General features: G+C 60.0%; 55 protein-coding genes. 35 read left to right on the forward strand and 20 right to left on the reverse strand.

Features of this window, described 5'->3' with window-relative positions:
* A partial coding sequence (locus A3C3_RS0132075) for an AMP-binding enzyme (protein ID WP_022718645.1) occupies positions 1–816 on the forward strand: 816 nt, incomplete at its 5' end.
* 43 nt (positions 817–859) lie between these two features.
* On the opposite strand, the gene A3C3_RS0132080 is transcribed toward A3C3_RS0132075, so the two are convergent.
* Entirely contained in the window at positions 860–2,107 is a 1,248-nt protein-coding gene (locus A3C3_RS0132080; RefSeq protein WP_022718646.1) for a TIGR03862 family flavoprotein, read from the reverse strand.
* Between the two features lie 110 nt (positions 2,108–2,217).
* Between A3C3_RS0132080 and A3C3_RS0132085 the strand changes: the two genes are divergently transcribed.
* On the forward strand, positions 2,218–2,643 hold the full coding sequence (locus tag A3C3_RS0132085) for an OsmC family protein (protein WP_022718647.1): 426 nt from the start codon (positions 2,218–2,220) through the stop codon (positions 2,641–2,643).
* Between the two features lie 127 nt (positions 2,644–2,770).
* Positions 2,771–3,667 carry a DMT family transporter gene (locus A3C3_RS0132090; protein ID WP_028740182.1) on the forward strand — a complete coding sequence of 299 codons (897 nt, stop codon included), beginning with the start codon at positions 2,771–2,773 and terminating at the stop codon, positions 3,665–3,667.
* Positions 3,668–3,672: 5 nt separating this feature from the next.
* Here A3C3_RS0132090 and A3C3_RS0132095 read toward each other — a convergent pair whose 3' ends face one another.
* From A3C3_RS0132095 to A3C3_RS0132125, 7 genes are all read right to left on the reverse strand, one after another.
* Positions 3,673–4,695, reverse strand: coding sequence for a polysaccharide pyruvyl transferase family protein (locus A3C3_RS0132095; protein ID WP_022718649.1), 1,023 nt, complete (start codon positions 4,693–4,695; stop codon positions 3,673–3,675).
* Between the two features lie 32 nt (positions 4,696–4,727).
* Complete coding sequence (locus tag A3C3_RS0132100; RefSeq protein ID WP_022718650.1) at positions 4,728–6,218, reverse strand: lipopolysaccharide biosynthesis protein; 1,491 nt, start codon at positions 6,216–6,218, stop codon at positions 4,728–4,730.
* Positions 6,219–6,257: 39 nt separating this feature from the next.
* Complete coding sequence (locus A3C3_RS0132105; RefSeq protein WP_022718651.1) at positions 6,258–7,190, reverse strand: glycosyltransferase family 2 protein; 933 nt, start codon at positions 7,188–7,190, stop codon at positions 6,258–6,260.
* Between the two features lie 498 nt (positions 7,191–7,688).
* Positions 7,689–9,332: a VOC family protein gene (locus tag A3C3_RS0132110; protein WP_022718652.1), complete on the reverse strand. Its 1,644-nt coding sequence runs from the start codon at positions 9,330–9,332 to the stop codon at positions 7,689–7,691.
* A complete protein-coding gene (locus tag A3C3_RS0132115) occupies positions 9,329–10,945 on the reverse strand; it encodes a response regulator (RefSeq protein ID WP_022718653.1) in 1,617 nt (538 codons plus the stop codon). Before A3C3_RS0132115 ends, A3C3_RS0132110 begins: the two co-directional genes overlap by 4 nt.
* Positions 10,946–10,948: 3 nt before the next feature.
* Positions 10,949–11,374: a response regulator gene (locus tag A3C3_RS0132120; RefSeq protein WP_022718654.1), complete on the reverse strand. Its 426-nt coding sequence runs from the start codon at positions 11,372–11,374 to the stop codon at positions 10,949–10,951.
* Positions 11,361–13,511, reverse strand: coding sequence for a PAS domain-containing sensor histidine kinase (locus A3C3_RS0132125; RefSeq protein WP_022718655.1), 2,151 nt, complete (start codon positions 13,509–13,511; stop codon positions 11,361–11,363). The genes A3C3_RS0132120 and A3C3_RS0132125 overlap by 14 nt, the downstream gene beginning before the upstream one ends.
* A gap of 190 nt (positions 13,512–13,701) precedes the next feature.
* Here A3C3_RS0132125 and A3C3_RS0132130 point away from each other — a divergent pair, with 190 nt between their 5' ends.
* From A3C3_RS0132130 to A3C3_RS0132140, 3 genes are all read left to right on the forward strand, one after another.
* The gene (locus A3C3_RS0132130; protein ID WP_022718656.1) at positions 13,702–14,070 is read left to right on the forward strand and encodes a response regulator; all 369 of its coding nucleotides are present in this window, start codon (positions 13,702–13,704) and stop codon (positions 14,068–14,070) included.
* 472 nt (positions 14,071–14,542) lie between these two features.
* Positions 14,543–15,238 (forward strand): response regulator transcription factor, encoded by a 696-nt coding sequence (locus tag A3C3_RS0132135; protein WP_022718657.1) that lies wholly within the window; start codon positions 14,543–14,545, stop codon positions 15,236–15,238.
* Between the two features lie 14 nt (positions 15,239–15,252).
* Positions 15,253–15,690 carry a response regulator gene (locus A3C3_RS0132140; protein WP_022718658.1) on the forward strand — a complete coding sequence of 146 codons (438 nt, stop codon included), beginning with the start codon at positions 15,253–15,255 and terminating at the stop codon, positions 15,688–15,690.
* A 6-nt stretch (positions 15,691–15,696) separates the two neighbouring features.
* Here A3C3_RS0132140 and A3C3_RS0132145 read toward each other — a convergent pair whose 3' ends face one another.
* From A3C3_RS0132145 to ybaL, 4 genes are all read right to left on the reverse strand, one after another.
* Positions 15,697–16,401 carry a sensor histidine kinase gene (locus tag A3C3_RS0132145; RefSeq protein ID WP_022718659.1) on the reverse strand — a complete coding sequence of 235 codons (705 nt, stop codon included), beginning with the start codon at positions 16,399–16,401 and terminating at the stop codon, positions 15,697–15,699.
* A 95-nt stretch (positions 16,402–16,496) separates the two neighbouring features.
* Complete coding sequence (gene secD / locus A3C3_RS0132150; protein ID WP_022718660.1) at positions 16,497–19,058, reverse strand: protein translocase subunit SecD; 2,562 nt, start codon at positions 19,056–19,058, stop codon at positions 16,497–16,499.
* Between the two features lie 87 nt (positions 19,059–19,145).
* Positions 19,146–19,565 (reverse strand): hypothetical protein, encoded by a 420-nt coding sequence (locus A3C3_RS0132155; protein ID WP_022718661.1) that lies wholly within the window; start codon positions 19,563–19,565, stop codon positions 19,146–19,148.
* A gap of 15 nt (positions 19,566–19,580) precedes the next feature.
* Positions 19,581–21,392: a YbaL family putative K(+) efflux transporter gene (ybaL, locus tag A3C3_RS0132160; RefSeq protein WP_022718662.1), complete on the reverse strand. Its 1,812-nt coding sequence runs from the start codon at positions 21,390–21,392 to the stop codon at positions 19,581–19,583.
* A 34-nt stretch (positions 21,393–21,426) separates the two neighbouring features.
* Here ybaL and A3C3_RS0132165 point away from each other — a divergent pair, with 34 nt between their 5' ends.
* Positions 21,427–21,735: a helix-turn-helix domain-containing protein gene (locus A3C3_RS0132165; protein ID WP_028740185.1), complete on the forward strand. Its 309-nt coding sequence runs from the start codon at positions 21,427–21,429 to the stop codon at positions 21,733–21,735.
* Here A3C3_RS0132165 and A3C3_RS0132170 read toward each other — a convergent pair.
* Positions 21,732–23,159, reverse strand: a complete 1,428-nt coding sequence (locus A3C3_RS0132170) for an ArnT family glycosyltransferase (protein WP_022718664.1) — start codon at positions 23,157–23,159, stop codon at positions 21,732–21,734. The genes A3C3_RS0132165 and A3C3_RS0132170 overlap by 4 nt on opposite strands.
* A 652-nt stretch (positions 23,160–23,811) precedes the next feature.
* On the opposite strand from A3C3_RS0132170, the gene A3C3_RS0132180 reads away from it, so the two are divergent.
* The 13 genes from A3C3_RS0132180 (at position 23,812) to visR (ending at position 36,113) form a co-directional block, all read left to right on the forward strand.
* A complete protein-coding gene (locus tag A3C3_RS0132180) occupies positions 23,812–25,443 on the forward strand; it encodes a globin-coupled sensor protein (RefSeq protein ID WP_022718666.1) in 1,632 nt (543 codons plus the stop codon).
* A gap of 63 nt (positions 25,444–25,506) precedes the next feature.
* Entirely contained in the window at positions 25,507–25,803 is a 297-nt protein-coding gene (locus A3C3_RS0132185) for an STAS domain-containing protein (protein ID WP_022718667.1), read from the forward strand.
* A complete protein-coding gene (cheY1, locus tag A3C3_RS0132190; RefSeq protein ID WP_003570362.1) occupies positions 25,800–26,165 on the forward strand; it encodes a chemotaxis response regulator CheY1 in 366 nt (121 codons plus the stop codon). The genes A3C3_RS0132185 and cheY1 overlap by 4 nt, the downstream gene beginning before the upstream one ends.
* Positions 26,166–26,182: 17 nt before the next feature.
* A complete protein-coding gene (locus A3C3_RS0132195) occupies positions 26,183–28,465 on the forward strand; it encodes a chemotaxis protein CheA (RefSeq protein WP_022718668.1) in 2,283 nt (760 codons plus the stop codon).
* A gap of 4 nt (positions 28,466–28,469) precedes the next feature.
* Positions 28,470–28,937, forward strand: coding sequence for a chemotaxis protein CheW (locus A3C3_RS0132200; RefSeq protein WP_022718669.1), 468 nt, complete (start codon positions 28,470–28,472; stop codon positions 28,935–28,937).
* Positions 28,934–29,845, forward strand: a complete 912-nt coding sequence (cheR, locus tag A3C3_RS0132205; RefSeq protein WP_022718670.1) for a protein-glutamate O-methyltransferase CheR — start codon at positions 28,934–28,936, stop codon at positions 29,843–29,845. Before A3C3_RS0132200 ends, cheR begins: the two co-directional genes overlap by 4 nt.
* Complete coding sequence (gene cheB, locus A3C3_RS0132210; RefSeq protein WP_022718671.1) at positions 29,842–30,885, forward strand: protein-glutamate O-methylesterase CheB; 1,044 nt, start codon at positions 29,842–29,844, stop codon at positions 30,883–30,885. Before cheR ends, cheB begins: the two co-directional genes overlap by 4 nt.
* Positions 30,885–31,274, forward strand: a complete 390-nt coding sequence (locus A3C3_RS0132215; protein ID WP_022718672.1) for a response regulator — start codon at positions 30,885–30,887, stop codon at positions 31,272–31,274. The genes cheB and A3C3_RS0132215 overlap by 1 nt, the downstream gene beginning before the upstream one ends.
* Positions 31,271–31,825 (forward strand): chemoreceptor glutamine deamidase CheD, encoded by a 555-nt coding sequence (gene cheD / locus A3C3_RS0132220; RefSeq protein WP_022718673.1) that lies wholly within the window; start codon positions 31,271–31,273, stop codon positions 31,823–31,825. The genes A3C3_RS0132215 and cheD overlap by 4 nt, the downstream gene beginning before the upstream one ends.
* Positions 31,826–31,841: 16 nt before the next feature.
* Positions 31,842–32,228: a chemotaxis protein CheT gene (gene cheT / locus A3C3_RS0132225; RefSeq protein ID WP_022718674.1), complete on the forward strand. Its 387-nt coding sequence runs from the start codon at positions 31,842–31,844 to the stop codon at positions 32,226–32,228.
* A gap of 110 nt (positions 32,229–32,338) precedes the next feature.
* Positions 32,339–34,030, forward strand: coding sequence for a flagellar basal-body MS-ring/collar protein FliF (gene fliF, locus A3C3_RS0132230; protein WP_022718675.1), 1,692 nt, complete (start codon positions 32,339–32,341; stop codon positions 34,028–34,030).
* Between the two features lie 583 nt (positions 34,031–34,613).
* Positions 34,614–35,354 carry a transcriptional regulator VisN gene (visN, locus tag A3C3_RS0132235; protein WP_022718676.1) on the forward strand — a complete coding sequence of 247 codons (741 nt, stop codon included), beginning with the start codon at positions 34,614–34,616 and terminating at the stop codon, positions 35,352–35,354.
* Between the two features lie 9 nt (positions 35,355–35,363).
* Complete coding sequence (gene visR, locus A3C3_RS0132240) at positions 35,364–36,113, forward strand: transcriptional regulator VisR (protein WP_022718677.1); 750 nt, start codon at positions 35,364–35,366, stop codon at positions 36,111–36,113.
* 57 nt (positions 36,114–36,170) lie between these two features.
* Here visR and A3C3_RS0132245 read toward each other — a convergent pair whose 3' ends face one another.
* The 6 genes from A3C3_RS0132245 to motA form a co-directional block, all read right to left on the reverse strand.
* Positions 36,171–36,611, reverse strand: a complete 441-nt coding sequence (locus A3C3_RS0132245; RefSeq protein WP_022718678.1) for a hypothetical protein — start codon at positions 36,609–36,611, stop codon at positions 36,171–36,173.
* 5 nt (positions 36,612–36,616) lie between these two features.
* Entirely contained in the window at positions 36,617–37,696 is a 1,080-nt protein-coding gene (gene flhB, locus A3C3_RS0132250; protein WP_022718679.1) for a flagellar biosynthesis protein FlhB, read from the reverse strand.
* 129 nt (positions 37,697–37,825) lie between these two features.
* On the reverse strand, positions 37,826–38,866 hold the full coding sequence (gene fliG / locus A3C3_RS0132255) for a flagellar motor switch protein FliG (protein ID WP_022718680.1): 1,041 nt from the start codon (positions 38,864–38,866) through the stop codon (positions 37,826–37,828).
* 28 nt (positions 38,867–38,894) lie between these two features.
* Complete coding sequence (fliN, locus tag A3C3_RS0132260) at positions 38,895–39,482, reverse strand: flagellar motor switch protein FliN (RefSeq protein ID WP_022718681.1); 588 nt, start codon at positions 39,480–39,482, stop codon at positions 38,895–38,897.
* 64 nt (positions 39,483–39,546) lie between these two features.
* Positions 39,547–40,488, reverse strand: a complete 942-nt coding sequence (locus tag A3C3_RS0132265; RefSeq protein ID WP_028740187.1) for a FliM/FliN family flagellar motor switch protein — start codon at positions 40,486–40,488, stop codon at positions 39,547–39,549.
* A gap of 6 nt (positions 40,489–40,494) precedes the next feature.
* Entirely contained in the window at positions 40,495–41,367 is an 873-nt protein-coding gene (gene motA / locus A3C3_RS0132270; protein ID WP_022718683.1) for a flagellar motor stator protein MotA, read from the reverse strand.
* A 248-nt stretch (positions 41,368–41,615) separates the two neighbouring features.
* Between motA and flgF the strand changes: the two genes are divergently transcribed.
* The 13 genes from flgF to fliP all read left to right on the forward strand — a co-directional run bounded on the left by flgF (position 41,616) and on the right by fliP (position 50,580).
* Positions 41,616–42,350, forward strand: a complete 735-nt coding sequence (gene flgF / locus A3C3_RS0132275) for a flagellar basal-body rod protein FlgF (RefSeq protein WP_022718684.1) — start codon at positions 41,616–41,618, stop codon at positions 42,348–42,350.
* A gap of 25 nt (positions 42,351–42,375) precedes the next feature.
* Complete coding sequence (gene fliI, locus A3C3_RS0132280; protein ID WP_022718685.1) at positions 42,376–43,773, forward strand: flagellar protein export ATPase FliI; 1,398 nt, start codon at positions 42,376–42,378, stop codon at positions 43,771–43,773.
* A 50-nt stretch (positions 43,774–43,823) separates the two neighbouring features.
* Positions 43,824–44,333 (forward strand): flagellar protein, encoded by a 510-nt coding sequence (locus A3C3_RS0132285; protein ID WP_183906840.1) that lies wholly within the window; start codon positions 43,824–43,826, stop codon positions 44,331–44,333.
* 160 nt (positions 44,334–44,493) lie between these two features.
* Positions 44,494–44,886, forward strand: coding sequence for a flagellar basal body rod protein FlgB (gene flgB / locus A3C3_RS0132290; protein WP_022718687.1), 393 nt, complete (start codon positions 44,494–44,496; stop codon positions 44,884–44,886).
* Positions 44,887–44,890: 4 nt separating this feature from the next.
* Positions 44,891–45,307 carry a flagellar basal body rod protein FlgC gene (gene flgC, locus A3C3_RS0132295; protein ID WP_022718688.1) on the forward strand — a complete coding sequence of 139 codons (417 nt, stop codon included), beginning with the start codon at positions 44,891–44,893 and terminating at the stop codon, positions 45,305–45,307.
* Complete coding sequence (fliE, locus tag A3C3_RS0132300) at positions 45,307–45,636, forward strand: flagellar hook-basal body complex protein FliE (RefSeq protein WP_022718689.1); 330 nt, start codon at positions 45,307–45,309, stop codon at positions 45,634–45,636. Before flgC ends, fliE begins: the two co-directional genes overlap by 1 nt.
* Before the next feature lie 20 nt (positions 45,637–45,656).
* On the forward strand, positions 45,657–46,445 hold the full coding sequence (gene flgG / locus A3C3_RS0132305) for a flagellar basal-body rod protein FlgG (protein ID WP_022718690.1): 789 nt from the start codon (positions 45,657–45,659) through the stop codon (positions 46,443–46,445).
* Between the two features lie 17 nt (positions 46,446–46,462).
* Positions 46,463–46,945 (forward strand): flagellar basal body P-ring formation chaperone FlgA, encoded by a 483-nt coding sequence (flgA, locus tag A3C3_RS0132310; RefSeq protein WP_022718691.1) that lies wholly within the window; start codon positions 46,463–46,465, stop codon positions 46,943–46,945.
* Positions 46,942–48,063 carry a flagellar basal body P-ring protein FlgI gene (locus A3C3_RS0132315; RefSeq protein WP_022718692.1) on the forward strand — a complete coding sequence of 374 codons (1,122 nt, stop codon included), beginning with the start codon at positions 46,942–46,944 and terminating at the stop codon, positions 48,061–48,063. Before flgA ends, A3C3_RS0132315 begins: the two co-directional genes overlap by 4 nt.
* Positions 48,060–48,602, forward strand: a complete 543-nt coding sequence (locus A3C3_RS0132320; protein WP_022718693.1) for a MotE family protein — start codon at positions 48,060–48,062, stop codon at positions 48,600–48,602. The genes A3C3_RS0132315 and A3C3_RS0132320 overlap by 4 nt, the downstream gene beginning before the upstream one ends.
* Complete coding sequence (flgH, locus tag A3C3_RS0132325) at positions 48,599–49,315, forward strand: flagellar basal body L-ring protein FlgH (RefSeq protein WP_022718694.1); 717 nt, start codon at positions 48,599–48,601, stop codon at positions 49,313–49,315. The genes A3C3_RS0132320 and flgH overlap by 4 nt, the downstream gene beginning before the upstream one ends.
* 60 nt (positions 49,316–49,375) lie before the next feature.
* The gene (locus A3C3_RS0132330) at positions 49,376–49,846 is read left to right on the forward strand and encodes a flagellar basal body-associated FliL family protein (protein ID WP_376774883.1); all 471 of its coding nucleotides are present in this window, start codon (positions 49,376–49,378) and stop codon (positions 49,844–49,846) included.
* The gene (fliP, locus tag A3C3_RS0132335) at positions 49,843–50,580 is read left to right on the forward strand and encodes a flagellar type III secretion system pore protein FliP (RefSeq protein ID WP_022718696.1); all 738 of its coding nucleotides are present in this window, start codon (positions 49,843–49,845) and stop codon (positions 50,578–50,580) included. The genes A3C3_RS0132330 and fliP overlap by 4 nt, the downstream gene beginning before the upstream one ends.
* Before the next feature lie 90 nt (positions 50,581–50,670).
* Here fliP and A3C3_RS0132345 read toward each other — a convergent pair whose 3' ends face one another.
* Entirely contained in the window at positions 50,671–52,545 is a 1,875-nt protein-coding gene (locus A3C3_RS0132345; protein ID WP_084797089.1) for an O-linked N-acetylglucosamine transferase, SPINDLY family protein, read from the reverse strand.
* 430 nt (positions 52,546–52,975) lie between these two features.
* On the opposite strand from A3C3_RS0132345, the gene A3C3_RS0132350 reads away from it, so the two are divergent.
* Together A3C3_RS0132350 and A3C3_RS0132355 are read left to right on the forward strand one after the other, a co-directional pair.
* Complete coding sequence (locus A3C3_RS0132350) at positions 52,976–53,884, forward strand: flagellin N-terminal helical domain-containing protein (protein WP_022718698.1); 909 nt, start codon at positions 52,976–52,978, stop codon at positions 53,882–53,884.
* Between the two features lie 285 nt (positions 53,885–54,169).
* A partial coding sequence (locus A3C3_RS0132355; protein WP_028740189.1) for a flagellin N-terminal helical domain-containing protein occupies positions 54,170–54,426 on the forward strand: 257 nt, incomplete at its 3' end.

Consider the following 54,426-nt stretch of genomic DNA (forward strand, 5'->3'; position numbering starts at 1 on the left):
TCCCGCTCGTCCTTGCGCCTGCTCGGGACGGTCGGCGAGCCGATCAACCCGGAAGCTTGGGAGTGGTATTACAATGTCGTCGGCGATGGCCGTTGCCCGATCGTCGATACCTGGTGGCAAACAGAGACCGGCGGCATCCTGATCACGCCGCTGCCTGGTGCGATCGACCTGAAGCCCGGTTCAGCGACCGTCCCGTTCTTCGGTGTGAAGCCGCAGCTGGTCGACAATGAAGGCAAGGTGCTGGAAGGCACTGCCGACGGCAACCTGTGCATTACCGACAGCTGGCCTGGGCAGATGCGCACGGTCTATGGCGACCATGAGCGCTTCATCCAGACCTACTTTTCCACCTACAAGGGCAAGTATTTTACCGGCGACGGCTGCCGCCGCGATGAAGACGGCTACTACTGGATCACCGGTCGTGTCGACGATGTGCTGAACGTCTCCGGCCACCGCCTCGGCACGGCCGAGGTGGAGTCGGCGCTCGTCTCGCATAATCTGGTTTCGGAAGCCGCGGTCGTTGGCTACCCGCATTCGATCAAGGGACAGGGCATCTATTGCTATGTCACGCTGATGGCCGGCAACGAAGGATCCGATGAGTTGCGCCAACAGTTGGTGAAGCATGTTCGCACGGAAATCGGCCCGATCGCATCTCCGGACAAGATCCAGTTTGCCCCCGGCTTGCCGAAGACCCGTTCCGGCAAGATCATGCGCCGCATCCTGCGCAAGATTGCCGAAGACGATTTCGGCGCGCTCGGCGATACGTCCACGCTGGCCGATCCGGCAGTCGTCGATGACCTCATCGCCAATCGAGTGTAGATACTCTCTGTGTTGAACCCCTCTGGCAGCCCGGCATCCGCCCCTACCGCAGAGGGTTTATCGCGGCTATCGCAGGGCGACCACCAAACTCCAGCCACTTACCGATCCCCACCCCCGCAGCATTCCCCGTCGCCACGCACGCCGTCAGCAAATACCCGCCGGTCGGGGCTTCCCAGTCGAGCATTTCTCCGGCGGCGAAAAGGCCGGGAATGGCACTCAGCATGTAGCCATCGTCAAGCGCGCTCCATTCGATGCCGCCGGCGGAGGATATGGCCTCAGTGATGGGGCGGGGGCGGGTGAGAGGGATCGGCAGGGATTTGACGTGGCTTGCGAGCTTCGATGGGTCCTGAAGGTCGGTTTCCTTTGCGAGTTCGCGCAGCAGGCCGGTTTTGACGCCGTCGAGGCCGGCGCCTTTGCGCAGGCGGTTGGAGAAGCTGCCTTTCCTGTCCTGCCGGGCGAGGTCCTTTGAAAGGCGCTCAGTGCTTCGGCCGGGTGCGAGGTCGACAAGCAGGGATGCGGGCTTGCCGGTTTCGAGCGCGTCGCGCAGTGCTGCGGAATGGGCGTAGACAAGGCTGCCCTCGATGCCGTGGCGGGTGATGACGAATTCGCCGGGGAAAGTGCCGGCGGGCGAGGTGGCGGTGACGGATTTGAGCGGCTCGCCCGCGAAACGGCCGCGAAAGGTCTCGCTCCAATCGACGTCGAAGCCACAATTGGCGGGGCGGAACGGCGCGATGCTCACCCCCTTTTCGTGGAGCCACGGTACCCAGGCGGCATTCGAGCCGAGGCGCGGCCAGCTGGCGCCGCCAAGTGCCAGCAAGGCGGCATCCGGGTGGATGACACGGTGGCGTTGCGGTGTTTCGAACGCGTAGCCGCCATCCTCGAAGCCGGTCCAGCGGTGGCGTGTCAGGATCGAAACGCCGCGGGCTTCCAGACGCGCGATCCAGGCGCGCAACAGCGGCGAGGCCTTCATGACTTTCGGGAAGACGCGGCCGGAGGAGCCAGTGAAGGTCTCGGTGCCAAGCCCTTCTGCCCAGGCCCGGACATCGTCGGGCTTGAAGCCGTCCAAGGCGGGGCGCAGCCGGTCGGACGCTTTGCCGAAGCGGGCAACGAAGCGCTCATAGTCTTCCGAATGGGTGATATTGAGGCCGGACTTTCCGGCGAGCAGGAATTTGCGCGCCACCGTGGGCATCGCTTCGTAGATGGTGACGGCGTGCCCGGCTGCCGAGAGTACCTCGGCTGCCATCAAACCCGCCGGTCCGCCGCCGATGATCGAGATCTGTTTTTTCTTCATGGCTCGCCTGATACAGGATTCATATCCGCGCGTCTCCGGATTCGAAAGCGCGAATTGCGGGCGACCGGCAAACCCATTATTTGAGATGTATATCAACGGAGTGTCCCGACATGGCCGACCTCAAGGCAAGACCAAGACCCACAGGCGCCACCGCCGTTCTCGGGCGCACCGGCTTTGCCCATGTCACCTCGGCGACGAAGGGTGAGCTCGACATCGTCACCAGCCCGTCGCAGCCGGGTTTCAATCCGCTGGACCTGCTTTATTCCTCGCTGTCGGCCTGCCTGGTGCTGAGCGCGCGCATCGCCGCAAGCCAAATGGGCGTCCTCGACCGGATCACTGAATTGACTGCTGAGGTGACGGGCGAGAAGGCGACGGAAGGACCCTCGCGCGTTGAGAGGTTCAATATCGTCTTCGCCATCAAGGGCGACATCGACGAGTGGACGCGGCAGAAGATCGCGCATGCGGCGGAGGAAATCTGCACCGTAAGCAATACGATCCGCGGCAAACCGGAATTCGCTACCGAAATTGTTGGCTGAGGCCGCTGCCTGTCGAATATACTTTTGCCTGCCTTTGTCGTTCCTGCGCTATCGTCGGTGGCCTTCATCTGGTAATTCGCTGCCGATCGCCGCTTTCACTGCTCGCGGCGCAGAAAGCATCGAGATCATGTCGCAGGCCGCTTCCGCAACCGTCGAAACCGTACCCTCCAATCGCCTTGCCCTGGCGGCACTGATCCTTGGCGGGGCGGCGATCGGCGGCTCGCCGATCTTCGTGCGGATGTCGGAAGTCGGACCGATGGCGACGGCGTTCTGGCGCGTCGCGCTCGCCCTGATACCGATCTTCATCTTCTCGCTGATTAAGGGCAAGGATGCCGGGCCCAAGCCGGAAAGGCTTTCGGACTATGCGCTTCTGGTCCTGCCAGGTGTGATCCTCGCCATGGATCTTGCTGCGTGGCACCTCTCGATCACGATGACATCGGTTGCCAATGCGACGCTGCTGGCAAATCTCGCGCCCGTCTTCGTCACGGTCATCGGCTTCCTGTTCTTCCGAGCGGCGGTGACGCGGCTCTTCGTTCTTGGCCTTGCACTGGCATTGGCCGGCGTCATCATCCTGAAGGGCGGGCCTTCGGCCTTTGGGAACGGGGATCTGCTGGGCGATGGCATCGCGATCGTCGCGGCGTTGTTCTATGCCGGATACATCCTTGCTATCGGCAGGCTCAGAAGCCGGTTCGATACCATCCGCATCATGCTCTGGAGTACGGCGTCTGCCGCGGTTTTCGTATTTCCGCTGGCTTTCGCCTTCGAGGATCAGATCTGGCCGGCCACGGCCTACGGCTGGGCGATGGTTTTCGGTCTCGCCTTCGTCAGTCATGCAGGCGGGCAAGTGGCGATCGCTTATGCGCTCGCCTATCTGCCAGCCGCCTTCTCCTCGCTGACGCTGCTGCTCCAGCCCGTCGTCGCGGCAATTCTCGCCTGGATGCTGCTCAACGAAGCGATCGGCCCGATGCAGGCGATCGGCGGGGCAGTCGTGCTCGCCGGGATCATGATCGCCCGGCGAGGCTGACGGGATCAGGCGACTGCAGCAGGCCGCACGCGGCGGGCGTCGAGGATGGCGAGCGCCTCGTCGACGGTTGCGGCAAGGGCTGCCTTTTCCGTGTTGCAGGTGCCCCAGGCCTCGATGAAGCTGCTCGTCTTGCCGTAGCTGTTGTCCAGCACGCAGTGATCGGCGCCGATCAATACGCACATGATGTGGCCGTGCATGCGGTCGGTGATGACCTGGCGCGCCGAGCCGAGCAAGGCCACGCCGCGATCGAAACGCTGCTGTGCGCGCTCGCGATAGGCAAGCTCCGTCATGCGGGCGCGTCCGCCGATTTTCCCGGACATCAGGCCCTTCAGGATCGCGGTATGCTTGGTTTGCCGCTGGAAATCGGCGGGCTCGTCCGGCCAGTCGGATTTGACGGTGCCGGGACGTCCCGTGGCAGCGGTGAGATCCTGCGGAGTTCCGACTTCCTGATCTTCGCGGAGGTTGAGCAGCAACTCGTGCTGCGGCGCCGGGCGCGCGACCGGGCCGATGCAGAAGGCCATGTCCGGGCAAAGGCGCGTTTCGCACTGGAACCAGCGGCGCGCGAATTCCAGGCTCTTCTTGTCGCGCACCAGGAGCGTGAAGTTGCCGTGCTGCTCGATGGCGCGGGCCGTGCTGTCGATATTGGCCTGCTCCTTGAAATGGATCGTCTGCGGCATCTGGACGATCGGGCGGCCCTTGAATTTAGCCAGCATGCCTTCACGGAACTGGCGATAGCCGGCCCAAATGTCGCCGAAATTGCCGCCGCCGTGCAGGAAAATGCGGCCGTTGCCAATTGTCGCGAGCATCCGCTCTTCATCGTAGGTCGGAATCTCGGTCACATAGGCCGGTCGCGTCTTGCGGCGGTCGAAATAGGCGAGCTCCCCGAGCCAGATGGCGCTGTCGCCGATGTTGTAGTGGTTGGGGAAATCGAGCAGCGCGAAGCGCTCCGCCGGATCGACAAGATCGGCGAGGTTGTTTGCGATCAGACCCTGAAGGCGGTTGATGATCGTAATGTTGGTTTCCTGCATAAAAGCTCCTGTTTGCTGGCCAGGCGGCGAAGCTAGGCCTCAGCCCGTTTGCCGAACGGCAGCAGCGACTTGCCGAGTGCGATATAGGGACGGATGGCCTTTCTGCCGAAGATCGGCAGAAAGGCCAGATAGATGACGGCACCAAGGCCGATGCTGAGGCCGAGTGACAGCCAGCGGCTTTGAAGATACCCGGCGATGTAGGGATGGGCGAACCAGACGCAGAGGGCCATGACGGCGCCGCCGCAGAAGGGAAGGGCGACCGCCTTGAATGTGCCGGCTGCATCGATCCCGGCATATCTGCTCAGCACATATTGCTGGTAAGGCATCGTCAGCCAGGCCCGCAGCACATAGCCTGCCGCCACCGCGAAAATGCCGTAGGGAACCAGCAGCCAGGTGAGGATCAGCGTTACCGCAAGCTGGAGCGCGGCCACCGAGAGGATCGATTCCGCGCGGTTAACGGCCGAGAGCGCCGAGGATGCGAAGAAGTTAGTGACGAAAGGCACGGACATCAGCACCAGCACGGTGGCGATATCGCCGGCATTGCCCCATTTGTCTCCGAAGAGTAGGGCGATCATGTCATTCGACAGCGCGCCGAAGCCGAAGAGCAACGGGATCGTGCCGAGTGCTGCGGCACCGACGATCTTGTTGTAGGCGTTGCGGAAGGCGGTGCGATCGTTCTGCAAGCGCGACAGCGTGACCAGCGAAACACTGCCGATGGGCGCCAGAACGGCCTGGCCGATCAGTTCGATCAGCCGCCAGGCGATGCGATAACGGCCGACTTCGACGGCGCCGTACCAGCGGGAAATGAAGATATCCTGCACGCGGGCAAGCAGCATCCACATGAGTTGCGTCACCACGAGGCTAACGCTGAAAAGGAAGACCGAACGGAATTTTTCGAGATTGAAGCGCAGGCGCGGCATCCACGGGTAAGACACCCAGCCGAGGACGACGGTGACGGCCGCATTGACGGCAGTCTGCGCCACCAGCGCCCAGATGCCCCAGCCGAGATAGGCGCAGATGACAGCCGTGGTGCCGGAAAGCAGGCTTGCAGCGATGCTCTGCGCTGCAAGGCTCTTGTGACCGAAGTCGCGCGCAAGCCGCGCATTGTGGATGACTGCAAGCGACGAAAGGGGCAGCAGCGGCGCCAGCCACTGCAGGATACCGGCCACCGAAGGATCGCGGACGAATTGGCCGTAAGAGGGAGCAAAGACGAAGACGAGCAACGCGACGATGGCGCTGAAGGCGACCGTTGCCCAGAAACAGGTATCGGCAAGTTCCTCGTCGAGATCGAGCTGCCGGGTAATCGCATCACCGAGGCCGGCATAGGCAAGCACACGGCCGATCTCGACGAAAAGGCTGGCGAGCGCGAAGGTTCCGAAATCGGCAGGCCCAAGGATGCGGGCAAGGATGACGAAGATGACGAAGGTTGCGACGGTGCTCCACGCAACGCGGATCACCGACCAGAGGACGGACAGCGCGGTCTTTTTCTTCAGGTCGGCATGCGCAACTGCATTATCTGCCATTCAGATTCCAATCGAATGTGGCACTGCCGGCGGTAAGGATCAGCGGCGGATCGCCGTTGGCGCCGCGGTGCGTTTGGCGCTCCGCCAATAGGCGAGCATGCCGGTGATATTGTCGCGAAGCTGGCGGCGGTAGGTCAGCCCCATTTCCTCGCTCATTTTCCGGCCACCGATCAATTCCTTGAACGCCTGGCGGATATCCCAGCGCAGCATGCCGCGCATATTGGAGCGCCTGTCGAACATGTATTTCGCATAGAGCGCGCCGTTACCGAAGGCATAGCCAGCGTGCAGGTGGTGGATGTCCTCGATCTTGCGGCGGCCATGGAAATGCTTGACGACGAGATCGGGAAAATATTCGACGCGGATGCCGGCGTTGGAAGCGCGGTGAATGTAATCCGTATCCTCGCCGGAGCGGAACTGCGAGCCGGCGCCGAAGAGCGGATCGAAGAGGCCGATCGTTTCGCAAAGCGCCTTCGGGAAGGCCATGTTGCAGCCATGGATGAAGCCGCCCGCGTGAAGCTCGCTGGTCAATACGGCGGGCTCGAGTTCGGTCTTGATGGTGACGGGAAGATCGCGCGCATCGCCAAGTTCGACGCGTCCTCCGCGCATGACGATTTCCGTATCATCGGCGAAGACCGCCTCGATGGCCGTGAAGTAATCTGGGAACACTTCGCAATCGTCGTCCGTAAAGGCAAGGATACGGCCGGTGGCGGCGGCAATCCCTGTATTGCGAGCATTGGCAAGGCCGGGTAGCGTTTCGTAGATGAGATTGGTATCGATCGGCGCCGAGGCCGCCCATTTGCTGAAGACATCCGATGTGTCGTCGCTCGACCCGTTGTCCACGAAGACAAGTTCAAGGCGCAAATGGCTTGCCTGCCGCGCGGCGGTGGCGATGGCATCCAGGCAGTTCAATAGGCCATAGGCCCGATTTCTCGAAGAGATGATCAGGCTGATGTCAACAGGCCGAGGAGGCATTCGTTTCCCCTTCTGTGATCAATGTCCGGGCGAAGATAGGCCGCACATCGAGGTTCGGCAAGGATTTTTTGCAGTGCAGCAAAATAGAACAGATGCTGAAAAAATAGAAGAAATGAGGTAATTTGTTGACGAAGACCTTTTGTTTGGTGGTGGATAGAAAATCCAATGAAGAAACATGTAATAATAATTTAAATTTATTGTATTTAATGACTTAACCTATAGCCATCAGCAAACTTGTCCGTGTTTTGTTGTTTTTGTTTTGTGAATAAATGGTAATATTATCTGATAATAGCTAAAATAATATTTGAGTTCGAACAGATGGGATGTTTCCGTTTTCATTGAAGCAAATGCAGAGATCAGCGAATTGAGTGATGGCGACAAGAGTTGAGCAGAAATGCCCTACCGACAAAGATGCCGGTAGGAAACACATCTAGACTAAACTCGCTGGAGGAAGTCCGTTCCAAGAAATCATCACACTTCGGAAGTCTTTCTGGAGTGCTATTGCGGAACGCTAGCTTGGCGGTCTTTCTGCAGAAGCCACTTCTGGATGATTGGCACATCGGCATCGCCGAGGTCATGGCCGCCAAAGATGACGTCCGAATCGACGGTCGCGCCGGAGGTTTTCAGCCGTGTCCGAAGCTCGTTCGCATATCGGCCATAAGCGTCTGTCTTGCCGCTGATGACGAGCAGATCCGTGCCCGTAAGGTCGGCATGAGGATAGTCCGTCAGCACCGGCATGGAGCGGAGCAGCACCGCGCGGTGTATCAGGCTCGGATGCAGGTAGAGCAGCGAGTTCAGAAGATTGGCGCCATTGGAATAGCCGACATAGACGATTTTCTTCGGGTCGAGGCCGTAGGATTTGACGGCGTTGTCGATAAAGGCGGCGAAGGCTTCCGCCTCGTTCTTGATGTCGTCCTGATCGAAGGAGAACGGCGTTATGCGCTTGTACCAGCGCGGGAAACCTTCTTCCGTCGCCCGGCCGCGCACGCCGAGCAGTGTAGCGCGCGGCGCCACTTTATGCAGAAGCGGCATCAGCGTCGTCTCGTTGCCGCCCGATCCGTGAAGCAGCACGAACACGCTGCCATCCGGATCCGGTGGCGTATAGAAGCGGTGGACGAAAGGCAGATCGCGATAGTTCACGCGAGGCTCACCGGGCATGGAAAACTGCGGCAGGACGACCTTCAGGTCCTCAAGATTGGTGATCGCGTCCTTTGGCGGCAGGAAGAGCTTGGAGCCGAGGGTTCCGGCCGGTTCGTCGACGGTCATGCCGGGCTTGTCCGTTGCAAGCTCGGCCAGCGTGCCACCGGGCTCGCGGGCATAGAGAGAGCGGAAATATTTGCGGTCATGCGTGCTGGTTGCCGAGGCGTTCGTCTTCTCGAGCGCTTCGTGAACCGTCGACAACTGTGCATCGTCGGTGGCGCGGAAAGCCACGTGATCGACCGTGCCTGTTCCCGGCGCACCGGACCAGAAGCCGCGGGCATTTCGGACATCGATCACGTCGCCCGACTGCGAGACGAGACGATCGATCGCGCCCTTGCTCACCTGGAAGCGATAGCCGAAGTGACTTTCGAGGAAGCTGCGGCTCTCCTCGGGCACTTCCGTCAGCATGGTCGCGCCGCGGATGCGCTGCACGGCGTGCTCCACCGGCACCGGACCGCCATGCCAGGGGGCGGCACTCTTCAATTCCCTGTTCCCGGTAAGTTTCAGAATGATGTTGTCGGGATCCTTGAGGCGCAGCACGGTCTCGCCGAACTCGTCGCCTGGCCCCTCCATGCGCAGGCCGAAACTCATTGCCCGCGTCAGCCAATAGCCGATGCTCGTAGGATCGATGGCAAGCGCGATCTCGCTGATTTGCCCGAAGCCGGCGCGTCCCGGCGAGCCATCTTCCCAGGCGAGGAAGGTGACGAGCGAACCGGGCGTGCCGGCAGCGTCGCCATAGAAGAGATGCAGCTGTGCCGCGTCCTCGAACCCGGCCGTCTGCTTGACGAGCCGTAAGCCCAGGAAGCCTGCGTAGAAATCGACGTTCGCCTGCACTTTGCGGGTAATCGCCGTGACGTGATGTATTCCAGAAACCATCGATAGCAGTCCGGATTGGATGGGAGTGGCGAGCAATGCCAGAACGAGAGCTGATGCGAAAGTCATGCTAGTGCCGTGGACGATTGCCTTGATTGTTCTACACATAAAACGAACGAATCGCCGCGGGGTTGCAATTCCAACGTATCAACTTCCTCCAATGCTGCTTCCAGCTGCTGCAGGGTTGGCGGCTTCACCATATAAGCGAGCGCGCCAAGCTCCTTCGCTCTTTGAATATCGCCTTCGTCGCTTGACGTACTGAGGATGCAGACCGGAATCCCGCTGAGCCGCCCATCGGCTGCGAGCGCATTCAGGACCTCGAAACCGTCCATGAGCGGCATGTTGATGTCGAGCAGCATCAGGTCCATAGGCGGCTGATCCGCTATTGCGGCCCGCTGCTCGAGCAGCAGCATCGCTTCACGACCGTTGTTTGCGACATGGAGATTGAAGCTGACTTTCTCGCGGCGCATGAGCTTCAGTTTCAGAAGTTGTATGTCGGCCGGGCTGTCTTCGACAAGCAGCACCTCGGCAAGCCTGCCCGTCCCCTCCGTCTGCTGTTCGGAATGTCGGACGCTGTGAGCAGCAGGCATGGCTGCGGGGGCTGCGGCGGCTACCTGTGCAAGGGGTATTTCGAGGATGAAAATCGCGCCGCCGTCGCGTGCCTCGCACCAGATCGCACCGCCGTGCAATTGCGCGATGCGGCGGCAGATGGCCAGACCGAGGCCGGTTCCCTCGATGCCGCGGCCGACGAGCCGTTTGAACGGCTGGAAAATCAGCTCGCGATGGGCGGCATCGATGCCGGGGCCGTTGTCGCAGACGGAAAGCCGGCATAGGCCGCTATCTGCCGTCGCAACGATCCTGATTTCCGGTATGCGGTTCTCGCAATAGCGGATGGAATTCGAAACGAGGTTTTGCAGAAGCTGGATCAGCAACGTCGCGTCGCCCATCACTTCGGGGAGGTCTGCCCGGCTGATCACCGCCTGGCGGCTTTCGATCTGCCGATGGAGATTATCCTCCACCTGATCGAGCACCGAGGCGAGCGAGACAGGCTTCAGCTCCAGCTCGCCGGAGGCCTCGAGCTTGGTGAAGCCCGAAACCTTGACGATCAGATCCTCCATGTGATCGGCAGCGCTCAGCACATAGTCGAAAAGCTCGCGATCCTCAGGAAGCAGCGATGGCGAACCGTGCAGGATCTTGCTGAAGGACTTGATTGTTCTCAGCGGTTCTTTGAGGTCGTGCGCCATCGCACGGGTGAAAATCTCAAGGGATTGGCGTTTCTGCTCCAGTTTGGTCTCCAGTGCGCCGTGCATGATGGCGTTCTGAATGCAGCGGTGCAGCCCTTCTGGCGAAAGCGCATCCTTGGTCAGGTAATCGCGTGCGCCGCTCTTCATCACCTCGACGGCAACCGCCTCGTTGCCCTGGCCTGTCAGCATGACGACATTGGCGGAGGCATCGAGTTCGAGGATTTGCGCAAGCACTCCGAGGCCGTTGCGGCCGGGCAAAGAGTAATCAAGCAGGATGCAGTTCGGCCGTTTGCCGGTGATCATCGCGAGACCCTGATCGCCGGTCTCGGCCTCTGCCAGCGAGTAGGTCGTACCCGCTATACGGCCCAGCATGCGACGGTAGAAGTCGCGGTCGTCCATATTGTCGTCGATGATCAGTACCGAGCAGGCTTCCGCCAATCGTCACTCCTCCAGGGGCAGTATGGCAATCTCGAACCAATATTCCTTCAGCCTTTGTATGGCTGCAAAAAGGCCGTCCAGATCGACGGGCTTTTGCACATAGGTATTGGCGCCGAGGGCATAGCAGCCCTCGATGTCGCGCTCGTCGTCGGAGGTCGTCAGGATAACGACCGGTATCTTGTGCCAGTGCGTATTGGATTTGATCGCCTCCAGCGTCTTGCGGCCGTCGAGCCCCGGCATGTTGAGATCGAGCAGGATCAGACCCGGCCGCGGACTGATGGTTGCCAGCATATCGAGAGCCTCTTGTCCCGAAGCCGCCCAGTAGATCGGGTTGCGCAGGTTCGTGCGCTTGAAAGCGCGCATCGTCGCTTCGAAGTCGTCCTCGCTGTCCTCAACGATGAGGATCGGTTGCGTATCACGCTGCTGCATTCTGCTCCTCGCGCTTCCTGCCCAATGTGAAATAGAACGTCGTGCCTGTGCCGACTTCCGATTCCAGCCATATCTCGCCGTTGTGGCGGGCGATGATCTTGCGGACGAAGGTCAAGCCGGCGCCTGTTCCGTCATCCGAATCCTGCGATTTTTCCAGGCGCTTGAAAATGCGGAAAATATCCTCATGGAATTCCTTGGGTATGCCTTTGCCGTTATCTTTGACGAAGAAGACGTTGCGCGCCGTCGTGCCGTCCCTGGCGACGAAGCGTTCGAGATAGCCGATACTGACGAGCGGATGAGGCTTGTCGTTGTACTTGATCGCATTGGTAATAAGGTTGCGGAAGACTTCCGTGAGCCGCAGCGCATCACAGACGACTTCCGGCAATTGGCCATCGATGACGACCTTGGCATGGCGCTCCTCCAGAAGCAGCTCCATGGTGGCGATCACATCCTTGATGACAAGATTGATGTCGGTCCGCTTCACCGCAAGCTGCTGCCGACCGATCCGCGAAAAATAGAGCAGGTCGTTGACCAGCTTCTCCATACGCTGGCTGAGCCGTACCAGGCGATTGAGGCGCCGTACGCCATCCTCGTCGAGGAGGCCTTCGTAGTCCTCCAATAAGAAGCGCGAGTGGTTGTGGAGCCCACGCAGCGGCTCCTTCAGATCATGCGAAGCAATATAGGCGAACTCGTCGAGGTCGTGATTGCTCCGCTCCAGATCGGCGGTATAATCCTCAAGTTGCGCCAGCGTCGTCTTCAGTCGCTCCTCCTGGGTCACGCGCTCGCTGATATCGCGCACAATGCCGACGAAGGCCTTCGTTCCGCCGCTCTTCACCTCGCTGACGGAAACATCGAGCGGAAAGGCGACGCCATTCTTGCGCCGTCCGGAAACCTTGCGCGTGGTGCCGATGACGCGCTGCTCGCCGGTTTCGGCATAGTGGCGCAGATAGCCGTCGTGCTCCGAATGATACGGTTCGGGCATCAACATCTTGACATTCCTGCCGATCACTTCCTGCGGCGTGTAACCGAACATCTGCTCGGCCGCCGGATTGAAACTTAAGATCGTTCCCTTTTCGTCGATCGTGAGTACCGCGTCCGGTGTGCTGCGCACCAAGGCGCTGAAGCGGATGCGTTCGGTCTCGAGGTTCAACCTGTTCCGCACGTAGTAAAATACGAGCAAAGCAATCAGCCATAGCATGACGAGGGTGATTGCCCGGTTCGTGACCTCCTGCCAGAAGCCTACGTTGTCGTGGCGCACGGCGAAGAAGCCGAGCAGGACGAGGATGGTGCACACGAGGGCGAAGAGAAGCGACGCCTTGCGGTTTCTGAACCAGAGAGCGGTCAGCACCAGTGGCACGTAAAGAATGCCGTTCGCCACACCAAGCGGCGTATAGAGGTCTGCGGTTAGCCCAGTGAAGCACACGAGTGCGGGAACCCAAAGCGGTATTCGGCCACGGCTTTCGGGCTGCCGCCACCAGGCACTTGCGAGCAATCCGCCGCCGAATAGCACCATGCCGATCGCCGTTGGCAAAGCCATTGTTGCATAAGGCCCCCAGCGATAGCCTTGTTCCGCATTCGTGACGTAGCTGGTAAGGGCGATCATGCCGAGCGTGATGACCACATAGCTCACCAATTCCTGGACGAGCGGCGCTCTCGCGACCCGCCAATTCTGAGCGGCGATCAGCGACAGGTTGCCCATCAGGAAAATTGCGGCCGTATTCGGTCCCATGCCGCCGCCGATCTGAGCGGCAAAATCGGGCGATATAAGAATATCGGTCAACAGCCGGTCGATGTGATGAACGGCGCGGCCGAAGATGGTGATCTCGATCAGCCGGGCGAGCGCGATGACAACGACGAACACCGAAAGTGCAGTTGAAGGCACCGACACCAGCCGCCGGCCTGTAACGGAAGTGGCAAGGGCGCCGCCGGACAGAACAAAGCAGAGTGCCGTGTTGAACGCCATCGATGGAAAATCGGGAACGACCGAAATGATGACTTCGAGCTGCAGCAGCCAGCCGGCCAGCGCGATCAGGCCGAGAAGGGCAAGCAGAAAGCCGATACCGATGACGGCGGAGCGATAGCGCTTCCGCTTTATCTGCGGATCGTCCTGCAGTCCTGCCGCCGCTGCACTCCACACGTCGTCACACCTCCCCAGTCGCGTGCCAATTTTTTCCGAAAACCCAAAAGACACAATAGGAAAACGCATGGTTGCGCGACTGATTCATCGGTGGGCGGTCTGCCGCTGCTATCGATTGGAGGAAAATGCGGCTAGTGTTGCGAAAACGCACAATCGAGGAGCGTCCCGAAACCGCCGGATGCGAGCACCGATGCCAGTCATATTTTATGTCGATGACAGCAGGGATGATCTTTTCTACCTCGACTATATCCGCAAGAAGGAGCGGATCTCTGTTGATCTTTTCTGTTTTGCAACGGCGGAGGCGGGTCTTGCCGCTTTGGAGCACCGATTTGCCGAGCGCGCCGCGCTCCCGGACATGCTCATCGCCGATCTCTATATGCCCCTCGATAGCGGCCTTGCGCTCATCGCGCGGCTTCGAGCGGAAGCCCGGTTCAAAACGATGCGTCTTTGTGTCTGCAGCGGATCGGATGCCGAGGAAGATCGGCAGCGCGCTCTGTTTGCGGGTGCTGATTCCTATCTTCAAAAACCCCTCGACTTTGCGGCAATTCTGCATCCCTAAACGTCGCGCTGAAGGGAAGACGCGCGACAAAGCTGCAGATCCAACCTTTGGCGCTGCTTGAAACTGCGATTGACAAGGTCGTTTCAGAATTTCAAAATACACAACCATGGGGAAGAGGAGTGATTGAGCACTGAGAGAGCCGACCGACCCACATTCGCCGCCACGAATTTCAGCCAACCCCTTAGCTGGGTGGATCTATCAGCTCTCTCGCGCTTACTCCGGCACTTCTTCCGCTCTTCATGGATGGTGAACAACGGAATTGCGATACCTAGGTAAGAACTACGACTATCCTGTGTATCACTTGCGGTTGAGAGAATTGATGTCGTTTCCGCTTTCAGGATATTGGGGTCCCCATCCCATTATCCTCATCAATTGTCTCGAGATTCTTCTAACTTCTCGCATGCAGGACGTATATCCCAAGATTTCGGGATGAAGATGACTTCCGGAGGTTCGACATAAGGATTTTGCTGGAATGACCAACGCTGCGGCGGTTCCATTTCACACAGGGCCCGAGCTCAGCCGGGCGATCAATCGCACCGACTTTTTCCGCCTCTTCAAGGCGGCGGCACAGCACTATCACTTCGATAACTTTGCGCTTGCTCGGATTTCCGAGGCGAACGCGCCCTTCGGCGAGCGCGAAATCGTCATCACCAATATTGCCGAACGCAGGGTCCCGCTTTTCGTCAAGATGCTCAAGGAGGCGCTGGGCGCGCTGAAGGCAAAGACCGCGCAGTTCCTGACGACGCCGGTCTACGGCAAGAGCGGATCGCTCGGGGCCGACCTCGTATTCAACGAATTCAATGGCAATACCTTTCTGCTCATTCCTCTCTTCACGCCGGAGGGGCGGCGCTACTGCCTCGTGCTCAGCGGCATGCGGTCCGAGCCCGATCAGGGAGAAATCGCCGACGTTCTGCTCGATGCCATGCGTATTTTCGACAAACTTTACGAGGAAATCTTGACGCAGGAGATGTCAGGGCGCCTGACGCAACGGGAGGCGGAAATCGTCAAATGGACCAGCGAAGGCAAGACTTCAGCCGAGATCGCGATCATTCTCGGATTGTCGGAGCACACCGTCAATTCTCATATCACGGCCGCCGCCAGGAAGCTTGATGCGGTGAACCGCGTTCATATGGTGGCGATTGCCCTCAGGAATGGTTTGGTTTCGTGACCGGGGAAAACAGCATGAGCGCCGAAGCGGTCCCGGGAGATGCCGTCAAGGTCCTATTCGTGGATGACGAATTCGTCGAGTTCAGGTCGCTGAAGAAGAAGATTGGCAGCCTTTCCGAGCCTGCCGTCGACGTCGAATATTCGCAGTCCATCAGCGACGCGCTGGAGAAGGTCAAGGGCGGCCGGTTCGATCTCATTCTGCTCGACAACCGACTGCTGCCGAATGCCGATTTCCGCGAGACGGTGCCCGAGCTTCGCGGCATCGGCTACACAGGACCAATCGGCGTTGTTTCAACGGACATTTCGGATGGCTATTTCCAGGAGTTTCCGGACTATGGCGTCGATTTTCGTATCGGCAAGGATGAGATCGACGCGCGGACGCTGCAATATATCATCCGCGAATTCGTGAAGTACGACCTGCCCGACTTCTGGAAGGACGACTACACGATCTGATCGAGTTCAGGCGGGCAGCCGGATAGTGAAGCGGCTCCCCGTGTGGTCCGAATGGCTGAGCATCAGTTCGCCGCCAAGCGCGCTTAAGAGTTCGCGCGAAGCCGTCAGTCCCAGGCCAGGACCGGTCACGGCGTCTGGCTGGGGCAGTTTCCAGAAAGGTTCGAATATCCGCTCCTGATGGACCGGCTCGATGCCCCGCCCGTTGTCGGAAATATGGATCAGCCAATCGCTGCCGCTCCTTTCTGCCGCCAGGTCTACACGGGGATCCGCCGCACCCCGGTAAAGCAGCGCATTGGCGAGAACGTTCTTCAGCACGGTCGAGAGAAGGGTCGCATCACTGTTGAGGGTTGGAAGCCTGTCATGGGCGATACTCGCGTCATGGGCACCCATCTCGGTCTTCAATTCCGTCCAGAGATCGTCGACAAGCGGGCCGAGTTCCACCGGAGCTGGCGAAACCTGCGGCGCGCCGGCTGCAAAGCTCATCAGCGCCTTGGTGAGGCGTTGCGCAGTCTGGGCTTTCTGAAGGATCGCCGTGAGGCTTTCGAGCTGTTCGCTATCGAGCTTCTCGCCGAGCTCATCCAGGAGGATTTCCGCATACATCGCGATGTGCCGGAGCGGCGATTGAAGGTCGTGTGAAGCCGTCGCCAGAAAACGCCTTATGCGCTCCTCGCTGGTGCTCGAAACAGCAGTTGGCGTTGGACCGGATGACATTGAGACGCGACCTCCCGCTTCCTTGAAGTGAAAATAGAAAGAGGGCGCCGGTTCGGCAACCGGCGCCCTCTCGGAATGTCTGTGTCGAAGATTTATTAGCCGATCGACTTGCGTGGCTCGGTGGCTTCCGGCGGAATGATTTCCGGCTCGGCGCCAGCGGATGCCGCCACTGCCTTGGCGTGGCGGCGGCGCCAGTCGCCGAGGAAGAGCAGGATCGGCGCCGCGATGAAGACCGAGGAGAGCGCGGCGACGGCAATGCCGAACACCATCGGGATCGCAAAGCTCTCGACCGCGCTGCCACCCCAGATCGCCATTGGAAGCATGGCGAGGAAGGCGGTGGCGGAGGTATAGAGGCTTCGGCCGAGCGTTTCGTTGATCGACTTGTCGATGAGTTCGCGAAGCGGCATCGACTTGTAGAGGCGCATGTTTTCACGCATGCGGTCGTAGACCACGACCTTGTCGTTCACCGAATAACCGACCAGCGTCAAAAGGGCCGCGATGGCAGTCAGGTTGAAGTCGAGCCCGGTAAGCGCGAAGAAGCCGATGGTCTTCGTCACATCGAGGATGAGGGTCGCGATGGCGCCGACCGCAAATGGCCATTCGAAGCGCGCCCAGATATAGACAAGCATCGCCAGGCTTGCGAGAACGACAGAGAGAAAACCGGCGACCGCGAGCTCGCCGCTGACCTTCGGGCCAACGACTTCCGTCCGTTCGATCGTTGCCGACGGATCGACCTTGACGATCTCTGCCTTCAGCTGATTGACGGCGGTCGTCTGCGCTTCTTCGCCGCCCGGCTGGCGCTCGGCCCGGATAAGCACGTGGTTGCTGTCGCCGAAGGACTGCAGCGCCACTTCGCCGAGGCCGAGTGCATCGAGGCCTTCACGGAAGGAGGCGAGATCGGCGGGCTGTGCCGTCTTCACTTCCAACTGGATGCCGCCGCGGAAATCGACGCCGTAGTTGAGGCCCGGCGTGACGAACAGCACGACGGAAATGATGGAAAGGGCGGCGGAAAGCGCAAGGCCGAAGAAGCGCGCTTTCATGAAGTGAATTTGCGTACCGTCCGGAACGAGGCTGATCGGAAGCAGCGGCTTGATGTTGATGACCTTCATCTTCGTGCGACGGACGATTGCCATCATCGCGACGCGGACGATGGAAACGGCGGTGAACATGGAGATCATGATGCCGAGGCCCATGGTCACGGCGAAGCCGCGAACCGGGCCGGAGCCGAACCAGAACAGCAGCACGGTGGCGATCAGCGCCGTCATGTTACTGTCGACGATGGTCGAGTAGGCGCGGCTGAAGCCGGCGTCGATCGCGGCGAATGCGCCGCGGCCCTTGCGGGTTTCTTCACGGATACGCTCGTTGATGAGAACGTTCGCATCCACCGCCAGACCGATGCCGAGGACGACACCGGCGATGCCGGGCAGGGTCAGCGTCGAGCCGATCAGTGTCAGGCCGGCAAAGGTCAAAATCACGTTCAGGAACAGCGCGACATTTGCGAGCAGACCCCAGCCGCCATAGAGGAAGAACATGAAGCCGACGACCAGTGCGAAGCCGATGAGGCCGGAGGTCAGACCCTTCTTGATGGCGTCACCGCCGAGATCGGCGCCGACGGTGCGTTCCTCGATGACGGTGAGCTTGGCGGGAAGGGCGCCGGCACGCAGCATTGCCGCAAGCGTGGTGGCGCTTTCAGCCGTGAAGCTGCCGGAAATCTGGCCGGAGCCGCCGGTGATCGGTTCGCGAATGACGGGCGCGCTCAGCACCTTGCCGTCGAGGACGATGGCGAATGGATTGCCGACATTCTGGCGGGTAATATCCGCAAAGCGGGTTGCGCCGGCGCTATCGAAGCGGAAGCTGACGATCGGCTCGCGAGTGTTTTGGTCGAAGCCGACGCGGGCGTCCGAAAGGCGGTCGCCGGAGATTTCGACGCGGTCTTCCACCGGATAGGTGTTGCCCTGCTCGTCTTTCATCATGGTCACGCCCGGTGCCGGAGCGTTGTTCGGGGCAAGCATGTGGAACGTCATCTTGGCCGTGGAGCCGAGCAGCTGGCGCAGGCGGGTCGGATCCTGCGTACCGGGAAGCTGAACGAGGATACGGTTTGCGCCAACGCGCTGGATCGTCGGTTCGGCAACGCCGACCTGGTCGACGCGCTGGCGGATGACCTCGAGGCTCTGCTCGACGGCGGAGTTCACGTTCTGCGTGATACCTGCCTCTGAAAAGGTCATCGTAACGTTGTTCGCGCCGCTGGCAGCGATATCGAGGTCGGACCGACCGGCGGTAAGGCCGACGCCCACAGGGTTCGCCAGCGTCTGCAGATCGCTGATGGCGGCGTCGCGCTGCGTCGGGTCCGTCAGCGTCACGACGATCTGGTTCTGGTTGCGGGCGACCGAGCTGGTCGCAACACCCTTTTCGCGCAGCACGCGGCGGGTATCCTGCAGGAGCGATTGCAGGCGTTCCTTCGTCAGTTCCGATTCATCGACTTCGAGAACCAGGTGGGAGCCGCCGCGGAGGTCGAGACCAAGGGAGACCTGATCGTGCGGCAGCCAGGAAGGTATGCGGTCGAGGACGTTTTGCGGCAGGACGTTCGGCAACGCCGTGAGAATGCCGAAGAGGATGATCACCGTGTAGGTGAGCACCAGCCATGGTGAGGTGCGCATGTCGTTGTATTCCTTGAATATGCATATACCGGCGCGGTGCGCTGGCGGTGTGTCATGTGATTTTGCAAAGGCGCGATGGTCGCGATTTCAAGCGGCGGGCGGGGCTCGCGGCTGATTGCCCGGCAGAGCGGCCGGACGAAGAGCAGTATCGATCGGCGGCAGAGCCGCAGGCGGGCTCCACTCTGCGAATTCGAGATGTGGCGGTACCGGCAGGGGGACCGGGCCAAAATCGTGAAGCGTTTGTTTCGGCGCAACCTTACGATCGGCGGCGAGAATGCCGCGAACCGCCTCGCGCGCGGTCAGCTGGGGCGGCTGCGGTTCCTTGCCGGGCAAAATCAGCGCATTGTTGTCTGAGGCTGCGGGACCGAGAACGAGATTGCCGCCGATGAGAAGGCCGATATAGGCGGCAATCGCAAGGACGAGCGAAACCGCGATGCGGGCGCTCAACCGGCGTGCATCAAATCCTTCCCCGCCATTCTTTGCGATCTCGCTCTCAAATCGGCTCAAAAGCGTAAAAACCCGTCATTCACTCTCGGACGGCGCTGCGGCCGTGCCCGGAATTGTATCAGTCCCATGCCCATCTTCATAGGCCGGACTGTCATGATGCACTTGGGCGAGCCGGTCAACCATTCCCATGGCGATTTCTCGCTCGCCCATGATGACGGTATCGGCGCCGTACTGTTTCAACTCTTCGACTTCAGCGTCCGAATGGGCGCGGGCGACGATCAGGATCGACGGGTTCACGCTGCGGCCGTATTCGGCAACACGGCATGCTTCGAAGGCATTCGGGATGGCAATCACCAGGCTGCGCGCGCCAGGAAGATTGGCGAGATCGAGCACTTCGCGGGCGCCGGCATTGCCGAGAACCGTCTCAACGCCCTGCGCAGCAAGCTCTTCAATCCGCTTTTCGGAATCCTCGATGACCAAGAAAGGCGTGCCCGAAGACTTCAGGTTCTGGCCGACGATGCTGCCGACGCGGCCGTAGCCGACGAGGATGGCGTGGCCGGAAAGCGACGTCGGCTGGATTTCGTCTTCGCCTTCGGCGGGCTCGATGGGTTCTTCGGCGGCAGCGATTGTATCAACTGGAGCCTCCTCCTGCTTCGGACGGTGGAAAAGCGGGCGCATGCGGTCGCAGGCGAAGAAGAGCAGCGGGTTGAGGATGATCGAAATGAGTGCGCCTGCGAGGATGAGATCGCGGCCTTCTTCCGGCAGCAGGCCGAGATCGACGCCGAGGGCGGCAAGGATGAAGGAGAATTCGCCGATCTGTCCCAGGCTCGCGGAGATCGTCAGTGCCGTACCGGCCGGCTTCCGAAAGAGTAGCACGATGAGAAAGGCGGCGACGGACTTGCCGATGACGATGATGAAGACGGTTGCCAGGATGGGCAGCGGCCTTTCGACCAGGATGTGCGGATCGAAGAGCATGCCAACGGAGACGAAGAAGAGCACAGCGAACGCGTCGCGAAGCGGCAGGCTTTCCTGGGCGGCGCGATGGCTGAGTTCGCTTTCGGCAAGCACCATGCCCGCAAAGAAGGCGCCAAGTGCAAGCGACACGCCAAAGAGCTTCGCGGCGCCGAAAGCGACGCCGAGCGCGATGGCGAGCACGCCGAGGCGGAAGAGTTCACGCGAGCCGGTATGGGCGATCCTGTGCATCGTCCAGGGAATGAGCTTGCGGCCGAAGACAAGCATGAGGGCGACGAAGAGTGCCACCTTCACCAGCGTCATGCCAATGATGCCGGAAATGCCGAGATCGAGCCCGAACAGGCGGTTGAGGCCGGCCGAAAGCGGCTCGACCGGGGCATGTTCACCACCGCCGATGCTGGCTGCTGCGGGTATCAGCACGAGCGCGAGGACCATGGCCAAGTCCTCCACGATCAGCCAGCCGACGGCGATCTTGCCGCGTTCCGTTTCGACGAGGCGGCGTTCCTGCAGTGCCTTTAGGAGAACGACGGTCGAGGCGACGGAGAGTGCGAGGCCAAAGACGAGACTGCCGCCGGTTGACCAGCCCATCAGCGCGCCGAGACCCCAGCCGAGCAGGGTCGCGAAGGCGATCTGGGCGACGGCTCCCGGCACGGCTATGCCGCGAACCGAAAGCAGGTCCTTGAGCGAGAAGTGCAGGCCGACGCCGAACATCAATAGGATGACGCCGATTTCGGCAAGTTCGGGCGCGAGATCCTGATCCGCCACATAGCCCGGGGTGTGTGGACCAACGAGAATGCCGGCAACGAGATAGCCGACAAGCGGCGGCAATCTCAGGCGGTTGGCGATGGCGCCAAGGATAAACGCCAGCACGAGACCCCCGACGATCGTCGAAATCAAAGGCGTGTCGTGCGGCATCGCTCTCTCCCCGTCTGGAATTCCTGATCAAAACGTGACATATATGGCTTATGTTGACCAATATGGGTGGATTGAGGACATGGGTCAAGGCGCAAAGGAGACTATTCTCACGCCTGCTTTATGCCGGGCGGCACGCGGATTGCTTGATTGGACGCAGGCCGAACTCGCCGGCAAGGCGTCGGTTTCGCGCAGTACAATACGCGACTACGAAGGACAGAACCATGAAATCCACCGCGCCACCGAGGCGCAGCTACGCCTGGCCTTCGAGGACGGCGGTGTTCGCTTCGTTGAGATCGAAGGGGCGGGGACAGGGCTTTGCCTGCCTCCCGCGGCCAGTCTTTAGCTCTGCGGTCTAAGGCAGCTTGCAGGCGCTTTGTATGCATTGATCGTCCTGCCGCGGTAGTAGCCGTCGGCCGGCTGCCAACTTTTGACCAGTTCCGCTGGTGCGGCTGCGCAGGTCAGTTCGTTGCGCGTGACGAAGAGAACCTGATCCTGCACATCCGCCGGCAATGCGAAGTTCTGCTCGTAGTAATTGCCCGGGAATCCGGCAGGTGGACGCGAATAGATCTTGAGCGGTTCGTTCCTGAGCGTATGGAACATGTCGGCGACGAAATCGCGATTGTCGGTGACGACGATGCCAAGTCCGGCCTGCTTGGCTAGCATACCGGCTTCGCGGCTGATTTCGCTGCGGCCGAGATAGCGCTTCATCACTTCATTACCGCCCGGAAGTATCAATTGATGCGCAAAGATCGTCGCAAGCGGAAAAAGGAAGCTCGCAACGCCGCCGACGATGAGCGAAATGCGCAAGCCATTCGGCCATAGCTGCGTGAGCACCCAGACGGCGAGGACCGTGCCAGCGACATAGGCCGACACGCCCCAATTCGCCTCGGCCTTGGCGACAAAGGCCTGCAGGGTGATCAGCAGGACGACGGGCATTGAGAGCCAGATGAGGAGCTTTTCCTTCTCGCCGCTCTTGCCTTTGATCATGCGCCAAGTCGCCCAAAGCATCGCGAAGAAGACGATCGGCCCGACGACCCCGAACTGTGCGGCGAAGAATTCAAGCGCGCCGCCAAAGTTCAACTGCATCTGGTCCCACTTCGCGATGTCTTCGGTGTGGCGCACTGTGGTCGCGTCATGGGTGACGTTCCACCACAGGTTTGGTGAAGCGACGGCAAGCGCGGCGGCGACCGAAATGAAGAAGTCGCGCCAGGCAATCCGCGCAGACGGAACCAGAAGCAGCGCGATCAGCCCGCCTGGAACGATGAAAAGGATCGCGTATTTCGACAGGAAGGCGCAACCGAAGGCGACACCCATGACGAGCGCAAGGGCGCCCGAGCGCTTCTCGGTCAGTCTGAAATAGGCCCAGAGGCCGATCGTCATGAAGAACAGGAGAACGACATCGGTGGAGAAGAAGACGGAGGAGAGCGCGACGGCGGGCATCGTGATGTAGATGACACCGGTCCAGCCTTCAATTTCGGGACCGGCAACGCGCTTTGCGAACTGCATCAGCAGCAATGCCGTGGCCATATGCACGAGAGGCCCGCAGAGCCGCACCCAGAAGATGTCGGTTGAGCCGGCAATTTCCGTCATCGAGCGGATGAACCAGGCGATCATCGGTGGCTTCGAATAATAGCCGAAGTCGAGATTCTGCGACCAGAACCAGTATTGCGCCTCATCGACGAAGAAATCGGTCGTGTCGAAATGCAGCATCACAATACGCCACAGGGTGACGGCGAGAATGATGAAAAGGCCGGTTCTGGCAGTCATGAACAACTTCCGCTGAGCTTGAGGCGCCTGCGATACATCAGAGGAAGAGGGCTGCCAACGGGGCGGCGCAAGAAAGCCGCACTATGCCGCAGGCGGCAACTGCATTCAGAGCACGCGGAGGGTGAGGCTGCCGCGATTGGCTTCGATCCGGTCGAGCAGGGCGACGGCGGCCAGCGTGGCGATCGCGATGAGGCAGGAACCCAGTCCAAGAACAATCATTGCTCTATCCTTAACGACATCATGTCATGTCTGAGGTGCCGGATATAGCATAGACCTTGCGCGGGACTTGTAGCGCGCCTGCAACTGCGCCGGACTATTTCGTTGAACGTGTTCGAAATGCTTGGAAAGGACGGTTTGTTAAAACGCCTATTAACCTTCAAGCAAGGAATTAACCATAAACATTGCGAGACACGTCGGAATGGGAAGATGTTTGCTCGTTCCCACCAGGCATGAAGCCGTCCCGCCGTACCGGCTCGATCCGGTATCCATCTCTTTTCCGAAACAGATTTGCTGATCGGGATACTTCCGCCCTCCGGTTTGCGCCGGTGGTGAGCCAGGTCGTTTCCCTGCATTGCGCTCATCGGATGGAGCACAACGGTTTTTCACCGGACCTTGTCCGGAATGTGGTTGGGGATAGGCATTGGGGCAGGACATGCCATCAGATCAGGCCAAGGGCGCGCAGGCAGGCAGCCTTCGCGATCGCCTGCGCTTTGCCGGTCTCGATGCCGCGCAATGCGAGGCCGTGCGCCGTCACCGGCCGATGCTCGAAGCCCGGCTGAAAAGCGGCCTTCGCGACCTGTTCCAGCGCTTCCAGTCTTTCCCGGACGCGGCCTGCAATTTCCAGAACGAGCGCCAGCTCGATCGCCTGCACGATCTTCAGTCCTCCCACTGGGACGTGCTGACCGATGCGCGCTTCGACAGCCTCTATGCAGAACGCGTCAAGGTTCTTTCCGACAGCGAAAGTAAGATGGGGCTTGATCCGCGCTGGCACGTGGCCGGCCATGGCGTCATGCTGGAGCATCTCATGTCCGGTCTTGCGGGCGAGCTGGCAGGCAAGCCGCTGTTGCCGGGCGCCAAGCGCCGCGCGAAAGAAATCTCCGAGATGATGACGGCTATCATCCGCCTCGTCATGGTCGATGTCGAAATCGCCGTTTCGCTGCGCTTCAATGCACTGCGTGCCTCCCAGCAGCGTGCGGTTGCCGAGCAGCGTGAAAACGACAAGGCAGAGATCGCCCGGATTTTCGGTGACGTGGTCGACGGCCTCGCGGCCCGCGACCTGACCGTGCGCGCAGCCACCGATGGCGACGATGCCTACGCCGATATCGCCGGTGCGCTCAATGCGGCACTCGACGGCATTCAGACGGAATTTGCAGCCATCAGCGGGCGCACGGCAAAAGCCGAAACCTCCACGCGTTCGCTCGCGGCCGCCTCGCAGGGCTTTTCGGATGATGCAGCCGGTCATTCGCAGCAACTCATGACATCGGCAGCAGCGCTCGAAGCAATCGCCGGAAGTGTCCGCAACGGCGCATCGGAAAGCCGCGCTGCGGAAAAGGCCGCGGCCGCCACCCGCTCAGCGGCAGAAGAGAGTGGCCAGGTCGTCGGCCACGCCATCAGCGCGATGGCGGATATCGAGCAGTCCGCCGAAAAGATCGGCCAGATCATCGGCGCAATCGACGAGATCGCCTTCCAGACGAACCTGCTGGCGCTGAACGCGGGTATCGAAGCCGCGCGTGCCGGCGAATCCGGCCGCGGCTTTGCGGTCGTGGCGCAGGAGGTGCGGGCGCTTGCCCAGCGTTCTGCCGAAGCCGCTCGCGAAATCAAGACGCTTGTCACGACGACCAAGGCGCAGGTCGATGCCGGCGTTCAGATGGTCGGCCGCACGCAGGATTCGATCGGCAACATCGTGCGGCAGGTAACCGGCATCAATGCGGCAATCGCAACGATTGCAAGCCAGACGGGCGAGCACGCCGCAAGCCTCGACACGGTGACGGCTGACGTCAAGGCGCTTGGCGGGCAAGTTGCCGACAGCGCGGCATCCGCCAACCGCGCAGCCGAAGGCGCCGATCATCTGCGCACGGTGATCCTCGAACTGGGGCAGACGATCCGCGCGTTCCGGATCGCCCGCGAAAACGCCCGTATCGAGGCCGTGCCGCTCCACGCTTCCCGCCAACGCAGTATCGAGATCGCGGCCCGTCCCGCCACGCTGGACGAGCAATACGACAACGAGGATTTCGGGTTTTCCCGTCCGGCTGTGAATTTCGGAGGCGGCGGGAATGTTTACTAACCTATCGGAATATGACCTCGCCTCATTTTTGCGGGCACGGGACAAGGGGACAAGGAAAAGCTGATGGCAGCAAAGAAGAGTGGGAAGACGCTGAATTTGGCGGCGGTGCTTGACCTCAACGAGGCTTCGGCCTTGCGCGACAAGCTTATCTCAGTGCGTGGCAGCGATCTTTCGATCGATGCGTCCGCCGTTGAGCGTCTCGGTGGCCTGTGCGCTCAGGTTCTGATGGCGGCGGCAAAGACCTGGAACGAGGACAAGCATTCGTTCACCTTCACGAAAGTGTCCGATGCATTTCACAAAACCATGCAGCTGGTTGGCGTCGACATCGACCACCTGCTTGCCAAGGAGATCCGGCAATGAAGAAAAAAGTGCTTACCGTGGATGATTCACGGACCATCCGAAACATGCTTCTCGTGACGCTCAACAATGCGGGCTTCGAGACGATCCAGGCCGAAGACGGGGTTGAAGGCCTTGAAGTCCTGGAAGAATCCAACCCGGACGTCATCGTGACCGACATCAACATGCCGCGCCTCGACGGTTTCGGCTTCATCGAAGGTGTTCGCCGCAACGAGAAGTATCGGGCGATCCCGATCCTGGTGCTGACGACCGAAAGCGACGCTGAAAAGAAGAACCGCGCCCGCCAGGCCGGCGCCACCGGCTGGATCGTCAAGCCGTTCGACCCTGCCAAGCTGATCGATGCCATTGAGCGCGTAACCGCTTAAACCCAGGATTCTCTCCTATGGATATGAACGAAATCAAAGAGATCTTTTTCCAGGAATGCGAGGAACAGCTCGCCGAACTGGAATCCGGTCTCATGAAAATGAATGATGGCGATCGCGATCCGGAAACCGTCAATGCGGTGTTCCGTGCCGTCCATTCGATCAAGGGCGGTGCCGGCGCCTTCGGTCTGGACGATCTCGTCGCCTTCGCCCATGTGTTCGAAACCACACTTGATTGCGTTCGTTCCAACAGGCTTGAGCCGACACAGGATGTCCTGAAGGTCATGCTCAAATCGGCCGATGTGCTTGCGGACCTCACCAATGCCGCCCGCGACGGTGGCAGCGTCGACGAGAGCCGCAGCCGCGGTCTGGTGAAGGAACTGGAAGCGCTGGCGAACGGAGAGCTGCCGTCTCCTTCCACAGCCGCCGAAGCGCCGGCACCGAAACCTGCCGCAAAGGTGGCGCCTGCGCCTGCCCCCGTGGCGGAGACCCCTAAGGCGGCCGATGACAGCGGTTTCCAGCCGATACCCTTCTCCTTCGACGATTTCGGCGGCGAGGAAGAGGCCGGCTCCGGTCTTCCGGTCTATGAAATCACCTTCAAGCCGCGCTCCGACCTCTATTCGAAGGGCAACGACGCCACGCTGCTGCTACGCGATCTCTCCCGCCTCGGCGAGATGAGTAGCTACTGCAACATGGACGACCTGCCGGGCCTCGACGATCTCGATGCCGAAGGCGCCTATTTCAGCTGGAATATCACGCTGAAGACGGACAAGGGCGAGGATGCCATTCACGCCGTGTTCGAATTCGCCGAATGGGATTGCGATCTGGCCGTCAAGGCGATCGAAGCCGCAACCTCTGTATCGTCCAACGACGAACTGCCGATGATCCCCGTTCCCTTCGACCTTTCGATCCTAGATGAGGGTGCCGCCGAGGCACCGGAAGAGCCGAAGTCGGATGCTGCAGCTGCCGTTGCCGCCGCCGAGACGGCCTCAAACGTCACCCAGATGGCGGCCGCCGCGGCTCGCGTCGAAAAGAAGGAATCCGCCGCTTCGGCTGCCGCAAGTGCTGCCGCCGCTGCCCAGAACAATGCCGCAGCCGGTCAGACGATCCGTGTCGATCTCGATCGCGTCGACCGCCTGATCAACCTCGTCGGCGAGCTGGTCATCAACCAGGCGATGCTCTCCCAGAGCGTCATCGAAAACGACACGACCGGCACGTCGTCCATCAACATGGGTCTCGAAGAGCTGCAACAGCTCACCCGCGAGATCCAGGACTCGGTCATGGCGATCCGCGCGCAGCCGGTTAAGCCGGTCTTCCAGCGCATGTCGCGCATCGTGCGCGAAATTGCCGACATGACGGGCAAGACCATCCGCCTGATCACCGAAGGTGAAAACACCGAAGTCGACAAGACGGTCATCGACAAGCTGGCCGAACCATTGACGCACATGATCCGCAATGCGGTCGACCACGGCATCGAAACGCCGGAGAGGCGTGCAGCAGCCGGCAAGAACACCGAAGGCACAGTTCGTCTGACGGCAAAGCACCGTTCAGGCCGCATCCTGATCGAGCTCGCCGACGATGGCGCCGGCATCAACCGCGAGAAGGTTCGCCAGAAGGCAATCGATAACGATCTGATCCCCGCCGACGCTAACCTTTCGGACGAGGAAATCGACAACCTGATCTTCCTGCCCGGCTTCTCGACAGCCGACAAGATCTCCGACATTTCGGGCCGCGGCGTCGGCATGGACGTCGTCAAACGCTCGATCCAGGCCCTTGGCGGCCGCATCAACATCACCTCGCGTCCGGGCCATGGCTCCGTCTTCACGATGAGCCTGCCACTGACGCTCGCTGTCCTCGACGGCATGGTGGTCACGGTTGCCGGCCAGACGCTTGTGGTACCGCTGACCGCCATTGTCGAAACACTGCAGCCGGAAGCTGCTGCGATCCATTCATTCGGTGCGAACCACCGTCTGATCTCGATCCGTAACAGCTTCTGCCCGCTGGTCGATGTCGGCCGCATCCTGAACTTCCGCGCAACCCAGGCAAACCCGGTCGAAGGCGTCGCACTGCTGGTGGAATCCGAAGGCGGCGGTCAGCGCGCGCTCATGGTCGATGCGATCCAGGGCCAGCGTCAGGTGGTCATCAAGAGCCTCGAGGCGAACTATACGCATGTACCGGGCATCGCTGCGGCAACGATCCTCGGCGACGGGCGCGTGGCGCTCATCCTCGATGTCGATGCCGTCGTCGGCGCCTCGCGCGGCCAGGCACTGAAACCCGAAATGTCGTTGGCAGCAGCAGGGTAGGGTCATGTCGTACACCGTAAAAAATCTGAGCCAGGGGGATCGCGAGCTCATCGCGTTCCGCATCGGCGACCAGGAATTTTGCGTGAACATCATGTCGGTTCGCGAAATCCGCGGCTGGACGCCGGCAACGGCCATGCCGCATTCTCCGGCTCACATGAAGGGCGTCATCAACCTGCGCGGTGCGGTGCTGCCCATCATCGATCTTTCGGCGCGGCTCGGCATGAAACCCGCCGAGCCGTCGGTACGCCACGTCATCATTGTCGCCCAGGTCCGGCGGAAGGTCGTCGGCCTGCTCGTTGACGCGGTCTCGGACATCCTCACCGTGACCGACGACAATATTCAACCGACGCCGGAAATTTCTTCCGATATAGAGCGCCAGTTTGCCCGGGGCATTCTTGCGATCGAAAAGCGGATGATCTGCCTGGTCGAATTGGAAGCCCTGTTCCCTGATACCGAAAGCGAAGCTGCATGAATGCGTTGAGTGCAAAAGATCTCAGGCAGGGGAACCCGGACGAGGTCCTGGCGAGCGGCGAATATCCGCTGACGCGCCGTGACCTCATGGAAATCGCCGCGATGATCTACTCGGATGCAGGGATTTTCCTCAACGAGACCAAAGCTTCGCTGGTCTATTCGCGTCTTTCCAAGCATATCCGCAATCTCGGCCTTTCAGGCTTCCGCGAATACTGCTCGCTGGTTTCTTCGCCTGCAGGCGCCGCGCCGCGCCGCGAAATGCTTTCGCATCTGACCACCAACTTCACGCGCTTCTTCCGCGAGAACCATCACTTCGAGCACCTGCGCGACCACGTGCTGCCGGAGCTTCTCAATCGTGCCAAGACGGGCGGGCGTGTCCGCATCTGGTCGGCCGCATCTTCCGACGGACAGGAGCCCTATTCGATTGCGCTGACCGTGCTTTCGATGATGCCCAACGTCGCCGACTACGATTTCAAGATCCTTGCGACCGATATCGACCCAAAGGTACTCAATCTCGCTCGTGCTGGATGCTACGACGAGACGGCTCTCGAAACCGTATCACCGGCCATGCGCAAGCAGTGGTTCACGGAAGTCAACGTGGATGGGCGCCGCAAATTCCAGGTCGATGACCGCGTCAAGCGCCTGATCACCTACAACGAGCTGAACCTGATGGCGCAGTGGCCCTTCAAGGGCAAGTTCGACGTCATCTTCTGCCGCAACGTCGTAATCTATTTCGACGAACCGACGCAGATGAAGATCTGGTCGCGCTTTGCCGAACTGCTGCCGGAAGGCGGACATCTTTACATCGGCCACTCCGAGCGCGTTTCCGGCGAAGCAAAGCACGTCTTCGACAATATAGGCGTTACCACCTATCGCCACACAACCAAAGGATTGGGGAGAAAGGGATGAGCGCACCGGCAAGAGTTCTCGTCGTTGACGACTCCCCGACAATGCGCGGGCTGATTAGCGCCGTCCTGAGTTCCGATCCGGACGTCAACGTCATCGGCCAGGCGGGCGATGCGCTGGAAGCACGCGAGGCGATCAAGAAGCTCAATCCCGATGTCGTCACGCTCGACATCGAGATGCCGAACATGAACGGCCTGGAATTTCTCGAGAAGATTATGCGGCTTCGCCCCATGCCGGTCATCATGGTCTCCACCATGACGCACCGCGGCGCGGAGGCGACGCTCGCCGCGCTCGAGATCGGGGCCTTCGATTGCGTCGGAAAGCCTGCCCCCGGCGAGCCGCGTCCCTTCGGCGATCTGGCCGAGAAGGTCAAGGCGGCCGCGCGCACGCAGCGCCAGTTCGTGCAGCCGCCAGCAGTTCCGGTTCCGCCGGTATCGGTGGCCCATTTCCGGGTCGGACGCAAGATCGTCGCGATCGGTTCGTCGACGGGCGGCGTCGAGGCGCTGATCGCCGTGTTGCAGAAGTTTCCGGCAAACTGCCCGCCGACGGTCATCACCCAGCATATGCCGCCGACCTTCACGAAAAGCTTTGCCGACCGCCTCAATCGCCTCTGTGCTCCGGTCGTTGAAGAAGCGACGGATGGCGCACGTTTAGAGATTGGTAAGATTTATCTGGCACCAGGCGGGGAACGTCATTTGCAGGTCGCGAATGCGTCCGCACCCAGTTGCCGTCTCGTCGAGCGCGATCCGGTAAACGGCCATCGCCCCTCGGTCGACGTTCTCTTCGATTCCGTTGCCGAACTTGCCGGACGCAATGCGGTCGGCGTGATCCTGACAGGCATGGGCCGCGATGGCGCGGCTGGCCTTTTGAAGATGCGCCATGCCGGCGCGCGCACTCTCGGACAGAACGAAAAGACCTGCGTGGTCTATGGAATGCCGCGAGTGGCCTATGAACTCGGTGCCGTTGAGCAGCAGCTGCCACTGAATGCCATCGGCGAAGAAATATTGAAAATGACAGCCGCCCGAAAGGAAGGGACAGAATAATGTCGATTGCGGAGAAAATCAAAGTTCTGATCGTCGACGATCAGGTCACGAGCCGATTGTTGCTCAGCGATGCGCTGACCCAGCTCGGCTTCAAGCAGATCACGGCTGCCGGCGACGGCGAGCAGGGCATGAAGATCATGGCCCAACAGCCCCATCATCTGGTGATCTCGGACTTCAACATGCCGAAGATGGATGGTCTCGGTCTGCTGCAGGCCGTACGCACCAATCCGGCAACCAAAAAGGCGGCCTTCATCATCCTGACTGCGCAGGGCGATCGTGCTCTCGTGCAGAAGGCCGCCCAGCTCGGCGCCAACAACGTGCTTGCCAAGCCCTTCACCATCGAAAAGATGAAGGCGGCGATCGAAGCCGTGTTTGGAGCGCTGAAATGAATGTCGAGGCAGCAGCCCGCCGCGTTCATATCATTCAAGGCGAATGGAAGGTCCTGAATGATCCGACCGCGGTTTTGACGACCATCCTTGGTTCGTGTGTGGCTGCCTGTCTGCGCGATCCCGTGGCCGGTGTCGGCGGCATGAACCACTTTCTGCTCCCAGGCACGGGTAACACGCCGATGAGTGGCGGGGACGCGACGCGCTATGGCGTTCACCTGATGGAATTGCTGATCAACGGCCTTTTGAAGCAGGGCGCGCGCCGCGACCGCCTGGAGGCCAAGATTTTCGGCGGGGCGAAGACGATCTCGACTTTCTCCAATGTCGGCGAACAGAACGCCGCCTTCGCCATGCAGTTTCTGAGGGATGAAGGCATCCCGGTCGTCAGCTCCAGCACCGGCGGCGAACACGGCCGCAAGCTGGAATACTGGCCGGTTTCCGGCCGCGCGCGCCAGTACCCGCTGACCGGCGCTGAAACGCAGAAGACGGTGGCTCTCGAACAGCGCCCTGTCGCACCCCAGAAGCCGGTCGAAACAAGTATCGAATTTTTCTGATGACAAGGATCTTTCTATGACTTTCAGTGGAACGATAGAGCCTTCGCCGGTCGAAGCGCTTCCGGATATCCTTATGCGTATCGTTTCCGAACTGCACGATGTCGCCTATCTCATCGAACGCATCGAGCCGCAGCTTCTCGAAATCGGCGGCGCCGATGTCCTGCACTCGCCCGATAGCATGAAGATCATGCAGGGCATCGATCTTGCCGTTCAGAAGACCCGCGGCCTCGCTGAATTCATTGACACGATCACCGGCGAGATTCCGCAGAGCTGGGCGGTTGACGTTGCGACCGCGCTCAGCCTGGTCAAACTTGCCGAAATGCAAAAAGCGCTCGGCGGTGCCACCCGCCACGGCCATTCCCAGCCGCTCAGCAAGGCGGCCGGCGACTTCGATTTCTTCTGATTTTAAAGCTCCCCAACCTGCCCTGACGAAACGCTCGCACAAGTTTCGCCGTCTATCAACAAATGAGGCAATAAGCCTGTTTTGTCTTTGACGGATCGTGCGAGAACAGAATGAATCTGTTAAATCAATTAGTTCAGCTCATTAAGAACTTAGGTTCGCTGGGGCGGACACGCTTGTTGGCGCTCGCTGGCGTTGGCGTTTTTTCAATTGCAATTATCCTGGCTGCTGCCCTTCTCGTCAACAAGCCGGCGCAGGAAACGCTCTATGTCGGCCTTGACACTCCTGACCTCAACCAGATCAGCATGGCTCTTGCGGAAGCCAATATCGGCTTCCAGGTCGGTTCCGACGGCTCAAGCATTACTGTGCCTGCCGGCATGACGGGCAAGGCCCGCCTGCTGCTTGCCGAGCGGGGCCTACCGAACAGCGCGAACGCGGGCTATGAACTCTTCGACAATGTCGGTTCACTCGGCCTCACCTCCTTCATGCAGGAAGTCACACGTGTGCGTGCGCTCGAAGGCGAGATTGGCCGCACCATCCAGTCCATCTCAGGCATCACCGCTGCTCGCGTCCATATCGTTATGCCGGAAGTCGGAAACTTCCGTAAGGCGGAGCAGAAGCCGACAGCCTCCGTCATGATCCGGGCGAGCGCTGCGGCAGGCCGAAGTGCCGCCACCTCGATCCGCCACCTCGTCGCCTCGGCCGTGCCGGGGCTTGATGTCGATGACGTGACGATTCTTGATTCCGCCGGCCAGCTGCTCGCATCTGGAGACGAGGCGAGCAACAGCTCGCTGAACCGCTCGCTGAACATCGTCCAGAACGTCCAGCAGGAAGTCGAATCGAATATCGACAAGGCGCTGGCTCCCTTCCTCGGCATGGATAATTTCCGCTCCAGCGTGACCGCCGATCTCAACACGGATGCGCAGCAGATCCAGGAAACCGTCTACGATCCGGAATCAAAGGTGGAGCGCTCCGTGCGCACGACCAAGGAAGCCTCGCAGTCGCAGCAGAAGCAGTCCGATAACGCAACGACCGTCGAGCAGAACGTTCCGCAGGCCGCCCCCGAGCAAGGTGGAAGCAATAGCCCGGAATCGCAGGACAAGTCGGACAAGAAGGAAGAGCAGACAAACTACGAGATCAACAGCAAGACGACGGCCACCACTCGCAACAGCTACGAGATCGAGAAGCTCTCGATCGCCGTTGTCGTCAACAAGGGCCGTATCGCCCAGATGGTCGGCGAACCTGCCGATCAGGCGAAGATCGATGCTTATCTCGCCGAGATGCAGAAGATCGTCTCGTCGGCAGCCGGTATCAGTGCTGATCGCGGCGACGTCGTCACGGTGACGGCCATGAACTTCCTCGAGAACCAGCTTCTCGAAGATGCCGCCGGCGGCGTTCGCGTCCTCGATATGCTGAGCCGCAACCTGGCCGGCATCATCAACTCGCTGGCCTTCCTGGGCGTCGCCTTCGTGGTGGTCTGGATGGGCGTGCGGCCTCTGGTGCGCAGCATCAGCGGTGGAGGTGCGGGGGTCATCGGCGACACGTCTTCAGAAAGTGTTGGCCTGGAGCTGCCTGATTTCGCACCGGCCGGTGGAGCGGCTGCCGGCGGCGCGCTCATGGACGGCTTCGGTTCGGACTTCGGCTTCGACAGCACGGAGGACCTGCTCAGCCTGGGCGACGACGACGGGAACTTCAACCGCCGCGTCAAGGAAGGCCCGGAGCGGAAGCTCGCGCGAATGGTCGAGATCAACGAGGAACGCGCCGCGAAAATCCTCAGGAAATGGGCGGTGGACAACGCCGCCTAAACGAAAGGCCGGGAGACCGGCCTTTTTTAACGTCTTTATCCGCCCGCTGCCAGATCACGGATTTGTTATCGGAAGCTGCCGCGCGGGACATTTTTTTCACAAGATTGAAAAGGCGCTCGATTATTTGCAGAACGAGGCGAGAGCGGAAGTTTTCTCCTTGCATAAATAAAGAGAAATCGCTTGGTAGGAAGACTGTTAGAGCCGAGCATTTTCTCTGTAAATAAATATTCATATGCGACGCGCCGCAGCGGCGGATTTTTCTCGCTACTCGATTAATGTTAGCTATGTTTAAAGTATATATGAATTGTGGCGCAGAATTACTTATATGGTGACTCGCCAGAAAGGAGCGGTGTATTGCGATATTGAGAGAATCACCATAGGTTCCAACCATCTAATCGAGCGATGTCTGAGCGCGAATCACGCGCACGGAAAGCGGCAAGAGTAAATCCCAAGAACTCGGATATGGTAGTTTCTATCGTCTGACTTACCCTTGGGTGATTCGTTTAGTCATTGCCGCAGGCCGCGTCGGCCCTGCGCAGACAATGCCTTGCAGGATCGGGCACTCAGCCGCGGGACGTTGCCTATGGATATGCACATACTGCTTAAGGGCGAAAATCAGGCCGCGAACTTCGTCGGTCTCCAGGCCGTCAATCTTTGCTCTCGCGAGGAGCTCATTGGGCAGCTCAGCGAAATTGCCGCCAGCGGGAGGTTGCAGGTCGCGCTTCGCACCCTGACGGACTACGTTGGAGCGTCGCATTACCTGCTTTCGCGATCCGACCTCATCCAGGAGGCTGGCCTCGATTTCATCGTGTCCTCGGACTGGCCGTTCGATCTCGTGAAGGACCTGGCGACGTCACTGACAAGCAGTTATGCACGCACGACCGAGCTGGAAAAGTGCATGCAGCTCTTCCAGCCAAATTTTGCTCTTCTGCCCGACAATGCCGACGTGCCGGATGGCGCCAGCCGCCAGTATTGTTCCTTGACGTTAAATGTCGGCCGTTCGCGGCTGTCGCTGATGTTCCTCTTCGATGACGGCTTCATCCTGTCACCGGAGCGGCTGAGGGACGTGGGACTCCTTGCAAGTTATCTGGCAAGTTCGCTCCGGTGCGGGGGCGCCCGGGCGGAGCGCGATTTTGAGCTGACGGAGCGGGAGCTCGAATGTCTCTTCTGGATCGCCGAGGGCAAAACCAGCGATGAGATCGCGATGATCCTGGGCATCTCCCGCAATACGATCAACAACTACATTACGAGCGTCATGCGAAAGACGGCGACCAAAACTCGCTCCGAGGCCATAGCGTTTGCGGTGAGAAATAATCTCGTCTAAGGGGAAGTTATGGGGCATTCGTCAAGCAGGGCGATGGGTAGTACGGAACACATACGCAGCGTGCGCCTGAACAGGATAAGCAGCCGCTCCGACCTCTTCCCGCGGCTGGTCGCGATGCAGAAGCTGGCGGATGCCCAGAATTTTGCAGTCTACCGGATGAGCGGCTCAGGTCTGCCGGCGAAGCAGCGTCTGGTCTGCGAACTCGAGAACTGGGGACCTTCGGCAGCGGCGGCCGCAAGCAAGGCCCTTGTGGACGCTTATGGCGATGCGCTGCTGGACCATATCGAGAAATCCCTTTTGCCTCTGTCCTGGGCCGGCGCACATGATCGCGCCGCGCCCGGCTCAGCCGATTTCGCGCCGTTCATGGCGCGGCTGAAGGATGGCATTCTGCTATTTTCAGGCCTCGCTTTTCCCGTGCGGCTCGGTGCTGCAGGAAATGGCTTCGTCGTCTTCACCGGCGATTATCTTGATCCCGGCGGTGACATGATCGTAGAGCTTCATGGCCGTAGCTGCCAAATCATGATGGATCTGCTCTCGCTGGACGAACGCCGCGCGGCGGCGGCGGAAGCGTTGAGCGAGCGCGAGATCGCTTGCCTGCAGCTTGCCGGCGACGGACGCATCAGCGAAGAGATAGCTGACAAGCTCGGGCTCTCGGTTCATACGGTGAATGCTTACCTCGGCTCGGCGACGATCAAGCTGGATTCGGTCAATCGCATCCAGGCAATCGCCAAGGCCATTCGCCTCGGCTACATCAGCTGACACGCCCGGCGCGGGCGGACCGGCCGGGCTCTTTATGCCTGATGTTGGAATGATCGATCAGCCGGCTAGCGCCTGCAGCGGCCGGGTATTGAACCGGCTTTCGCGCAGGCTGCGTTCGAAAAAGGCCGTGTTCACGTCTGGATCGGTGGACGGTTCATGGAAGGCGATGTGATTGATCTCGACGCCGGCATGCTCCTCCGCCAGGGTCAGTTGCGCGTAGACCGTCACGCCGTGCGGCTTGATCTCGAGATCGAGGACGACCTCCGGCTTGCCGCCCCATTCCAGCGTGTAATTGCCTCCAAGGCCGAAATTGACCGTGCCGGGATGAAAGAAGAGCTCCGCAGCCGAGGCCACCAGATCGGCGATGCTGCCGTAATACTCGAAGCGCAGCAGCGAAATCAGATCCGAAGCGTCGAGAAGCCGAAGCTCGGTCGCAACCGGGCTGATGGCTTCGGCAAGAATTCTTTCACGCTGAGAAGAGTAGGGGCATTTCTTCATTCGGCTTATCTTACCCGTTTGTTCCTGGCGTCGGCGGCGTAAACCCGGTGAATGAGCTCTGCCACTGCCTTGTAGAATACTGACGGGATGACACTATCGATCGAGACTTGCGCAAACATGGAGCGTGCAAGGGGCGGATCTTCGAAAACCGGAATTCCGTTCTTTTCGGCTATCTCTCTGATTTTCAACGCAATGAGGTCCTGACCCTTGGCGAGAACCACTGGCGCATCGTTTTCTTCGCGCACGTAGCGCAGGGCCACGGCATAGTGCGTCGGGTTGGCGATGACGAGCGTGGCGCGATCGACATTGGCAATCATGCGGCGGCGGGCACGGTCTCGCATCAGCGAGCGCTGGCGGCCCTTCACGAAGGGGTCGCCCTGAGCCTGCTTGTTTTCTTCCTTTACTTCATGCCGCGTCATCTTGAGTTCGGTGAACCAGTGATGCCGCGACCAGAAGAAGTCCGCGATCGCAACGACGGCTGTCGCGAAAAGCACGACCAGCACGATCTTGCGCATGATCGTCATCGTCCGGTCGAAGAAGGTTTGCGGGTCGGAGAACATCGCATCGATCGCGTTGAAATATTCGCTCTTCAGCACGAAGAACACGATCACGCCGACGATCAGGATCTTGAAAAGCGATTTGCCGAATTCGATCAGGCCGGGCAGGCTGAACATGCGCGAAAAGCCCTTGGCCGGCGAGATGCGCGACAGCTGCGGACGGATGCGTTCGAGAACCGGAGTGGGCAAATTCTGGCTTATGGATGCTACGACGCCGAAGATCATGAACAGCAGCATGGCCGGCGTGAGAAGCACGGCGCTCACCCAACCGAGATGAACGAAGAGTGACATCGCGTCCGGCCCGGTCTCGATCTTCCACTGGTCCGGCTGCTCGAAGATGTCGCGAAGCGATTCGCTGACCCGGCTGATGCCGTCGGGCAGATAGAATGTCAGATAGATGAAGGTCGCAAGAACGGTGGCAAAGATGGGCACTTCGCGTGAGAAGGGCGTATTGCCTTTCTCGGCCGCGTCGGCCTGCTTTTTCGCTGTCGGGGCTTCTGTTTTGCTGTCCTTGTCTTCATCAGCCAAGTTCGCGGCCCTCCATCAATGGAAAGGGCCGCAGCAAGGCGCGGCCCGTTCCGAAAAGCGTAGTCTCGTGGTGCATCGCGATCAACGCCGTGAGCGGCCTCTCTTCGGGTTGTCAACAGAAGCAGAAGCTTAGGCAGCTGCCGGCGCTTCGCCCTCCGTCTCCTTGAGCTGGATCTGGCCGGAATTTGCCAGACGAATCGCTTCCTGGGCGACAGCGCGCCGCGCAATGGCGATCTCGCGCGGATTGATGCCGACAGTGCCGCTTTGCAGGTCCGATTCGATCATTCGTCGCTGGCGCGGGCTGATCGACGAGAGAACGGCTTCGCGGATTTCGGCCGACGCGCCGCGCAAAGCCATGGTAAGAATGTCGGCGGAGATATCGTTGAGCAGCATGACACGGCTGCGCTGCGGCATGAACAGAATGTCGTCGAAGAGGAAGATCTTCGGGCGAACCTTGTTGACGGATTCGCGGCTGATCGATTCCAGCGAAGTTAGCAAGGTATCGACCTGCGGCTTGTCCATCTCGTTCATGAGTTCGGCGACCTTGTTCGAGCCGATCGAATTCTTCTCGGCCTCGACCTCGGCCAGCAGCGTCATCACCTGCTTTTCGATGATCTGCGCGACCTTGGGGCTGACGGATTTCAGGTTCACGGTACGGTTCATGATGTCCGCGCGGCGGCTGTCCGGAAGCTGCATCAGCACCTTGGCGCCGAAGGAAGACGGCATCATCGAAAGGATATAGGCGACGGTCTGCGGATGTTCGCGCACCAGGAACTTGCCGATGAAGGCCGGATCGCCCTCGCCGAGACGATCCCAGATTGAGGTTTCGTATGCCTGGAACGCGGTGCGGCGGCCAAGCAGGCTGTCTACCTCGTCCGGTGTCAGGCCCTCCTCGAGAATGCTCTCGATGGCCTTGGCATTGTCCATAAGGCCGGCGCCTTCGGTGAAGAGATCTTCGAATTCGGCTACCAGGCCAAGAAGCTCATCCGGCGGAATGGCCCGCAGAGCCTGTGCGGAGGAAATAATCGTCTGCAACTCGGCCTGGGTGAAATACTTCAATAGCCGGCCTGCGACACCCTTCCCCATAGCGAGGAGTACAGCCGCTGCCTTTTCAGCCTGGGTCAACGGTTTCCCGGCAAGTGCGCCGCCGAAATCGTCAAAGTCCATCATGGTCTAACCTCTCCGCCCCTAACCGGGGTCAGGCTTTTCTTGTGCTCAAAACTTCTATCAGTTTAACGCCGAAGCGGGTGTCGTCATTCTCCAGGACGGTGATTTCGCCACGTGCGATCTTGCGGCCGTTCACCATGATTTCAACCGGCTCGCCGATCTTCTTGTCGAGGGCGATGGTCGCGCCTTCGTTGAGATTCATCAGGCCGGAAACCTGCATGCGGCTGCTGCCGAGCATGATCTGGACGTCGATCGGAATGTCCATGATCAGTTCGAAGTTCGAAGACAGCGCGCTGCCGAGCGGTGCCGGTTCGGCGCTCGCCGCGGACAAACCGGTATCACCGAAATCCGAAGAGCCGCCAAAGTCGCCGCCGCCGAAATCGCTGCTGTCGAACGATGTCTCGGCCGCGCCATCGCTGCCGAAATCACCGAAGGCCGACAAATCGGTGCCGGTTCCGGCGCCGAATGCATCGGCTTCTTCGCCCAGCTCCGCAAGCCCGCCGTCCGAATCCTGTTTCAGAACCCCGCGGAGATCATCGATCGCCTGGTCGAGGTCAGCTTCGTTGCCCGGAAGCTCCAGTGACAGATCGTCGTTCTGCTGTGTTTTCTTCGTAGCCATGAAATCACTATTCCAGTTGAAACTTGCCTCAAACTGCCGTCGCAGCTGGGGGGAGGGGAACCGATTAATTCATTAAATGACGGATGAGCTCGTCGTCGGAGCTGATCGTATCTTTGACCCGGACAGTATAATTTTCGCCGGAACGCCCGAACTCGCACACATACAATTCCTTGCTGTTGGCACTGACCTCGACACGGACGTCGCCAGTGTCGCGGAACGGAATGACATCGCCCGGCGCGAGCTTGGAGATGGTGCGCAGCGTCAGATCCTGAAGGCGGATTTTCGCGTCGAGCGTCACATGCGAACGGTGGACCTGTTCGGTGAGCTGTTCGGTCCACTGCGTGGACTTGGTGGACTGGTTCGTTGCCTTCGGTGCGGAAATCTGCGTCTTCAGCAGCGGACCCTGGGGGACGATCACCGAGAACTCGGACGTGATGCCCGAAAGCGCGATTGACATGTTGATGGCCGAGGCGAATTCGTCCGGCGAATCGCTGGAGGCATGGGCGCGGAATTCGTGCGGATGCGGCGGCTCAAGGTTCGGTTCGAAACCGCCCGGTGCATTGACGGCGGAACGGAAGACATTGGCGATCTTCTCGAAAACCATGACCGCAAGTTCAAGTTCGATGACCGAAAGCGACCTATCGGCCGGCTGCTCGATCGTATCGGACGCAGCCCCAAGCAGGTTTTCCATCAGTGTGATGACGAAGCTGTTGCCGCAGGCAAAGGTGATATTCTGCGACCAGTTGCGCAACGTCGCCTCGACGAGGGTCACGTTGGTGTCGAGGTCGGCAATCAGATCGTTCTTGTAGCCGGAACTGCAGCCGAGATAGGCGACGGCGATGTCTAGCCCGGTTTCGCTCTTGAAGATATCCGGCAGGAATTCGCCATAGACCTCCGACAATGAAGCGCAGAGCTTTTCTATGGTCGCCCGGTCGCCGAGGCGTCCCGTCAGCTTCGCAAGAAGGACCGGATCCATTGCCGGCCGTTGAGGGGAAAGGTTGCTCATGGTCGTTTAGGCCGCCTTGTTCTCGCCACCCGGGTTCATCATTTCCTGTTCGACCGCGTCGATTGATGGGCGCTCGTAAGCAGAAATCGTCTTGCGCCCGTATTCGAGGGCCACCTGCGGTACGGAGCCGTTCATGTAGGCAAGCAAGGTCTGCTTCACGATGACATAGAGGCGATGCTGCTTCGTGCGCACGACCTTGATCTGGGAGACGAGCGGCGAGCAGAGGCAATAAGACAGCAGAATGCCGAGGAAGGTGCCGACGAGCGCCGAACCGATCAGGTGGCCGAGGACTTCCGGCGAATCGTTGATGTGCGCCATGGCCTTGATGACGCCGAGAACGGCGGCAACGATACCGATCGCGGGGAAAGCGTCGCCCATGATCTGGATGGCGTGATAGGGCTTCATCTTGTCGTGCAGGATCGTATTGATCTCTTCGTCCATCAGAGCCTCGATCTCATGCGAGCGGGCATTGCCGATAATGATCAAGCGGACGTAGTCGCAGATGAATGCCGTCAATTCCTTGTTCTTCAGGATCGTCGGAGCTGACAGGAAGATCGAGGATTCGGCCGGATTGTCGATATGCGCCTCGATCTCGTTGCGTGATTTCGTGCGCAGGTCGCGCATCAGCGAATAGAGGACACCCAGCGTATCGAGGTAATTCCGCTCCTTGGGCACCGTATGCTTGAAGGCTTCACCGAGTGCCTTTCCAGAATCCTTCACCACCTTCATCGGGTTAGCCATGATGAAGCTGCCCAGGCCGGCGCCGCCGATGATGACGAGTTCGAAAGGCTGCCAGAGTGCGCCGACATGGCCACCCATCGCCATGAAGCTGCCAACGATGCAGCCGCAGGTAATCACAAATCCGATAATGATATTCATCGTCAGTCCAAACCTGAACGTTGTTTTCAACCTCAGGGATAGGGTTGCTGGCTTGCGTGAGGCTGATGGTTGGCACGTTCGGCCCGCATTCCGCATGCCAGCTTCGCACAAGGATTTGCCGTCAGGTTCAAGGTGACGAATGGACCGATTCGTCCGTTTCTGAGATGCCGCCTCAGCGAAACCGTGGTCGAACAAGCGACGGGAACCCCGGTCTTCGTTCCGTTCATCGCCAATACCAGGAGCCTACCATGCAATCCGGTCTTTATGTTTCCTTGTCATCCCAAATGGCACTCGAAAAGCGCCTGACGACAATCGCGGACAATATGGCGAACGTGAACACGACCGGATTTCGCGGGACGGAGGTGAAGTTCAATCAGTTGCTGAGCGACACCGACAACAAGCTGAACGCAAAGGTTGCCTTCGTCTCGCAGGGCAACGACTATCTATCCGGCGACAGCGGCGAGCTGCAGCACACCGGCAATATGCTGGACTTTGCGATCAAGGGCGACGCCTGGTTCGCACTGGATACGCCGGCGGGCCAGGTTCTGACCAAGGACGGCCGGTTCACCATGAAGGACACGGGCGAGCTTGTGTCGATCCGCGGATACCCGGTTCTCGACGCTGGCGGCGCGCCGATTCAGCTGAACACGGCAGGCGGTGAGCCCAAGGTCGGCAATGACGGCATGATCTACCAAGGCGGCCGGCAGGTTGGCTCCCTCGGTCTCTTCGAAGCCGATATCAGCAAGGGTTACCTCCGCTATGAGAACAGCGGCGTCATGACCACGGAGACACCTCGGGCCGTCACCGACCGGTTCAATATCGGCATCGAACAAGGCTATCTCGAAAACTCCAACGTCAACGCGATGCACGAAATCACCCAGCTGATCGAAGTCAACCGCGCCTTCGAGAGCATCGCCTCGCTGACGGCCGACAGCGAAAGCTCCTTCAACGAGGCCATCAAGACGCTGGGTGGCAGCCGTTGAGCGAAAGGTTTGACGGGTGACCAACATGCCGCTGACTGAAGACGCGCTTTCGCCGAAGCTGGATCATCTGGCCGGCCTCGTCAGCCGCTATGCAAAGCCGGAATATGCGGTCGCACATGGCGGCCATGTCCAGACGATCGCCGCCGGCCACTATACGGTAAGCGGACTTTCCCGCCACGTCCGTCTCGGCGAATTTGTCGCTCACAAGTCGGCGACCGGCATCCATCTCGGCGAGGTCGTCCGCGTCGAGCCGGAACTGGCCTATGTCTGCCCGATCGAACCGGGTGAGCCGATCGGCATTCATGACACGGTCATCCGCAAGGGAGCTTTTCGAATATCGCCGGCCGAAAGCTGGTGCGGCCGGACGATCAATTCGCTTTGCGAGCCGATCGATGGCCTTGGCCCGATCGTTGAAGGCCTCGATCGCCGCTCGATTTCCAATACTGCGCCGCCTTCGATGACCCGCAAGCGTGTCGAGAAGGGCTTCCGCACGGGTGTCCGCGCCATCGATATCTTTTCGCCGCTATGCCACGGCCAACGCCTCGGCATCTTCGCAGGCTCCGGCGTCGGTAAATCGACGCTGCTCTCGATGCTCGCCAAGGCCGATGCCTTTGACAGGGTGGTCATTGCGCTCGTCGGCGAACGCGGCCGCGAAGTGCGCGAATTCATCGAGGATACGCTCGGCGAGAACATGAAGAAGTCGATCGCCGTTGTCGCGACCAGCGACGAGAGCCCGATGCTGCGCAAGATGGCGCCGTTGACGGCGGTGACGATCGCCGAACATTTCCGCGACCAGGGCGACAACGTTCTCCTGATTGTCGACAGCGTCACGCGCTTTGCCCACGCAATCCGTGAAGTGGCGACGGCATCCGGCGAGCCGCCGATCGCCCGCGGCTATCCCGCATCCGTTTTCACCGAGCTGCCGCGACTGCTCGAGCGTGCGGGTCCCGGCCCGGAAGGCACAGGAACAATCACCGCAATCATCTCGATCCTCGTCGATGGCGACAATCACAACGACCCGATCGCCGACTCGACGCGCGGCATTCTCGACGGCCATATCGTGCTGCAGCGCAGCATTGCAGAGGAGGGCCGCTATCCGCCGATCGACCCGCTGGCTTCCATTTCGCGCCTTGCCCGCAAGGCCTGGACGCCGGATCAGGAAAAGCTCGTCTCGCGCCTGAAGACGCTGATCCATCGCTTCGAGGAAACGCGCGACCTGCGCCTGATCGGCGGCTACCGACCGGGGGCCGACCCGGATTTGGACATGGCGGTCAAGCAGGTACCAATTATTTACGATGTTTTGAAACAGTCGCCGGGAGACCGCGAGTCGGCCGATGCCTTTGCTGACCTGGCGGCAGCGCTCAAGACGGCTGCCGGGATTCCGAACCAGCCGTCGACGATCCCGACGAGACCCAGAGGCTAGCTTTGACCACCTTCGACGATGATGACGAGCGCATCCCTCCTTTAAAGCCAATGGATAAGCGGCAGGCGCTGATGCTCGACCGTGTGCTGACCGTGACCGGGCTTGCGCTCGCCAGTGCGGCGGCGTTTTTCCCATGGTATGTCTTCTTCAACGAGGACAAGTTCAGCATCAAAGTCGAACAAGGTGACCGGAGCCGTGACCTGCCGGACTGGCCGGAACGCAACGTTTTCAGCGTCTCGCCGCTCGCGATGGTCAACAAGAACGAGGTGGAGAAGAAGCCCGCCCTTCCCTTCGACCCGCTGACGACCGCGACGGTTTCGAATGTCGGCAGGGAGAGCAACAAGGGTATCACGGCCGACGACCAGCCGTTTCCAGCCGTTTCCGGTTTCAAGCTGCTGCATGTCGCCAACGGCCGCGCGCTGATCGAGGATTCCTCGGGCATGTATGTCGTGCGCGTCGGATCGATCCTCCCGGACGAAAGCCGTCTTGCCACGCTGGAAGAGCGTGACGGTAAATGGGTGATCGTCACGTCCAATGGTGAAATCTACCAGAACAATTGATCGCGATTGCTGTGATCGGTAGAGGCTCCGCGCGTGCGACGGGGTCTCTTGCATTTTGGCGCTACCATAAAGATAGCTTCGGGCGAGAAGCCGAAATTCTCCGTAAGTCTGACGCAAGATTGCCGCCCTAGGGTCCTCTCAGTAAAAACGGAGAGTTCCCATGCAACCGATTCAACTTTTCGACTTGGCTTCGCGGCAGGCGGAATGGCTGACGATCCGTCAGGAGGTTGTTGCCGGCAATATCGCGAATGCAAACACGCCGAAATTTCGTGCCAAGGACGTGACGCCTTTTGAGGCCGTGCTCGACAAGGCCGATATCACCATGGCCCGCACCAATCCGGCGCATCTCAGCGGCAACGATTTCAGCACCAGCGGCGGCATCGACGTCAAGGAAGCTGCACTCGACCAGGAAATCGGCGTGCAGGAATCGGGCAATACCGTCGGCCTGGCTGAGGAACTGTCCAAGTCTGGCGAGATCAAGCGTCAGTACGAGTTGAATACCTCTTTGATGGGCTCCTTCCATCGAATGATGTTGATGACCGTAAGGAAGTAATGTCGTGGATCCCTTGTCAGCAGCAATGAAGATCGCAGGTTCCGGGCTCGAAGCGCAGTCGACGCGCTTGCGCATCGTCTCGGAAAACATCGCAAACGCCCGTTCGACCGGCGATACGCCCGGCGCCGATCCCTATCGCCGCAAGACGATCACGTTTGGCGAGGAGGTCGATCGCGCCGGCGGTGTGACGACAGTGGGCGTCAAGAAGCTCGGCGTCGACGAATCCGATTTCACGACGGAATACGATCCAAGCAATCCGGGCGCCGACGAGCGCGGCGTCGTCAAGCTGCCGAACGTCAACATGCTGGTCGAAATGGCGGACATGCGCGAAGCGAACCGTTCCTATGACGCCAACCTGCAGACCATCAAGCAGACCCGCGACCTGATCTCGTCTACGATCGATCTCCTGAAGAGCCAATAATGATCAACAACGTACAGAACGTCAGCTCTCTTTCCGTAACGCGCGGCCTTAGCAGCGTTGCGACCGAGAATTCCTCCACCGCCCCTTCTGCCGCCGAAAGCGCCAAGAACGACCAGAGCTTTGCGGCCGTTCTCGGAAACATGGCAACGCAGGCCGTAGATACCATGAAGGGCGCCGAAAGCATGTCCTTCGCCGGCATCAAGGGCACGGCGACGACCCGCGAAGTGGTCGATTCCATGCTGCAGGCCGAGCAGACCCTGCAAACCGCAATCGCAATCCGTGACAAGGTCGTGTCGGCCTTTCTCGAAGTCACCAAGATGCAGATGTAACTGGATTTAAGGACGAACCGATGAGAGCGCTCGCCATTGCGGCTACGGGTATGGATGCCCAGCAGACTAACCTCGAAGTGATCGCGAACAACATCGCGAACATCAATACGACAGGCTTCAAGCGTGCACGCGCCGAGTTCACCGACCTTCTCTACCAGACCGAACGCGCCAAGGGCGTCGCAAACCGCGCCAATCAGGCGATCGTTCCGGAAGGCGCCAATATCGGCCTCGGCGTGCAGACATCTGCGATCCGCAACCTGCACATTCAGGGCGAGCTCAGCCAGACCGGCAACGATCTCGACGTGGCGCTGATCGGCAAGGGTTTCTTCCAGATCGAGGCGCCGGACGGCACAACGCTCTACACACGCGCCGGCGCTTTTAACAAGAATGACCAGGGCCAGCTCGTCACCGTCGATGGTTATGAAGTCGTCCCGGGCATCACGATCCCGACCGGTTCGACGGAACTGACAATCAGCCGGTCCGGTGAAGTCACCGCAAAGCTCCCGGGCCAGACGGATCCGACGACGCTCGGCCAGCTGACGCTTGCAAGCTTCGTCAATGAAGCCGGCCTCCAGCCGCTCGGCGACAACCTTTTCCAGCAGACGCCTGCCTCCGGCGACCCGGTCGTCGGGACGCCGGACGAAGAGGGCTTTGCGTACATGAAGCAGGGCTACCTGGAATCGTCGAACGTCGATCCGGTGAAGGAAATCACCGAGCTGATATCGGCCCAGCGCGCCTATGAAATGAACTCCAAGGTCATTACCACGGCCGACGAAATGGCCTCCATCGTCAGCAAGAACCTGAAGTAAAGAGGAAAGGGCCGAACATGATGTTTCGCCGGGCGAGAAATATCGTCGTGTTGACGGCATTGGCCTTGGTTGCGATCGCAGGCGCCTTCATGCCCGGTGCCGCGAGCGCCGGCATGGGCTATGCGGTCGTGCCGACGGCCATCATCTATCCCGGAGAAACGATCAGCGGCGGCCAGCTTCAGGAGGTCGAAGTCACCAATCCGAACCTTGCGAGCGGCTATGCAAAATCCATCGAAGAAGTTCGCGGCATGATCTCGAAGCGCACGCTGCTGCCGGGACGGACGATCCCTGTCTCGGCCCTGCGCGAGCCTTACACCGTCACCCGCGGATCGCAGATTCGCCTTATCTTTCGTATCGGCGCGATGACGATCTCGGCGGCAGGCTCGCCGCTCGAGGACGGCTCTACCGGCCAGGTCGTTCGTGCCCGCAACATGGATTCAGGCGTCATCGTCAGCGGCACCGTGCTGGCCGACGGCACCATACACGTGGCGGCAAAATGAAGATTGTCTCTCGCATTTTTATCGCACTCGCGGCCCTTTCCATGTGCATGGCACATGTGACGCCGGCATTTGCGCTGACCTCGCGCATCAAGGACATCGCCTCGCTGCAGGCCGGGCGCGATAATCAGCTCATCGGCTACGGTCTTGTCGTCGGTCTTCAGGGCACGGGCGACGGCTTCCGCGCATCGCCGTTCACCGAACAGTCGATGCGCGCCATGCTGCAGAACCTCGGCATTTCGACGCAGGGCGGCGAATCCAATGCGAAGAATACGGCGGCTGTCATGGTCACGGCGAACCTTCCGCCTTTTGCGAGCCCCGGCAGCCGCATCGACGTCAGCGTCAGTTCGCTGGGCGACGCGACCTCGCTGCGTGGCGGCACGCTCGTCATGACGTCGCTGTCGGGCGCCGACGGTCAGATTTATGCTGTCGCGCAAGGCTCCGTCGTTGTCTCCGGCTTCCAGGCGCAAGGCCAGGCTGCAACGCTGACCGAGGGCGTCACGACGGCCGGCCGCGTTCCGGGCGGCGCAATTATCGAGCGCGAGCTTCCCTCGCACTTCAAGGATTCCGTCAATCTGGTGCTGCAGCTACGCAATCCGGATTTCTCGACGGCCGTGCGCATTGCCGATGTGGTGAACGGCTATGCCGGTGCCCGCTTCGGCGGTCCGGTCGCGGAGGCGAAGGACGCGCAGGAAGTTGTCGTCCAGAAGCCGCGTGTGGCGGACCTGACGCGATTGATGGCCGATATCGAAAATCTCGTCGTCGAGACCGATACGCCGGCGAAGGTCGTGGTCAACGAGCGCACCGGCACGATCGTCATCGGGGCGGACGTCCGCGTCTCGCCGGTCGCGGTCAGCTACGGAACCCTGACCGTGCAGGTTACCGAGCTGCCGCAAATTATCCAGCCGGAACCCTTCTCGCGCGGCGTCACAGCCGTTCAGCCGCAGACCGATATCGCCGCGCAGCAGAACGGCGGACGTGTCGCGATCCTCGACGGTCCGGACCTCCGGACCCTGGTTGCAGGTCTCAACAACATCGGCGTCAAGCCGGATGGTATCATCGCAATCCTGCAGGGTATCAAGTCCGCGGGCGCTCTGCAGGCGGAGCTCGTACTGCAATGATCGGCTCGAAGTTCGACATCAGAATCTCTGAACTGCTACGGCGGCTCTCGTTACCGGTTGCCGTGGCTGTCCTTCTTTCCATCCCCGGCGCCTTCGCCCAGGAAGCCGCAAGACCTGCCGGCGACCTGAGCTCGGAAGAGGAAATCAAGCAGTTCTGCACCAACATTGCCGATCCGGCGCGCGACCAGCGCTATCTGCTGCAGAAGCAGGAACTGGAGAAGCTGCGCGCCGATATCGACACCCGCATGGCAGAGATGGACAAGCGCAAGGCCGAGTATCAGGACTGGCTGAAGCGTCGCGACGACTTCCTCAAGCAGGCCCAGGCCGGCCTTACCGACATCTTTAAGAACATGAAGCCGGATGCTGCGGCGCAGCAGCTTCAGGAAGTCAAGATCGAGGTTGCGGCGGCGGTGATCATGCGGCTCGGCTCGCGTCAGTCGAGCCTGATCCTGAACGAGATGGACCCGCTGAAGGCAGCCGTCATCGCTAATATCATCGCAAGTGCGTCCGATCCCAATACGTCGAAGGATCCCTCATGAACAAGCGTTTCCCGGCTGTCATGGCCGCTGTTGCCCTTCTAGCCGGCTGCCAGTCGCCGCAGGCTGTGAGGGAGATCGGCCGGGCGCCTGCCATGAGCCCGATCGGCAGTGGCCTTGCTTATGGCCAAACACCGCAGATGGCGCTTTATCCGAAGCAGCCGCGCCAGGTAGCGCAGGGCTATTCGCTGTGGAGCGATTCCCAGGCAGCCCTCTTCAAGGATGCGCGCGCACTCAACGTCGGCGACATTCTGACGGTCAATATCCAGATCAACGACAAGGCGACCTTCGACAACGAAACCAATCGCAGTCGCCAGAATTCGAGCGGGCTCAATTGGGATGTGCAGGCGAACATCTTCGGCTGGAACCCGACCTCCCAGACGGACATTACCTACGGTTCCGACACGAGCACTGACGGCAAGGGTAAGATCGAGCGTTCCGAAAAGCTGACACTCCTCGTCGCTGCTGTCGTCACCGGCATCCTCGAAAACGGCAACCTCGTCATCAGTGGTTCGCAGGAAGTCCGCGTAAACCAGGAAATCCGCATCCTCAATGTTGCCGGTATCGTACGCCCTCAGGACGTCGATGCCGAAAACCAGATCTCCTACGAGAAGATCGCCGAAGCCCGCATCTCCTACGGCGGCCGCGGCCGCCTGATGGAAGTGCAGCAGCCGCCGCGCGGCCAGCAGGCCATCGATCTCTTCTCGCCGCTCTAAGGCCGGATGACCATGGCAGACGCAGAAGAAACCGACGGCAAGCCGAAAGCGAAATCCGCCATGCTGATCATGGCAGCGGGGCTGCTCGCGCTCACCGTTCTCGGCGCCGGCGGCGGCTGGCTCGTCGGCACGATGATTGCGCCGAATGTCAAGAGCGCCGAGCAGGCGGAGGCGGCACAAACGGCTTTGGCCAGCGGCGAAGAGAAAAAGGAAGGCGAGGGCGGACTGCCGCATATTTCCACCGAGGCGAACAACGTCGTCCAGCTTGAGCCGATCACGTCGAACCTCGCCTATCCCTCGGAAAACTGGGTCCGCCTCGAAGTGGCGCTGCTCTTCAACGGTCCGCCGGATGTGAAAGTGGCCGAGGAGATCCACCAGGATGTCCTGGCTTACATCCGCACCGTTTCCCTTCAGCAGATCGAAGGGCCGCGCGGCTTTCAATATCTGCGGGATGACATACAGGAACGTGTTGACCTGCGTTCGCAAGGACGAGTATCGAAGGTCATGTTCAGGACCTTTGTCATCGAATGATTCGATTCATAGTTTTCTTCGCTGCCATGATGGCGGCGCCGGAATTGGCGGTTGCCCAGCAGCTGCCGACAGATCTTTTGAACATACCCGTCGATGGCTCCGTCGCCGCCTGGATCATCCGTACCTTCGGCCTTCTGACCGTCCTTTCGGTCGCGCCCGGCATCCTGATCATGGTGACGAGCTTTCCGCGCTTCGTCATCGCCTTTTCGATCCTGCGCACGGGCATGGGGCTTTCTTCCACCCCTTCCAACATGATCCTGCTTTCGTTGGCGCTCTTCATGACCTTCTATGTCATGTCGCCAACCTTCGATCAGGCCTGGCAGAGCGGCGTGCAGCCACTGCTTTCCAACCAGATCAACGAGCAGGAGGCCGTACAGCGCATTGCCGAGCCCTTCCGCACCTTCATGGCCGCCAACACGCGTGACAAGGATCTGGCGCTCTTCGTCGACCTTGCGCGTGAACGCGGCCAGACCGTCCAGACCGGGGCCCAGATCGACTACCGTGTTCTTATTCCGGCTTTCATGATTTCGGAGATCCGGCGCGGGTTTGAGATCGGTTTCCTGATCGTCCTGCCGTTCCTCGTCATCGACCTGATCGTTGCAACGATTACTATGGCGATGGGCATGATGATGCTGCCGCCGACCTCGATCTCGCTGCCGTTCAAGATCCTGTTCTTCGTGTTGATCGACGGCTGGAACCTGCTGGTCGGCAGCCTGGTGCGATCCTTCAGCTAATCTCCACGAACGAATCCCGATGGGCCGGCATGGCCGCAATGAAAAACCGCCGGGCATGCACCCGGCGGTTTCCTTCATCTTCTACAGCGGTCATTCCGCCGAGTAGAACGGCTCTGTACGCCGCGGCAAAGCCGGCACGTCGATGTGATCAGGATCAAGGCCGTTCCTGGCGCGCTCAGCCATCATTTCATAGGCTGTTTCCAGGTGATGGCAGAAGCGCTCCGCGTCGAAAAGCGGCATGATCGGGCCGTTGGCTTTCAGGCGCGCCTTGTACTCGGCGATCTTTTCGGGATTTTGCGCCAGCTCGACGGCCAGGTCTTCATAAGCCTTCAGGTCCGGGGCAACGAGTTCGGGCAGGCCGATGGCGTGCTGCAGGCTCTCGCTGACGCGCGACGCGAAGTTCGTGCCCTTGACTGTCAGGACCGGCAGACCGCCCCATAGCTGCTCCGAGGTGGTCGTGTGACCATTGACCGGGAATGTGTCGATGCCAATGTCGGCCGCCTGCTGGCGGGTGATATGTTCTTCGTAGGTGACACGCGGACAAAAGATGATGCGCTTTTGCGGGATGCCGGCCTCCTGGAACCTCTTCGAGAGATTTGCCTGGTTCCGCGTCCCGTTGGACATGATCCAAAGAACGCTGTTGGGCGCGCGCTTCAGGATACGGCACCAGATGTCGATCGTCTCGGCGATGATTTTGCGGTTGCCGTTGAACGAAGCGAAGATGAAGGCATCTTCAGGCAGGCCGAGCTCGGCCCGCGTGATCGGCTTCGGTTTCGGACGGTTCGTCGGGTCATTCGGCTGGTAGCTTTCCGGCATTCGGCAGAATTTCTCATGGTAATGAGGCTTTGCCGCATCCGGAAGGACGAAGCGGTCGCCGATGACGTAGTCGAGATCGATGTTGAGCGTGCTGCCCGGAAACCCGAGCCAGGCGACATGAACAGGTGCCAGCGGCAGATTGAAAGACGACGCCCGGCTGCCGGCGGTGTGGCCCTTCAGGTCGACCATGATGTCGATGTTATGCTCGCGAACGATGGCAGCGATTGCTTCATTGGAAAGGCCGTACACATCGACGACGTTTCCCCAACGGCTGCGGTCGGTCGTGTTTTTCGCCAGATGCTCCGGCTCGGTGTGGCAGAACAGGGTAATTTCGAAGCGGCTCGTGTCGTGCAGTTCGAGGATGCGCTGCAGGAGCTTCATCGTCGCGTGGTGGTCCCAGAAGTCGGAGGACATGTAGCCGACGCGGACCTTGTCTGACCAGGTGTGCGGCATCTTCCGCCGCATGGCGACGCGTTCTGGATTGAGGGGGGTCGTACCGATCGTGGCAAACCGGTTCAGGCTCTCGTCGCCGTTCCAGTGAAGATGGTAGAACGGGTTGTCCTTGCGAAGCACGTCGAGATCGCCTTTGGCGATGCGCTCGATGATCGGAGCGCTGTGTTTGTCGGTTTCGTCGAAATCGTTGAACTCGCGCAAGAAGACCAGATAAAGAAAGCGAAAAGCGATATTGCCGGGGTACCGCTTGAACAGATTGCGCGCGAGCATCTGGTTGGTCTGATCATGCAGGTCGTCGGTCAGAAGCAGGGCGGCGAGCCTGGAGTGGTCCGGATTGGAACTTTCCGACAGTACTTTCTTGAACGGCTTTACGATGTCGCGCTGCTGGCGGTTCAGATAGATCGAGGTCAGGATATAGGCGAGCTCTGCGTCATCCTGCGCCTTCGAAAGATTGCGCATGCCGATCAGCAATGCGTCGTCTTCGTTCCCGCACTCAAAATGCAGACGTGCGGCCTGCTTGTGGTATTCGTAGGCGTTCGGGCTGTCGTATTGAGCAGCGAGCGCATAGGATCTTGCCGCATCTGCCTTGAAGCCCAACTGCAGAAGGTTTTTTGCAAGCAGCGCGTAGGTTTTGGCGTCCTGTTGGCTGTCGATGAGCTGGTTCAGTGTTGCAAGCGATTGGGTATAGCGGCCCATCTGGTAGTCTTTGGAGGCTGCCGAAAACGAAACTTTGCTGTTCAAAACCAACTCCGTGCGGAAATATCCGTTTGAATGTCGCCGTTCAGGGTCACGCCCGGCGCCGCAAAGGCGCAATTATCCCAACCCTGGTTCATCGCATATTGCCGGGCGAAGCTTGCTTGAAACAGGTGGCGGTGAATGCGCCCTACGAAATATTTTTCGCTTGATATTACAGATATTTACCGCGCATTAACTACGCCCGCTGTCCGCGTTCGGGCACTGCTTCGATTTTAAGAAGTTGGCAAGCATTGGCTGCGAGATTGCTCCCGACATGACGGGTTTGGGCCAAGAACACAGGGCACCGAGGGGCATGAAGCTGCTCCGTCATCGCCGGTAAGCAGTCCGGTAATGTCCTCCTTTTGTATCTAGTTTTCTAGGGGACAGACTTATGACAAGTATTAATACGAACAACTCCTCCATGGCAGCTCTCCAGACGCTGCGTAACGTCAACAAGGGCCTGAACCAGACTCAGAACCACGTTTCGACGGGTCTGCGCGTCGGCTCGGCTTCCGACAACGCTGCCTACTGGTCGATCGCAACGACCATGCGTTCCGACAACAAGGCGCTTTCGGCCGTTTCCGACGCTCTCGGCATGGGTGCCGCCAAGGTCGACACCGCTTACACGGCGATGGACAGCGCCATCGACGTTGTTTCCGAAATCAAGGCCAAGCTGGTCGCCGCGACTGAAAACGGCGTCGACAAGGCGAAGGTCCAAGAAGAAATCAGCCAGCTGCAAGCGCAGTTGATGAGCATCGCTCAGTCGGCTTCCTTCAATGGCGAAAACTGGGTTGCCGGCGCAAACAACACCACGAAGAGCGTTGTTTCGTCCTTCGTTCGCGATGGTTCGAACGGCGTGTCGGTCAAGACCACCGACTACAAGCTCGACAACACCTCGGCCGGCAACGTGCTGTTCGGCATGAGCGGTGGCTCGATCGAAACCTCCACCGGCATCCTCGGCACCTCGACGGGCGCAACCGGTTCCGTCTACTCGATGGACATCACCAACTTCACGCTGGGCCAGATCTCGACGGCTCTGTCCAACGTCGAATCCGCACTGAAGGCAATGACTTCGGCTGGTGCCGAGCTCGGCTCGCTCTCCACCCGCATCGAATTGCAGGACGATTTCGTCTCGGCTCTGAGCGACTCGATCGACTCCGGTATCGGCCGTCTCGTCGACGCCGACATGGAAGAGGAATCCTCCAAGCTCAGCGCCCTGCAGACGCAGCAGCAGCTGGCGATCCAGTCTCTCTCGATCGCCAACTCCTCTTCGCAGAACATCCTGTCGCTCTTCCGCTAAGAGCGGTCGAAATCGACAAGCACGAGTTTTCGCGGCCGGGTCATCCCGGCCGCGAAATGTTTTAAGAACAGGTTAACCAAACTACATTTAACGATCAGAATTCATTAACTAAATTTCTTTTTCGACTTCAGTATTCCTTAACCATCTTGCTGTTTCCTAGGCCCATCGAAACGGCGAGTTAACCTTAATGGATACGGTTAACAGGCATGAGGCTGATCGCTGTGGGCCGGCTAAAAATTCCGGAATGTCCCTTCCTTGTTTTTCCTGCCAAAGGGGCAAATAGACATGACGAGTATCGTTACCAATAACGCTGCAATGGCAGCTCTCCAGACTCTCCGCGGCATCAACCAGGGCCTCGGCGAAACCCAGGATCATGTTTCGTCGGGCCTGCGTGTCGGCAAGGCCGCTGACAATGCCGCTTACTGGTCGATCGCAACGACCATGCGTTCCGACAACAAGGCGCTTTCGGCTGTTTCCGACGCTCTCGGCCTCGGTGCCGCCAAGGTCGACACTGCCTATGCTGCGATGGACAGCGCCATCGA

Source organism: Rhizobium mongolense USDA 1844, assembly GCF_000419765.1.
Classification (GTDB): Bacteria; Pseudomonadota; Alphaproteobacteria; order Rhizobiales; family Rhizobiaceae; genus Rhizobium; species Rhizobium mongolense.

Bases quoted from the DNA above. Each gene is read 5' to 3' on its own strand.
- A3C3_RS0132130 (WP_022718656.1), top strand. From the start codon at position 13,702: ATGCCAGTCATATTTTATGTCGATGACAGCAGGGATGATCTTTTCTAC.
- cheB (WP_022718671.1), top strand. From the start codon at position 29,842: ATGAGCGCACCGGCAAGAGTTCTCGTCGTTGACGACTCCCCGACAATG.
- A3C3_RS0132135 (WP_022718657.1), top strand. From the start codon at position 14,543: ATGACCAACGCTGCGGCGGTTCCATTTCACACAGGGCCCGAGCTCAGC.
- cheD (WP_022718673.1), top strand. From the start codon at position 31,271: ATGAATGTCGAGGCAGCAGCCCGCCGCGTTCATATCATTCAAGGCGAA.
- cheR (WP_022718670.1), top strand. From the start codon at position 28,934: ATGAATGCGTTGAGTGCAAAAGATCTCAGGCAGGGGAACCCGGACGAG.
- A3C3_RS0132245 (WP_022718678.1), bottom strand. From the start codon at position 36,611: ATGAAGAAATGCCCCTACTCTTCTCAGCGTGAAAGAATTCTTGCCGAA.
- A3C3_RS0132085 (WP_022718647.1), top strand. From the start codon at position 2,218: ATGGCCGACCTCAAGGCAAGACCAAGACCCACAGGCGCCACCGCCGTT.
- A3C3_RS0132120 (WP_022718654.1), bottom strand. From the start codon at position 11,374: ATGCAGCAGCGTGATACGCAACCGATCCTCATCGTTGAGGACAGCGAG.
- A3C3_RS0132200 (WP_022718669.1), top strand. From the start codon at position 28,470: ATGTCGTACACCGTAAAAAATCTGAGCCAGGGGGATCGCGAGCTCATC.
- A3C3_RS0132180 (WP_022718666.1), top strand. From the start codon at position 23,812: ATGCCATCAGATCAGGCCAAGGGCGCGCAGGCAGGCAGCCTTCGCGAT.
- A3C3_RS0132315 (WP_022718692.1), top strand. From the start codon at position 46,942: ATGAAGATTGTCTCTCGCATTTTTATCGCACTCGCGGCCCTTTCCATG.
- visN (WP_022718676.1), top strand. From the start codon at position 34,614: ATGGATATGCACATACTGCTTAAGGGCGAAAATCAGGCCGCGAACTTC.
- motA (WP_022718683.1), bottom strand. From the start codon at position 41,367: ATGAATATCATTATCGGATTTGTGATTACCTGCGGCTGCATCGTTGGC.
- A3C3_RS0132215 (WP_022718672.1), top strand. From the start codon at position 30,885: ATGTCGATTGCGGAGAAAATCAAAGTTCTGATCGTCGACGATCAGGTC.
- A3C3_RS0132110 (WP_022718652.1), bottom strand. From the start codon at position 9,332: ATGACTTTCGCATCAGCTCTCGTTCTGGCATTGCTCGCCACTCCCATC.
- A3C3_RS0132185 (WP_022718667.1), top strand. From the start codon at position 25,507: ATGGCAGCAAAGAAGAGTGGGAAGACGCTGAATTTGGCGGCGGTGCTT.
- fliF (WP_022718675.1), top strand. From the start codon at position 32,339: ATGAATCTGTTAAATCAATTAGTTCAGCTCATTAAGAACTTAGGTTCG.
- A3C3_RS0132145 (WP_022718659.1), bottom strand. From the start codon at position 16,401: ATGTCATCCGGTCCAACGCCAACTGCTGTTTCGAGCACCAGCGAGGAG.
- fliN (WP_022718681.1), bottom strand. From the start codon at position 39,482: ATGGCTACGAAGAAAACACAGCAGAACGACGATCTGTCACTGGAGCTT.
- cheY1 (WP_003570362.1), top strand. From the start codon at position 25,800: ATGAAGAAAAAAGTGCTTACCGTGGATGATTCACGGACCATCCGAAAC.
- A3C3_RS0132095 (WP_022718649.1), bottom strand. From the start codon at position 4,695: ATGCAGGAAACCAACATTACGATCATCAACCGCCTTCAGGGTCTGATC.
- fliE (WP_022718689.1), top strand. From the start codon at position 45,307: ATGATCAACAACGTACAGAACGTCAGCTCTCTTTCCGTAACGCGCGGC.
- flgG (WP_022718690.1), top strand. From the start codon at position 45,657: ATGAGAGCGCTCGCCATTGCGGCTACGGGTATGGATGCCCAGCAGACT.
- fliG (WP_022718680.1), bottom strand. From the start codon at position 38,866: ATGATGGACTTTGACGATTTCGGCGGCGCACTTGCCGGGAAACCGTTG.
- fliI (WP_022718685.1), top strand. From the start codon at position 42,376: ATGCCGCTGACTGAAGACGCGCTTTCGCCGAAGCTGGATCATCTGGCC.
- A3C3_RS0132100 (WP_022718650.1), bottom strand. From the start codon at position 6,218: ATGGCAGATAATGCAGTTGCGCATGCCGACCTGAAGAAAAAGACCGCG.
- A3C3_RS0132330 (WP_376774883.1), top strand. From the start codon at position 49,376: ATGCTGATCATGGCAGCGGGGCTGCTCGCGCTCACCGTTCTCGGCGCC.
- A3C3_RS0132345 (WP_084797089.1), bottom strand. From the start codon at position 52,545: ATGGGCCGCTATACCCAATCGCTTGCAACACTGAACCAGCTCATCGAC.
- A3C3_RS0132195 (WP_022718668.1), top strand. From the start codon at position 26,183: ATGGATATGAACGAAATCAAAGAGATCTTTTTCCAGGAATGCGAGGAA.
- A3C3_RS0132080 (WP_022718646.1), bottom strand. From the start codon at position 2,107: ATGAAGAAAAAACAGATCTCGATCATCGGCGGCGGACCGGCGGGTTTG.
- cheT (WP_022718674.1), top strand. From the start codon at position 31,842: ATGACTTTCAGTGGAACGATAGAGCCTTCGCCGGTCGAAGCGCTTCCG.
- flgF (WP_022718684.1), top strand. From the start codon at position 41,616: ATGCAATCCGGTCTTTATGTTTCCTTGTCATCCCAAATGGCACTCGAA.
- flgA (WP_022718691.1), top strand. From the start codon at position 46,463: ATGATGTTTCGCCGGGCGAGAAATATCGTCGTGTTGACGGCATTGGCC.
- A3C3_RS0132170 (WP_022718664.1), bottom strand. From the start codon at position 23,159: ATGACTGCCAGAACCGGCCTTTTCATCATTCTCGCCGTCACCCTGTGG.
- A3C3_RS0132320 (WP_022718693.1), top strand. From the start codon at position 48,060: ATGATCGGCTCGAAGTTCGACATCAGAATCTCTGAACTGCTACGGCGG.
- flgB (WP_022718687.1), top strand. From the start codon at position 44,494: ATGCAACCGATTCAACTTTTCGACTTGGCTTCGCGGCAGGCGGAATGG.
- A3C3_RS0132140 (WP_022718658.1), top strand. From the start codon at position 15,253: ATGAGCGCCGAAGCGGTCCCGGGAGATGCCGTCAAGGTCCTATTCGTG.
- visR (WP_022718677.1), top strand. From the start codon at position 35,364: ATGGGGCATTCGTCAAGCAGGGCGATGGGTAGTACGGAACACATACGC.
- fliP (WP_022718696.1), top strand. From the start codon at position 49,843: ATGATTCGATTCATAGTTTTCTTCGCTGCCATGATGGCGGCGCCGGAA.
- A3C3_RS0132350 (WP_022718698.1), top strand. From the start codon at position 52,976: ATGACAAGTATTAATACGAACAACTCCTCCATGGCAGCTCTCCAGACG.
- secD (WP_022718660.1), bottom strand. From the start codon at position 19,058: ATGCGCACCTCACCATGGCTGGTGCTCACCTACACGGTGATCATCCTC.
- A3C3_RS0132090 (WP_028740182.1), top strand. From the start codon at position 2,771: ATGTCGCAGGCCGCTTCCGCAACCGTCGAAACCGTACCCTCCAATCGC.
- A3C3_RS0132285 (WP_183906840.1), top strand. From the start codon at position 43,824: ATGGATAAGCGGCAGGCGCTGATGCTCGACCGTGTGCTGACCGTGACC.
- flgH (WP_022718694.1), top strand. From the start codon at position 48,599: ATGAACAAGCGTTTCCCGGCTGTCATGGCCGCTGTTGCCCTTCTAGCC.
- A3C3_RS0132265 (WP_028740187.1), bottom strand. From the start codon at position 40,488: ATGAGCAACCTTTCCCCTCAACGGCCGGCAATGGATCCGGTCCTTCTT.
- ybaL (WP_022718662.1), bottom strand. From the start codon at position 21,392: ATGCCGCACGACACGCCTTTGATTTCGACGATCGTCGGGGGTCTCGTG.
- A3C3_RS0132105 (WP_022718651.1), bottom strand. From the start codon at position 7,190: ATGCCTCCTCGGCCTGTTGACATCAGCCTGATCATCTCTTCGAGAAAT.